This window comes from Runella limosa DSM 17973 (assembly GCF_000482465.1).
Lineage (GTDB): Bacteria > Bacteroidota > Bacteroidia > Cytophagales > Spirosomataceae > Runella > Runella limosa.
Window position 1 is genome coordinate 1,189,158 of the sequence record NZ_KI519420.1, and the last position, 57,671, is coordinate 1,246,828.

Annotated in this window: 42 protein-coding genes (1 of these 42 only partly in view); 19 read left to right on the forward strand and 23 right to left on the reverse strand. The window is 44.3% G+C overall.

Features of this window, described 5'->3' with window-relative positions; translation table 11 throughout:
- Positions 1 to 91: 91 nt before the first annotated feature.
- Positions 92 to 1,525 (forward strand): Gfo/Idh/MocA family protein, encoded by a 1,434-nt coding sequence (locus K339_RS0114995; RefSeq protein WP_028524325.1) that lies wholly within the window; start codon positions 92 to 94, stop codon positions 1,523 to 1,525.
- Positions 1,526 to 1,639: 114 nt separating this feature from the next.
- Here K339_RS0114995 and K339_RS0115000 read toward each other — a convergent pair whose 3' ends face one another.
- The 4 genes from K339_RS0115000 to K339_RS0115020 all read right to left on the reverse strand — a co-directional run bounded on the left by K339_RS0115000 (position 1,640) and on the right by K339_RS0115020 (position 8,072).
- Complete coding sequence (locus K339_RS0115000; RefSeq protein ID WP_310586630.1) at positions 1,640 to 2,863, reverse strand: MFS transporter; 1,224 nt, start codon at positions 2,861 to 2,863, stop codon at positions 1,640 to 1,642.
- Positions 2,864 to 2,866: 3 nt separating this feature from the next.
- Positions 2,867 to 4,090, reverse strand: a complete 1,224-nt coding sequence (locus K339_RS0115005; RefSeq protein ID WP_028524327.1) for a peroxiredoxin family protein — start codon at positions 4,088 to 4,090, stop codon at positions 2,867 to 2,869.
- 190 nt (positions 4,091 to 4,280) lie between these two features.
- Complete coding sequence (locus K339_RS33760; protein WP_051398024.1) at positions 4,281 to 7,619, reverse strand: M4 family metallopeptidase; 3,339 nt, start codon at positions 7,617 to 7,619, stop codon at positions 4,281 to 4,283.
- 12 nt (positions 7,620 to 7,631) lie between these two features.
- Complete coding sequence (locus K339_RS0115020) at positions 7,632 to 8,072, reverse strand: hypothetical protein (RefSeq protein WP_028524328.1); 441 nt, start codon at positions 8,070 to 8,072, stop codon at positions 7,632 to 7,634.
- A 198-nt stretch (positions 8,073 to 8,270) separates the two neighbouring features.
- On the opposite strand from K339_RS0115020, the gene K339_RS0115025 reads away from it, so the two are divergent.
- Positions 8,271 to 10,538, forward strand: a complete 2,268-nt coding sequence (locus K339_RS0115025; protein WP_028524329.1) for a carbohydrate binding family 9 domain-containing protein — start codon at positions 8,271 to 8,273, stop codon at positions 10,536 to 10,538.
- 36 nt (positions 10,539 to 10,574) lie between these two features.
- Here the strand turns inward: K339_RS0115025 and K339_RS0115030 are convergent, their stop codons facing one another.
- Genes K339_RS0115030 through K339_RS0115040 form a run of 3 tightly spaced genes read right to left on the reverse strand, consistent with a single transcriptional unit; the run spans position 10,575 to position 14,395 of the window.
- Entirely contained in the window at positions 10,575 to 12,713 is a 2,139-nt protein-coding gene (locus tag K339_RS0115030; RefSeq protein WP_028524330.1) for a bi-domain-containing oxidoreductase, read from the reverse strand.
- 21 nt (positions 12,714 to 12,734) lie between these two features.
- The gene (locus K339_RS0115035) at positions 12,735 to 13,343 is read right to left on the reverse strand and encodes a hypothetical protein (RefSeq protein WP_028524331.1); all 609 of its coding nucleotides are present in this window, start codon (positions 13,341 to 13,343) and stop codon (positions 12,735 to 12,737) included.
- Positions 13,340 to 14,395, reverse strand: a complete 1,056-nt coding sequence (locus tag K339_RS0115040; RefSeq protein ID WP_028524332.1) for an AAA family ATPase — start codon at positions 14,393 to 14,395, stop codon at positions 13,340 to 13,342. The genes K339_RS0115035 and K339_RS0115040 overlap by 4 nt, the downstream gene beginning before the upstream one ends.
- Positions 14,396 to 14,597: 202 nt before the next feature.
- Here K339_RS0115040 and K339_RS0115045 point away from each other — a divergent pair, with 202 nt between their 5' ends.
- From K339_RS0115045 to dxs, 12 genes are all read left to right on the forward strand, one after another.
- The gene (locus K339_RS0115045) at positions 14,598 to 15,800 is read left to right on the forward strand and encodes an MFS transporter (RefSeq protein ID WP_028524333.1); all 1,203 of its coding nucleotides are present in this window, start codon (positions 14,598 to 14,600) and stop codon (positions 15,798 to 15,800) included.
- A 101-nt stretch (positions 15,801 to 15,901) separates the two neighbouring features.
- Positions 15,902 to 16,672, forward strand: a complete 771-nt coding sequence (locus tag K339_RS0115050; RefSeq protein ID WP_028524334.1) for an exodeoxyribonuclease III — start codon at positions 15,902 to 15,904, stop codon at positions 16,670 to 16,672.
- A 134-nt stretch (positions 16,673 to 16,806) separates the two neighbouring features.
- Positions 16,807 to 18,522: a tetratricopeptide repeat protein gene (locus K339_RS0115060; protein ID WP_028524335.1), complete on the forward strand. Its 1,716-nt coding sequence runs from the start codon at positions 16,807 to 16,809 to the stop codon at positions 18,520 to 18,522.
- A 10-nt stretch (positions 18,523 to 18,532) separates the two neighbouring features.
- Complete coding sequence (lolB1, locus tag K339_RS0115065) at positions 18,533 to 19,387, forward strand: lipoprotein insertase outer membrane protein LolB1 (RefSeq protein ID WP_037300398.1); 855 nt, start codon at positions 18,533 to 18,535, stop codon at positions 19,385 to 19,387.
- 15 nt (positions 19,388 to 19,402) lie between these two features.
- Positions 19,403 to 20,794 (forward strand): murein hydrolase activator EnvC family protein, encoded by a 1,392-nt coding sequence (locus tag K339_RS0115070; RefSeq protein WP_064750970.1) that lies wholly within the window; start codon positions 19,403 to 19,405, stop codon positions 20,792 to 20,794.
- Between the two features lie 32 nt (positions 20,795 to 20,826).
- On the forward strand, positions 20,827 to 21,651 hold the full coding sequence (panB, locus tag K339_RS0115075) for a 3-methyl-2-oxobutanoate hydroxymethyltransferase (protein WP_028524338.1): 825 nt from the start codon (positions 20,827 to 20,829) through the stop codon (positions 21,649 to 21,651).
- A gap of 54 nt (positions 21,652 to 21,705) precedes the next feature.
- Positions 21,706 to 22,434: an RluA family pseudouridine synthase gene (locus K339_RS0115080; protein ID WP_028524339.1), complete on the forward strand. Its 729-nt coding sequence runs from the start codon at positions 21,706 to 21,708 to the stop codon at positions 22,432 to 22,434.
- Positions 22,435 to 22,506: 72 nt separating this feature from the next.
- A complete protein-coding gene (locus K339_RS37725; RefSeq protein WP_037300400.1) occupies positions 22,507 to 22,812 on the forward strand; it encodes a DUF6787 family protein in 306 nt (101 codons plus the stop codon).
- Between the two features lie 463 nt (positions 22,813 to 23,275).
- Positions 23,276 to 25,198, forward strand: coding sequence for a DNA mismatch repair endonuclease MutL (mutL, locus tag K339_RS0115100; RefSeq protein WP_028524341.1), 1,923 nt, complete (start codon positions 23,276 to 23,278; stop codon positions 25,196 to 25,198).
- A 12-nt stretch (positions 25,199 to 25,210) separates the two neighbouring features.
- Positions 25,211 to 25,990 (forward strand): rhomboid family intramembrane serine protease, encoded by a 780-nt coding sequence (locus K339_RS0115105; RefSeq protein WP_028524342.1) that lies wholly within the window; start codon positions 25,211 to 25,213, stop codon positions 25,988 to 25,990.
- Positions 25,991 to 26,092: 102 nt separating this feature from the next.
- A complete protein-coding gene (locus tag K339_RS0115110) occupies positions 26,093 to 27,010 on the forward strand; it encodes a rhomboid family intramembrane serine protease (protein ID WP_028524343.1) in 918 nt (305 codons plus the stop codon).
- Positions 27,011 to 27,145: 135 nt separating this feature from the next.
- Positions 27,146 to 29,080 carry a 1-deoxy-D-xylulose-5-phosphate synthase gene (dxs, locus tag K339_RS0115115; RefSeq protein ID WP_028524344.1) on the forward strand — a complete coding sequence of 645 codons (1,935 nt, stop codon included), beginning with the start codon at positions 27,146 to 27,148 and terminating at the stop codon, positions 29,078 to 29,080.
- A gap of 124 nt (positions 29,081 to 29,204) precedes the next feature.
- On the opposite strand, the gene K339_RS0115120 is transcribed toward dxs, so the two are convergent.
- The 3 genes from K339_RS0115120 to K339_RS0115130 all read right to left on the reverse strand — a co-directional run bounded on the left by K339_RS0115120 (position 29,205) and on the right by K339_RS0115130 (position 32,679).
- Positions 29,205 to 30,470: a dienelactone hydrolase family protein gene (locus K339_RS0115120; RefSeq protein ID WP_028524345.1), complete on the reverse strand. Its 1,266-nt coding sequence runs from the start codon at positions 30,468 to 30,470 to the stop codon at positions 29,205 to 29,207.
- A 19-nt stretch (positions 30,471 to 30,489) separates the two neighbouring features.
- Positions 30,490 to 31,221, reverse strand: a complete 732-nt coding sequence (locus K339_RS0115125) for a glucosamine-6-phosphate deaminase (RefSeq protein WP_028524346.1) — start codon at positions 31,219 to 31,221, stop codon at positions 30,490 to 30,492.
- Positions 31,222 to 31,290: 69 nt separating this feature from the next.
- The gene (locus K339_RS0115130) at positions 31,291 to 32,679 is read right to left on the reverse strand and encodes a Gfo/Idh/MocA family protein (RefSeq protein WP_028524347.1); all 1,389 of its coding nucleotides are present in this window, start codon (positions 32,677 to 32,679) and stop codon (positions 31,291 to 31,293) included.
- A 178-nt stretch (positions 32,680 to 32,857) separates the two neighbouring features.
- Here K339_RS0115130 and K339_RS0115135 point away from each other — a divergent pair, with 178 nt between their 5' ends.
- On the forward strand, positions 32,858 to 33,763 hold the full coding sequence (locus K339_RS0115135; protein ID WP_028524348.1) for an RpnC/YadD family protein: 906 nt from the start codon (positions 32,858 to 32,860) through the stop codon (positions 33,761 to 33,763).
- Between the two features lie 329 nt (positions 33,764 to 34,092).
- Here K339_RS0115135 and K339_RS0115145 read toward each other — a convergent pair whose 3' ends face one another.
- Positions 34,093 to 37,083 carry a DEAD/DEAH box helicase family protein gene (locus K339_RS0115145; protein WP_028524349.1) on the reverse strand — a complete coding sequence of 997 codons (2,991 nt, stop codon included), beginning with the start codon at positions 37,081 to 37,083 and terminating at the stop codon, positions 34,093 to 34,095.
- A 434-nt stretch (positions 37,084 to 37,517) separates the two neighbouring features.
- On the opposite strand from K339_RS0115145, the gene K339_RS0115150 reads away from it, so the two are divergent.
- Both K339_RS0115150 and K339_RS0115155 read left to right on the forward strand, forming a co-directional pair.
- A complete protein-coding gene (locus K339_RS0115150; RefSeq protein ID WP_028524350.1) occupies positions 37,518 to 38,747 on the forward strand; it encodes a dicarboxylate/amino acid:cation symporter in 1,230 nt (409 codons plus the stop codon).
- Between the two features lie 101 nt (positions 38,748 to 38,848).
- Complete coding sequence (locus K339_RS0115155; RefSeq protein WP_028524351.1) at positions 38,849 to 39,304, forward strand: hypothetical protein; 456 nt, start codon at positions 38,849 to 38,851, stop codon at positions 39,302 to 39,304.
- Between the two features lie 68 nt (positions 39,305 to 39,372).
- Here the strand turns inward: K339_RS0115155 and K339_RS0115160 are convergent, their stop codons facing one another.
- Positions 39,373 to 40,020 (reverse strand): MarR family winged helix-turn-helix transcriptional regulator, encoded by a 648-nt coding sequence (locus K339_RS0115160; protein ID WP_028524352.1) that lies wholly within the window; start codon positions 40,018 to 40,020, stop codon positions 39,373 to 39,375.
- A 136-nt stretch (positions 40,021 to 40,156) separates the two neighbouring features.
- Between K339_RS0115160 and K339_RS0115165 the strand changes: the two genes are divergently transcribed.
- Positions 40,157 to 42,589: a TonB-dependent receptor gene (locus tag K339_RS0115165; RefSeq protein WP_037300406.1), complete on the forward strand. Its 2,433-nt coding sequence runs from the start codon at positions 40,157 to 40,159 to the stop codon at positions 42,587 to 42,589.
- Positions 42,590 to 42,616: 27 nt separating this feature from the next.
- Here K339_RS0115165 and K339_RS0115170 read toward each other — a convergent pair whose 3' ends face one another.
- The 6 genes from K339_RS0115170 to K339_RS0115195 form a co-directional block, all read right to left on the reverse strand.
- Positions 42,617 to 43,291 (reverse strand): carbonic anhydrase, encoded by a 675-nt coding sequence (locus K339_RS0115170; protein ID WP_028524354.1) that lies wholly within the window; start codon positions 43,289 to 43,291, stop codon positions 42,617 to 42,619.
- A complete protein-coding gene (locus K339_RS0115175) occupies positions 43,257 to 44,834 on the reverse strand; it encodes a SulP family inorganic anion transporter (protein WP_028524355.1) in 1,578 nt (525 codons plus the stop codon). Before K339_RS0115175 ends, K339_RS0115170 begins: the two co-directional genes overlap by 35 nt.
- Before the next feature lie 74 nt (positions 44,835 to 44,908).
- Positions 44,909 to 45,604, reverse strand: a complete 696-nt coding sequence (locus K339_RS0115180) for a carbonic anhydrase family protein (RefSeq protein ID WP_028524356.1) — start codon at positions 45,602 to 45,604, stop codon at positions 44,909 to 44,911.
- 40 nt (positions 45,605 to 45,644) lie between these two features.
- Entirely contained in the window at positions 45,645 to 47,198 is a 1,554-nt protein-coding gene (locus K339_RS0115185; RefSeq protein WP_028524357.1) for a SulP family inorganic anion transporter, read from the reverse strand.
- Positions 47,199 to 47,286: 88 nt separating this feature from the next.
- Positions 47,287 to 47,637, reverse strand: coding sequence for a hypothetical protein (locus K339_RS0115190; RefSeq protein ID WP_157607600.1), 351 nt, complete (start codon positions 47,635 to 47,637; stop codon positions 47,287 to 47,289).
- Between the two features lie 106 nt (positions 47,638 to 47,743).
- Positions 47,744 to 48,481, reverse strand: coding sequence for a lysophospholipid acyltransferase family protein (locus K339_RS0115195; RefSeq protein WP_028524359.1), 738 nt, complete (start codon positions 48,479 to 48,481; stop codon positions 47,744 to 47,746).
- 146 nt (positions 48,482 to 48,627) lie between these two features.
- Between K339_RS0115195 and K339_RS0115200 the strand changes: the two genes are divergently transcribed.
- A complete protein-coding gene (locus K339_RS0115200) occupies positions 48,628 to 49,608 on the forward strand; it encodes an acyl-ACP desaturase (protein ID WP_028524360.1) in 981 nt (326 codons plus the stop codon).
- A 91-nt stretch (positions 49,609 to 49,699) separates the two neighbouring features.
- On the opposite strand, the gene K339_RS0115205 is transcribed toward K339_RS0115200, so the two are convergent.
- The 5 genes from K339_RS0115205 to K339_RS0115225 all read right to left on the reverse strand — a co-directional run.
- Entirely contained in the window at positions 49,700 to 51,322 is a 1,623-nt protein-coding gene (locus tag K339_RS0115205; RefSeq protein ID WP_028524361.1) for a SulP family inorganic anion transporter, read from the reverse strand.
- A gap of 121 nt (positions 51,323 to 51,443) precedes the next feature.
- Positions 51,444 to 53,312, reverse strand: coding sequence for a proton-conducting transporter transmembrane domain-containing protein (locus tag K339_RS0115210; protein ID WP_028524362.1), 1,869 nt, complete (start codon positions 53,310 to 53,312; stop codon positions 51,444 to 51,446).
- 19 nt (positions 53,313 to 53,331) lie between these two features.
- Positions 53,332 to 55,836, reverse strand: a complete 2,505-nt coding sequence (locus tag K339_RS0115215; RefSeq protein ID WP_028524363.1) for a YbcC family protein — start codon at positions 55,834 to 55,836, stop codon at positions 53,332 to 53,334.
- A gap of 78 nt (positions 55,837 to 55,914) precedes the next feature.
- Positions 55,915 to 57,279, reverse strand: coding sequence for a sensor histidine kinase (locus K339_RS0115220; protein ID WP_028524364.1), 1,365 nt, complete (start codon positions 57,277 to 57,279; stop codon positions 55,915 to 55,917).
- Positions 57,276 to 57,671: the 3' portion of a response regulator gene (locus K339_RS0115225; RefSeq protein ID WP_028524365.1), read on the reverse strand. The gene runs 291 nt beyond the window's last position; the window shows 396 of its 687 coding nt (coding positions 292–687); the start codon falls outside the window, past its right edge; the stop codon is at positions 57,276 to 57,278. Before K339_RS0115225 ends, K339_RS0115220 begins: the two co-directional genes overlap by 4 nt.

Consider the following 57,671-nt stretch of genomic DNA (forward strand, 5'->3'; position numbering starts at 1 on the left):
CAAATCCACGGAAGAGGTTTCTCAAAACCTCGTAAAAGTAAAAACGCATTTCTTTTGGCTTTGGAGAGAAACATTCTTCCACTACAAGCCTATGAACCAAAAAGATAGCAAAAACGTCGCTCGTCGCGAGTTTTTGAAAGGAAGCGCAGTAGCAGCCGCCAGTTTCATGATTGTGCCACGGCACGTATTAGGCAAAGGGTTTGTTGCTCCAAGTGACAAACTCAACATCGCTGCCATCGGATGCGGAGGCAAAGCCGACTACAATATTCAGCAAGCGTACAACAACGGCTCAGACAACATCGTCGCTCTGTGCGATGTAGATGACCGTCAAGCCAAAAAATACCGCGAGAAATTCCCCAATGCCCCTTATTACAAAGATTACCGCAAGATGTTGGACAAAGAAACCAAAAACATCGACGCGGTGATTGTGACCACTCCCGACCACATGCACTACGTCATTGGTAGTGCGGCGATGCAATTGGGCAAACATATTTACCTCGAAAAACCACTTACCCACGATATTTGGGAGGCGCGAATGCTCACGCAGCTCGCCCAAGAGAAAAAACTCGTGACCCAAATGGGAAACCAAGGGAGCAGCGGCAAAGGTACTCGTCAAACCGAAGCCATCGTCCAATCGGGGATGATTGGAGAAGTACATACGGTGGAAGTCTGGACTGACCGACCCGTTTGGCCACAAGGAGTAAAATCTCCCCGCGACAAAAAAGAAACCATGCCCATCCCTGCCGAAGTTGACTGGGATTTGTGGCTTGGTACTGCTCCTTACCGCGAATACCACGAAGCCTACATGCCGTTCCGTTGGCGCGGCTACTGGGATTTTGGTACGGGAGCGTTGGGTGACATGGGTTGTCACTTCATGGATGTGCCGTTCCGAACCCTAAAATTGGGCTATCCGACATCGGTAGAATGCTCGGCGAGTTCGGTGTATAGTGACTTTTTTCGTGAAGCTTTTTTTGAAGACATTGGCTCCCAAGCTACTTCGGTTCACCTCAAATTTCCCCACCCAAGCTCTAAGAAATTTTCAGAACTGAGCCTTTCTTGGTACGACGGGGGTATCAAACCCAAACTCCCTGAGGGCTGCGATTACGAAAAAGTATTCGCCGACAACGACGGTGGCGTGATGTTTATCGGAACCAAAGGGGTATTGGCTTGTGAGCTCTTTGGCGAAAATCCTAAATTGTTTATCAAAGGGCAACTACAAGACGTGAAGTTCCCCGCCCCTACTCGTCCCCTCGTGGAAGGTGATACCGCTGGCCACCAGCAGCAATGGGTCAAAGCGTGCAAATCAGGATATGGTACATATACCAGCTCTTCATTTGCCGAAGCAGGCCCGCTCACTGAAATTGTTTTGATGGGAAATTTGGCCGTTCGTAGCTATCTCTACCGCGAAAATGGCAAATTTACAGGTCGTAAAAAACTCCTTTGGGACGGCCAAAACATGAAAATCACCAACTTCGACCCCGCCAACGCGTTTGTTAAACGTCAGTATCGGGAAGGATGGAAATAGAGAGAGTGTCGAATTTCGAGTGCAGAATGTCAAATTGAGTGTCGAGTGCAGAGGGTCGAATGAAATCCACTTATTCGACACTCTGCACTCTGCACTCGACATTCTGTCATTCCCTTACATCACAGGCTTGACCCTGCGGGCAATGAAGATACTTAGCGTGATGAGGACCATAGCTCCGTAGCCTACCCAGTCGTAATGCAGTAATTTGCCGTCGGGGGCTTTTTGAATGACAATGCCTGCCAGATACACCGCTACGGCCTGCATCAGTAGCTGCAACGAAGAATTGATGGCCATAAAGCTTCCCCGATGCTGCGGTAACACCACCGACGACGTCATCGCTTGCGTAGGAACTAAGCGCCCGTTTGAAAAAACAAAGAATATCGCGGCCGTACCCAACACAATCACGAGGCTATTGGTCCACATGTTGGTGATAAGCCACATCGGCAAGGTAGAAAGCAGTGCAAACACCACAAAAACGGGATATTTTCCTTTGCGGTCGGCGAGTTTTCCCACTTGGGGAGAAGTAAAGAGGGTCAACGCACCGCCCACTGCGTAAATCAAGTACAGTTGGTTTTCACCAAAACCCGCATTGATGGTCAAATACGGAGAAATAAACGGAATGATGCTAAAGTGACCGAGCATAATCACGCTTGTGAGCAACAACGCTCGTAGCTGATTGGAATCGTGTAAAATATGCGTGACCGCTTCTAGGGGGTGGTGCGTCGTTTGAGCTCTTTCTTTTAAATGGCCATCCAACCGAGGTACGTATAGCCAAATGAGTCCAATGACCACAATGCCGAGGATTCCGACAAACCAAAAAGGAGCGTGCCAGCTAATTTCTGTAGCCAAGTACAAACCAAGCGGAACTCCTACAACCGACGCCACCGAAAAGGCCGTCATCACCACGCCCATCGCCCGTGCACGGCGTTCGTATTCAAACACATCACCGACAATGGACATCACTTGTGCGCCAAGTACGCCTCCAAAAACGCCCGCAAACGTTCGGGCAGCCATCAGTAGCCAAAATGTAGGTGCCATGGCGCACGCCAACGTCCCGACGATAAAGCCAATATACGCCGTCAGCATGATTTGTTTACGCGGAAAACGGTCAGCAATAAATGCCACCATAAAACCCGATAGCCCCGCACTAAAACTATACGCAGATACCAATAAGGCAAACTCTTGCGGGGAAATGGAAAAATACCGCATAAGCTGAGGGCCAAGCGGCATCATTATCATAAAGTCCATGATGTGCGTGAAATTCAAACACGCCAACACGAAAAGGAGTAATTTTTCTTTTTGAGACACTAGGCTGTTTTCTATGGTAAATATTTGCACTTTTTACTCGGCCAATAGTTTGCTAATCAACGCATTAAACTCTTCAATAAATTGGTCGTAGTATTTTCCCGTCCCAGGCCCTGAGAAACCCGTGTGGATTTCGCGAACGCGGCCTTTTTTATCAATAAAGATGGTCGTTGGATACCCCGCCACTTTATTGAGCGCTGGCAATGCTTGCCCCGCGTTGGCATCGTTGGTTCCTGCTAATACCAATGGATAAGGCACGCCAAAACGCTTTGCCATAAAATCTATTTTTGGCCCTGAAATCTTCATCTCGGGCGAGCGTTCAAACATCAATCCTAAGATTTCAACCCCGCGCGAGGCGTTCTTCTTGTACCAAGGTACCATAAACTTCGTTTCGTCCATGCAATTGGGACACCACGTTCCCGAAAGTTGCAGTACCACTACCTTACCTTTGTATTTCTCGTCTTTGAGAGAAATCTTGTTTCCTTTGGTATCTGGGAACGAAAAATCGAGGGTTTCGTAGCCAGGTTTTAGGTAGGTAAGTGCCGTTGGAGGAGGCAAAGCCGCCTTGTCGTCGCGGGTAGAAGTAAACGGTTGGTAACCTGATATACCCGACCACATTCCACCACGGATTTTACCGTTGGCTAGAATGGCCGCCCGAAACAAGAACGCGTGAGAACCATCGTAGCACGACATAAACAGGCTATCGCCCACAATGTCACCCGCCAAATAACGATAATCGCCCGTCGGGGTTAAAAATGTTCCTGCCAATTTGCTCCCTTTTTGTTCTAAAATCCCTACCGCAAACGACGAATCCTTGCGTTCTGGACGTTGGAAATAGGTCGCGTATTTGCCCGCCACGTTGTGCGACGTCGCTTGTGGCTTTTTAGCAAAATGATATATTTCTCCTTTATCAGCTTTGAAGGGTAAAACAGATACCCACTTACCATTTCTGTTTTTTTTCCAAGAACCTTTCATTTGATTACCAGACACTTTTACCACCAAATCCGAATCAAAGATGAGCATCGGAATGTGCAACGAATCGCCTTCTACGTAGGCTTCGTCCATAGCCAAGCGTTCTGCGCCGTTTACGACAATCGCTTCGTAACGACCGTTGGCTTTGGGCGTAATTTCAAGGCCAAATACAACTTCGTGCTGGCCTCGTATCAATGCCGCTCGCCATGTACTTTTGGGAATCGCTGTTTGTGAAAAAGTGGAAAGAGAAATAAAAAAGGCAAAAAGCCCAAATACTGTTCTTTTCATTGTGTGAAGCTTGTTAATGTGGGTGTTACAGAATGGCAACAAATTTCTAATTCAAAAAGTTGTTTCCATGAAAAACCCTGCTTCAAAAACAATTTTTGAAGCAGGGTTTTTCATGGCTTTCTTATGGTTGTGAGCAACCAGAAGAACACGTGCCTGAGGTTGCTCACAACCTCAGCTGAAAAGAGTTGTTTTAGTTCTGTTTAATCACTTTTTGAGTCTCAGTACCTTCGTTGGTTTTGATGTGCAACAAATACGTCCCCTGTGAGAATTGACTCATGTCCACCTGAGCATTATTGCTACGCGGTGTTTGATTGAGCAGGGTCATGCCGTTGGTGGTTGTCATCCGAATGTCCTCAATGATTACATTGCTAGGCACTTTTATCGTCAAAAAATTCATCGTCGGGTTTGGATATGCTATTACTTGCGTTGTGGTCGTAGGCACCGACAAAATCACGGGAGCAGGATTTACGCGGAACGAAATCGTGACGTTGGGAGCGGCATAAAACGCCGTATTTCCCGTTTGGTAGGCCACAATCTGCACCGTTCCCGTTGTTCCTGTCAATGTCACCGTGCTCCCCGAAAGCTCCGCAGGCCCCGAAACCAAGCTGAAGCCTACGGGTAGTTGAGAGGTCGCCGTCGCGCTGATGCCAAACGGTGTATCTTTGGTCGTTCTATCAGCTACCGACGAGACGTTGATCGTCTGATTTTGTTTTTTCGGTAAAGTACGCGTTCCTACGCCGTACCATACCATCCATTTGGCATTTCTGACAAAGGAAGTAGAACTTCCTTTTGGGCTAATTTTGTCGGTATTTAAGTCAATAATTCCTACATCGTCGCGCCCGCTAGTGAGGGTATTAAATACCATTTTGACGTCGGTTTTAGAATATTCAGGATACCCAATGGCATTATTTTCGACAATGCCTGCGAGTTCGCCACGGTCAATGTTCGCTCCGATGATGTAATTACTTCCATCGGGGTCAATGTAGTCAAACGCGACAATGTTTGGGCTATTTTTGGCAAAAGTCGGGTTGCCGATGCTTTCTCCTTTTTCTAGGTTAGAAATAAGCTTATTGATGGTTCCTGGGCCAAAATCACTTTTGGCGTTGTCCCATACCTTAATAATTCCTACGTCCCAATAGCCAATTTTTCCGCTGTTTGTGCCCGCCGCGATACCCGCCGTGGCGAGCTCGTTGTAGGCATCGTAAATGATGTATTCGCCCGTGGCATCCCACTCAAACGAATCGGCGTATTTTACTTGTGAACTTTGGACGTTTTGGGCGGAAGTGGGGTTGTAAAGGGTGAATTTCTTCCACGCTTTTTTGGTATAGCTGTATATCCAAAGGGATTTATCTTGGTTTACTGTAATGGCGGCCAAAGCTTCCCCATTTTTGGAGACTGCTACGTTTTCCCAAATCGCCTCGTTTGAAATCACCGTTTCTGTTACAGTTCCCTGTAAATTAATGGCTTTGATAAACTTATCGTTGGTGGTTACGTAGTAAGCAAACTTCCCATCGTCGGTTACGCTTGGTTTGTGGGCAATGGCTGCCGTTACCAAAGGGGTAAATTTCGATAAATTGACAGGCGCATTGTACAGTTTTTTATCACCCGTAGCATACATCAACAAAAAGTCTTCACCAGGGTTGGTGGGAAGCGTTTGGTTGGTTGGTGTCGATGAGTTACTGCCCGTATCGGTAATCCCAACGGCGTCGAAAGCGGTTTTGGCAGCCGATACCTCCGCGCTGGAAGCGCCGTATAAATCGGTAGCTGCTTTGACCACGGCCAAACGCAAATCAATAAAACGAGACAAACGAGTCAGGTACAACGTGAGGGCACGGTAATAAACCTGCTCTGCTTTCTCGCGCGAGGTTGCTGAAGCAAATTTGAAAAAGGCCCAGTTCGGAATGCCCGAATTGATGTGTACGCCGCCGTTGTCTTCTGTGCCTGTGTAGTACTCGTTCATATTTTTGGGTTGGTAGCCGTTGTCACGCGTTCCGCCTTGGTTGGGATTAGCCAAGTCGCGTAAAGCCCCTGAGGTATAGACCGTTGTTCGTACTACGTCCTCCCCAATCGTCCAGTTGCGGCGATCCACCATGGTGGCAAATACATCCGCCATCGACTCATTAATCGCCCCCGACTGCGACTCGTATTCCAGATTGGCTGAGTTTTGAATTACGCCGTGCGTCATTTCGTGCGCTGCTACGTCAAGTCCTCCCGCTAGTGGCTTAAACGCCGATTTTCCGTTGCCATACACCATCAACTTGTCACTCCAAAAAGCATTATCCATTGCGCCTTTTTCGTCGTTCATGTTGATGATAGAAATAATCGTTCCGCCTTTTCCGTCAATAGAATTTCGTTTGTGAACGGTTTTGAAATACTCAAACGCCGTAGCCGCATTAAAATGCGCTGATACTGCCGTTTTGTTATTCCACGAATTGTTTGAAGAAGTAATGTGAGCTAAGTTAAGGTTTTCATTATCGACGGATGAATTTTGCGCGTCGATGGTTAATATACCGCCAATCGGGCTATCGGGCAAGGACGAAAGCGTAGATTTAAACATCGCTTTGCCGTCGGGACCAATCCGACTTGCATCCAATAAATAATAACGGTTTTGGTGCAAATACGCATCAATCGACCGACTGACGTTATTAAGGTCAGAAGCGGTGGCTTTTACGGGGCCATCGAGTGAGCATAGGTTATTGTATTTTTTCAACACTTCTCCCGTGTGCGCGTCCACAAAACACACCCAGTGTTCTAAGAAATTGGGGTGGATTTCAATGCGGTAGGTGAGGTGCGTTGTTTGGTCAGAATGATGATAGACAAAAAGCTCGGTTTTAGGCTTGTCGTACTGCAATAGTTTTTTCTCCCCAAACGTCATGGTGCGCACTACCGTCGTTTTGGCTAGTTCGTCCAAAGCAACTTTCTCAGCGGCTTGCAGGGTTAGGTTTGCCACTGTATTTGTCAAGGTCGGCGTTGGAAAAAACTTGCCGTTGAGCGTTGTTACTTCTTCGCGGTTGGTATGAAGCACCACCTCGCCGCCATATACAGGCACACCTTTGTGAAATTGTTGTAAACGAAGGTGGCTTTGTCCCAACTCATCGGTATCAATTTGTTTTAATTCAAACTGTTGGTCAGGATTTTCTAAACGCAATAATCCTTTGACCGACGACAGGTAATCAAACGCTTTGGCTTCGGCCGAGGTACTGGCCTTTCGCGCCGATTTTAGCATCGTTTTCGGGCGGCCTTCGATATAAATTGGCAAACCCGTTGTAGGATCTTTGACTACCCGAATTCCCTCCCGTAGTGCCGTAAATTCATTCAATTGGCTTGCGCTACCGTCGATGACCGCCTTTTCGATGGGGTTCGCATTTCGTAAATACATCGAATTATCCACGTCCTGGGCACCTAACTTACGTGCCAGCTCGTCGGTGGTCGTCACGGAAGTTCGTGACGGTTGTTTTAAGTTCTTTTGGGCGCTTGCCGAAAAAATCAGCCCTCCCAAACAAGCGAACGTGCATAGATATTTTTTCATTGGATACGAAGTTTAGGTCGTTTTTATGAGCTGATTATAAAAGCGTTGTACATAGGTTGAAACTTTGCGTTTGGAATCTCCCCACGTCACTTTTTCTTTCAATCTCTTTTTGGGGTTATTGTACTCAATAAAGTAGTAAACATTGCCAGGGCTATTGAACTTATACTTGTCCAGTTGGAGCTGGTCGGCCGACTGGAAAAATTGTTTTGTTTGTTTGTCGCTGAGGGTCTTGTGCAATTTGAGAGAATCAGTTGCCCGTTCCCGCACCCACAAATCTCCGTTTTCGTGCAGGACGAAGCTGCGCGTTGTTCCCGCAAATCCGCCCCCCGTCCCAAACGTTACTTGACGTTTAAACAAAGTAGAAGGACTAGGAAGACTTTGGGCTGAAGTCTGAACTAAAAGCCCTACAATGAGGCCAAGCGTAGCGACACCCGTGGTAAAAATACGTATCATAAAGCTGGTAGAGAAAGTATTGATATTTACTCAAACTTACTTCATAAGTCGCACAAAACCAAAAACGTAAATTAAACTATCATTCGATAAAAACGACGGTTGGTAACTGTTTTTTTACCATTTAGGTAGTAGTTGGTCTGTTTACCCAATTAGATAAGATACCTTTGTGTTTTGTTTCAACAGCCGTTATCTCTATCTATGTATTTCCAAAAATCTACTCTTTGTCTCGCAGCTATTGTTCTTTCAAGTTTTGCCATTAATGCCCAAGAAAAATCCACGGCCATCGGCGGTGCTGCGTATCAGGAAAAATACCAGCACGTCATCCGTAAAGCCAAAGGAGAAATAAAAATCGACGGAGATTTATCAGACCCTGCGTGGCAAGGGCTAGAAGTTTCCAAAAATTTTGCAGCTCATTGGCCCCAAGACAACGTCCCGATCAAACGAGATACCGAGGTGCGGATGACTTTCGATGACAAGTTTTTGTACGTGGCGGCCGTATGTCGCGATACCAATAAGCACGTCATTCAAACCCTCAAACGCGACGGTGACTACTGGAGCTCAGATGCTTTTGGTATCATTTTAGATCCCATCAACGAGCGGACCAACGGGTTCTTTTTTGGGGTAAGTGTGGCCAATGCGCAGTTTGAAGACTTGCTGGCGTTCCAAACCGAAGAAATGACGGGAAGTTGGGACAATAAATGGTATTCGCAAACCAAAGTATATCCCACTTATTGGACGGTCGAAATAGCAATTCCTTTCAAAACCCTTCGCTACGACCCCAAAAAGACCAAATGGGGCGTTAATTTTGGGCGTAACGACCTCAAAAACAACCAATTTTCGACTTGGACGTTTATTCCTGTCAACTTCAATGGGTACGATTTGGGCTATACGGCGGCGCTTAATTGGGAAACACCTCCGCCTGCGGTCAAAGGTAATGCGTCGATTGTGCCCTACATTACGGGAGGTACTTCCCACGACCACGTGGCAGGCACGCCTACCAAAGGTACTTTCAACGGCGGTTTGGATGCCAAGTTGTCGGTGACGCCTTCGCTCAACCTTGACTTGACGGTCAATCCTGATTTTTCGCAAGTAGAAGTAGATCGTCAAGTAACAAATTTGACACGTTTCAACATTTTCTTTCCCGAACGACGGACGTTTTTTCTCGAAAATGCCGACCTTTTTGGCAATTACGGTATTCCTCCCTTTCGGCCTTTTTTCTCGCGTGCCATCGGGCTCGACCGCAACGCCCAGCCATTGCCGATTTTGGCAGGAGCGCGTTTGAGTGGCAACTTGGATAAAAACTGGCGTGTTGGCCTCATGTCGATGCAAACGGCGGCTAAAGGGGAAGATCCCGCCCAAAATTTTACGGCTTTTTCGTTCAACCGAAAAGTACTAAAACGCTCACTGGTTAAAGGCTATGTGTTGAACCGTCAGGGTTTTATGACCGAAAACGAGCGCTTGCAAAACCCGATGGGGGAGTATGGGCGAAATCAAGGATTGGAATTTAACTACTCCAATACCAAAGGTGATTTGAACGTGTGGACGGGCTACCATTGGTCACAAAAACCCACCGTTACTAACGATAACACGGCCAAGCAATTTGGTGCAGGGTATTTTGGGCGTACGATCAGTTTTTTTGTCGATTACTTCGGCATTGGGAGCAATTACTACGCCGACATGGGTTTTATCAATCGCCTCGAAAACCCAACTTACATTGTTGACCGCTTTGGAAAAATCCAGTCAGACACGACCATTCGTTTAGGGTTTCACCAAGTGTATAGCGAAACGCAGTTCAATATTCGTCCCAAAGACAGCAAAGTTAATAATCATGCGTTTGGGGCGGAAAATTTCTTTGTTTGGAACCCCAACGGAACCCTCAACGAATACACTTTGGGCTTGACCTACGACGTTCAGTTTCAGAATGCTAGTTCGTTTGGTTTACGTTTTGACCACAACGACGTACGAGCACTTTTCCCGTTTTTATTTACCGACAGCGACCATGCGCTGCCATCGAGCAGGTATGTGTTTAATCAGGTTAATGCCACGTACAGCTCCGATTATCGGAAGAAGTTCTACTTTACGGCGGCGGTACGCGCGGGAGGGTTTTACAATGGTACGCTCCAGCAGTATTCGCTCGAAATGACGTACCGCGCCCAGCCTTGGGGCAATTTTTCGATGAGTTTTGAGCAAAACGACATCAAATTGCCTACGTTATACGGTAGCGACCGTTTGTTGTTGGTTAGCCCAAGGGTGGAAATCAATTTCTCTACGAAACTGTTTTGGACAACGTTTTTACAGTTTAACACCCAACGCAACAACTTCAACGTCAACAGTCGTTTGCAGTGGCGCTACAAACCCATGTCCGACTTTTTCTTGGTTTACACCGACAACTACTACACCGACCCGCTTTTCCGAAATAAAAGCCGCGCTATTGTGTTTAAACTCAATTATTGGCTAACGCTTTAGGAGAGAATGCGAATCGCTTTAGGTTGTACTATCCCCTCAACATTCCACCCAACGACCTTCTTTTAAGCTCCGAAGGGCCGCAAAAGAGGCTTGAGTTGTATTGACAATTTGGTCAAAAGGAATTAGGGGGGCGCCACCGCTCTGAATTCGTTCCATCAATGCTTGAAACTGCGCTTTGTGTCCTTTTTCTTGCGTAGTTTTGAGCCTTGAAAATCCTTTAAAACCGTATCCTTCCAACGTACGAAAGTTGTCCAAAATCAGCGTTCTTTCTTGCGAATACACTTCTACTCGCTCTTTTGAATACGCTTTGTTGCCATTGGAAAAATAATTGATGACGCCCGTTGAACCATTTTCGTACCTCAATAAAATACTGGCGCTATCAGTCGTTTCTGTCGGATTTGTCCCCATCGCGTTCATACATACGGCTGTCACCCTACTACCTGTTAGGAATGTAATCAGGTCGATAAAATGACAGGCTTCTCCCAAAATCCGTCCTCCGCCCACGGCACGGTCATGCACCCACGACGAGGCAGGAATAAAGCCTGCGTTCATGGTCGCAATCACGTTCATCGGGGCATTGCCTAACAGCGATTTCATTTTTTGAGCATGAGGCGAAAAACGGCGATTGAATCCCACCGTGACACTCGTAGCAGGCGCAACCGACGTTTTTACCGTGAGTAATTCGTTCAATTCTTCCTCAAAAATTGCCAGCGGTTTCTCCACAAACACGTGTTTCCCCGCCTGCAAAGCCTCAATCGTCAGGCGCGCGTGTTGGTGGTGGCGAGTGGTGATAAGTACCAAATCCACCTCATCGTCGGCCAACATTTCGCGGTAGTCGGTGGTACTGAGGGCAATGCCGTGTTTCTGGGCCAACGCCGTCCCCGATAGCCCGTTTGCACTCGCAATGTATTTGATACTGTTCTGCTTTGCCCCGCCTTGACTTGCTCCGTCTTTTAAGGCGGGCAGCAAGGTCATTTTGGTAAAATTACCCGCCCCGATAATCCCAACAACTCCTTTTTTAGCTTCAAAAACCGTGTCATTATAACGAACAGTTCGGGAAAGCGAAGGCTTTTCGGGATACGCCAGTAGCGAGGCAATCGTGCCTCCTTTACTCATATCACCGTAAATAGTGGCATAATTTTCCAATGGCACAACCTCCGTAATGAGCGGTTTCACATCCAACTGCCCCGATTCCAGCAATTGAAGGAGGGTTTGAAAATTTCGATTTTCGGTCCAACGAACAAACGGCAGCGGATAATCGACGCCTTTCTGTTCGTAATCGTCATCGTAACGACCTGGCCCGTAGGAACACGAAACCTGAAACGTTAATTCTTTTTCGTAAAATTCGGCTCGGCTCAGTTGAAGTCCAATCACACCCACCAAAACAATTCGCCCTCGTTTCCGCGACATACGCGCGGCCTGCGAAATAATCTCGTCGGTTTTGGCCGAAGCCGTTATAATTACGCCATCCGCTCCGACGCCGTGGGTATAACTTTCCACAAACTTCACGGGGTCGTCGCCCAAGCGTGGATTGCACGGAATGATGCCTTTGCTTGCCGCTATCTTTAACTTTTGTTCGTCCAAATCCACCCCAATTACCCGACAACCATTCAGGCGCAGCAGTTCGGCCGTGAGCAGCCCAATTAACCCCAGTCCAATTACCACCACCGTTTCACCCAAAGTAGGATTCAGCAACCGAACTCCTTGAAGACCGATGGAACCAATGACCGTAAACGCTGCTTCGTCGTCAGTGACATTGTCGGGAACTTTGGCCACCAAGTGACGCGGCACGCACACAATTTCGGCATGAGAGCCATTGGACGCCACACGGTCGCCCACGCGCAGGTCGGAAACCCCTTCTCCGACGGCAACCACTTCACCGACGTTGCAGTATCCCAACGGCAAAGGTTGCCCCAATTTGTTAAAAACTGTTTCTAGGGTAGGCATCAAGCCATCCGACTTGATTTTATCCAACACCATTTTAACGCGCTCGGGTTGTTGGCGGGCTTTTTCAATCAGGTTGGCTTTCCCAAATTCGACCAACATTCGCTCAGTACCCAACGACACCAAACTGCGTCGAGTGTGAATCAATACCGCACCGCGTTTCACCTGAGGAGCGGGCACTTCCTCCAAAATCGTCTGTCCGTTTTGGAGGTTTTGAATTAGTTGCTTCATGAAACTATAAAACAAGCCAAACTATCTGCTTGTCTTGGTATCTTTATCAGTAAGAAAATCAATTAATTGGCAATGAAAATGGCGAAAACTTTCGGAGCGTTCAACCAGCCATTCAATATCCATATTTTGGGTACAATTTGCCACTATACCCATCTGTTTATCCATAACAGGTCGAGCATTTCCGTACATTTTTTTCTTGGCATCTGCCCGTGCAATTTGCTCGTACTTTTCATTTTTATTGGAATTAGGATGCTCTCTTTTAAATTTCAAATACAAAAGCCAGTGCTCGATACATTGAACTGGAATGAAAATAAAGGTTTTATCTCGATGTGCTAAACTAACCTGCTCAGTTATTTGAAGATACTGCTTTTTATGCTCAGTCATACGCTCATCGTCCGAATCAACTCCCACGAAAAACACATCTTGGTGATATTGTGATAATCCAATCTGAACTGCATCCGACAAGAGCTTTATCACATTTGACTTATTATGTCCTTTAAGTTTAAAATCAACATCACGCACAAAGGCTACCTGGTCATTTAGGATAAGAGGGAGTTGCAAAAGATAATTTTCAAGGAAAAGTTGTTGGGCAATATCTTCTCCGAAAAACCCATATTTGAGCGTTCTCATGCGGGTACTCCTCCTAAAAAGCCCGAAAACCAATGTTCGGCCAAGTCTTGAGTAAACTTAATTCTGGGTAAACCCTGTTTATCATTCTCTTCATTGGATGGAGCAATGATGTCTTTTTGCAAATTTCGAACTTGAGTAGCGCCCTCGTCATCTTTATCAAACACAAAAACCGCCTCGGGCATATCTTCAAATTCATTCAGAACGTACGGATGATGTGACGTCATAATTACCTGAATGCCTTTGGATTGCGACAGGTTAAAAATAAAATCCATGACTTCTTTAATCCGTCGTGGGTGTATTCCCCGTTCAGGTTCTTCCAATAGAAGCAATTTAGGAGGATTCGGTTGGTGAATGATGCACAGCAGCGCCACAAAATACAGAACGCCTTCTGAAAGCTCTTCGGCCCAGTAAGTCATTTTACTGACCTCGCTGAACAAACCCCATTTTTTGAAGGTACGGTTATCATTGCTATTGGTAGTAGGAGCTACCGTTTTGAAACGAATGTCTTGAAATTCTGGTAGGCACTTCCGTATGTCTTCCTCAATTTGGGCAAAATTTTCTCTGTACTCATCCCGTAAGGTTTCTAAAAATGGCACTAAATTGGAAACGTCTTCATTGACAGCAACGCTAGAAATAATGGGTTGAGCTTCCGTAAATTTCAATGGGTTCGGACGATATAACTGAATTTCATTTAATACCTTTATAAATTCTAAGAGTTCTGGAGTCACACTCACATTATCTGCTTCTTTAGCATTATAATACCTCAAACGCTCTATTCCCTCTTCTGAATCATTTAATTTGTATTTACCAATATAGCTTTGTTCAGCAGCTTCAACTCCTACTAGCACTTCAGCATTTTCATGTTTAAAGCAGGTTTGTAAAAATATATCCACGGGAAGTTGTGACAACCTGTATTTGCCCAAAAACTCCACTGCCTTTAACAGATTTGTTTTTCCAGAATTATTAGGCCCTATCAACAGATTCACGGGCTGTAAGTCCAGCGTAACCTCCTTTAGGCTTTTAAAGTTTTGGATATGAAGTTTGGTGAGCATAACACGTTCGTTTTCTTGCAATATTACAAATACTCCTCACAAAAAGCGCCGAATTACCCACAAAATCGCGCTGGGAGGCAAAGGCCGCTAGTATGTTCCCCAAATCAAAGAGTAGTATCGGCAACAAACCCACTTTTTTTGAAATTTACCGTAAAAAGCACCATTTTCGCCACTTCAACATTAAAACCCTAAAAAACTAACTATGAAATCTTCGGTTCGGATACAACTGATGCTCATGATGTTCCTCCAATTCTTTACGTGGGGATCTTGGTACGGACAAATGAGCGTTTATCTTGGTAAACAGCTCAATGCCACGGGCGACCAAATTGGGAATGCCTACACTGCGTTCTCTATTGCTATGATTATTTCGCCTTTTATTGGTGCTGTAGCCGACCGATATTTCGCGGCTCAAAAAGTACTCGGTGTGCTCAACCTTATCGGCGCTGGGTTGCTATTTGTGCTTTCGCAAGTCACCGATGCCAATAATTTTTTCTGGTATATTTTATTGTACTGCTTGTGTTTTGCGCCCTGCATTGCGCTTACCACATCTATTTCGATGCGTCAAATCGAATCGCCCGAAAGAGATTTTCCTACCATTCGGGTGATGGGAACCGTGGCTTGGATTGCGGTTACCAACCTCATTGGTTTCTTAAACGTGGGCGATAAAGCCACTATTTTCCAAATTTCGATGGGAACGTCGTTGGTGCTTGGTCTATTGGCTTTTACGCTTCCCAATACCCCACCACGTGCTACGGGCCCCGTTAACATTGGTCAAATCATCGGCGCTGATGCCTTTTCATTGTTCAAAGACCGTTCATTTACGATTTTCTTTATCTCTTCCGTAGCGATTTGCATTCCGTTGTCGTTCTACTACGCATTTGCTAACCCCTCGTTGCGGGCATCGGGCATGGAGTTTGTTGAAAACAAAATGTCACTCGGTCAAGTATCGGAAGTTGGTTTTATGCTGCTTATTCCGTTGGCATTTACCCGTTTGGGCGTAAAATGGATGCTTGCCGTTGGACTTATTTCTTGGATTATTCGCTTCCTTTGCTTTGGCTACGGCGATGCCTCTACCAGCGAATGGATGCTCTATGCCGCCATTTTACTCCACGGCGTTTGTTTCGACTTTTTCTTTGTGACAGGGCAAATTTATACCGATACCAAAGCAGGGGAGCGTATCAAATCACAGGCGCAAGGGCTTATCACCTTGGCGACCTACGGCATCGGGATGGGTATTGGCTCTTGGTTGGGCGGACAAGTGCTTGCCAACAACACCAATGCCGAAAATATCACCAACTGGCTGAGTGTCTGGACAGTTCCCGCAGGTATTGCAGCAGGCGTACTTGTTTTGTTCCTGATTTTCTTTAGTGACAAAACCGACAAAAAAGCAGCCATCACTCACTAAATAAACGACGAGGGGTGGCTCATTTCCCCAAAAGAATCTAGTAAAGAGCGCATCTCGTTGGGGTGCGCTCTTTATATTTGCGACCAATTTTTATCCCTCCTATGCAAATTCTTACCTACAACGTCAATGGCATTCGCGCTGCCATGCGCAATGGCCTTACCGAATGGCTCGCCGACAAACCTTTTGACATTCTTTGTTTTCAAGAAGTAAAAGCTACCCTCGACCAAGTGAGTTTGCTTGAGTTCGAAACCCTTGGTTATCAGCTGGTAGGCTGGAATGCCGCCCAAAAAAAAGGCTATAGTGGAGTGGCTATTTTTGCCAAAACTCCCGCCGATCGCTGCGTACATGGCTGCGGAATGGAATTGTACGATTACGAAGGGCGCGTCGTTCGGGCTGATTTTGGCGGTTTGACCGTCGTTAATGCTTATTTTCCGTCAGGAACAAGCGGCGATGAGCGACAAGATGTCAAAATGCGTTTTTTAGAGGATTTTTACGAGTGGATTCATGCGCTTCGTCAGACAGGTCAGCACCTAGTCATTGTGGGGGATTACAACATTGCCCACCAAGAAATCGACATTCACGACCCCGTTCGCAACAAAAACACTACAGGATTTTTGCCCGAAGAGCGCGCTTGGATGACCAAATGGTTTGAAAGTGGTTTTACGGATGCCTTCCGTCATGCCAACCCCGACTTGGTAGAATACAGTTGGTGGAGTTATCGGGCAGGAGCAAGGGGCAACAACAAAGGGTGGCGCATTGATTATCAGTCAATTAGTAGCGACCTCAAAGACAAAGTCATAGCTTGTCGCCAATTGGCCGATGCAGTACACTCCGACCATTGCCCTGTCTGGCTTGAAATCGCTTACCCCTAAAACACGTATTTTGGGGTAGGTTTTTCATAAATTTTGGTAAAACGGCTAAATTCTTCCAATTTTGCTTCGTTTATCTCGTTTTTTATGATAGATTGAGCCTTAAACAGCACCAGCCAACGAGATTCTCTTAATCAATGAAAAATCCATCCCTTCTCTGGGTAGTCCTTTTTTTGAGTCAATTTGTGATGGCTCAAAAAAATAAACCTGTCGGAGAAACCGACGCCCAAAAATCGCAAAGATATGAGTTAGAATCTTTGCTTGCCGACGGCATGAAATACGCTACGATGGAGGAATACCAGCGGGCTGATAGCGTGCTTCGGACTGCTCTCAAAATGAGTCCTAATATCCCTGCTATTAACTACGAGTTGGCGCGTGTTCTTCTCAAACGTGAACGCTTGGACGAAGCCGCTATTTATGCCCAAAAAGCAACCCAACTTTCTCCAGATAATACGTTTTATATCATACAGTTAGCCGAAATTTACAGTCAACAACGCAAATACAGCAAGGCTGCCGAACTGTACAAAGACATTATCCGAAAAGATACCGAAAATGCCGAGTACGGACTTGAGCTTGCAGCGGTGTATATTTTGGATGAAAAGTACGAAGAAGCCCTCAAAGCGTACGACGAAGTGGAAAAATCGCTGGGTATCGATGAAGACCTTATTCACCAAAAGCAACGGATTTATCTCAAACTAGATAAGCCCAACAAAGCCATCGACGAAGCCAATAAACTCATCAATGCCGAGCCGACTGAAGCACAATATGTGGTGGAATTGGCGCAGTTGCTTATCATGGGCAAACGCCCCAAAGAGGCACAAGAACAACTCGAAAAAGCCCTCAAAATTAACCCCGACCAAGGCGATGCTCGCATAATGCTGGCGGAGCTTTTTAGACAAAATGGTGATAACAAGGCCGCCGACCAGCAAATGGGGCAAATGTTTAATAACCCCAATGCTGACATTGATACCAAAATGCAGGCGTTGGTGGGACTGCTGCGGGAAGCCAAAGACGAGGCTACACGCCAAGAAGTGCTCAATCGCGCCGCAGAAATCGTCAAAGCGCACCCCAAAGACATGCGGGCTTACGTAGTGTATGCCGACCTCCTCGCCAAAGCTGACCGCAAAGCAGAAGCGCGTAATGCTTACATGAAAGCCGCCCGTATCAACCCATCAATGTATGAAGTGTGGGGAGCTGTATTGCAACTTGATAGTGATTTGAATCAACTGGATAGCCTCATTGCCCATTCGGAACAAGCCATTGAAACGTTTCCGAACCAAGGGCTTTTTTGGTATTCCAACGGCTCGGCACATCTTGTGAAAAAACACTACCAGCAGGCTGTGGATGCCCTCGAAGAAGCGCAAAAATTAACGAGTGAAAACAAAGACTTGCAAGGCGCTATTTTGGCCCAACTTGGAGATGCCTACCACGGACTTAGCGAGTACGCCAAATCGGATGATTCGTACGAAGCAGCCCTTAAAATTGACCCTAAAAACGACCACGTACTTAATAATTACAGCTATTTCTTATCGCTTCGTAAAGATAAGCTCGGGCGCGCCAAAGAAATGGCCGCAAGCGTAGTGGAGCGTCATCCCACCAATGCTACTTACTTAGATACCTATGCTTGGGTACTCTACGTGATGAAAGATTACAAAAACGCCCGTACTTATCTCGAAAAAGCCATTGAAAGCAACAACAAGGTAAGCGGTACCATTGTAGAGCATTATGGGGACGTATTGTACCAACTCGGGGAAAAAGAAAAGGCCGTGGAGCAATGGAAAAAGGCCAAAAGTATGGGAGAAAACAGCCAACAAATAGATAAAAAAATTGCAACAGGACAGTTGATAGAATAAAAACAAAGGAATGAAGCTCAATTGGTTGTTTTTTGTGGGAATTACGCTCTTTGCAGGCTTGTCGTCGTGCCATCGCCAACGACAAAAAAGCCAGCAAAGTGTCCCCACCGACAGCATTGCTGTCGTAAAAGTAGATACCATCGTTCAACCTAAAAAGGATACTGCAATTGCCGTTAAGCCAGTCGTTGAACATGAAGACATTAAAGTCAGCATCGAAAATGTTGATTTTCGTTATTTGAGTGCCAAATCGAAAATCTCGTTTAAGAGCAAAGACCAAGAAATTGACGATGCCAGCGTGACCATGCGGATGCGTAAAGACAGTTTGCTTTGGTTGCAGGTTTCTAAAGGTCCCATTGAAGTTGTACGGGGTATCATTACTAGAGACTCCATCAAAATTGTGGACCGTTACAACAAAAAGGTGTATTTGTATGACTTTGCAGGACTGAGTCAGCAGTTTAATTTTCAGCTAAGTTTTGACCTCATTCAGTCGATTTTAGTGGGAAATATGCCCATTCCGAAAAAACCAGGCCAGCGCTTCAAAAAAGAAAAAGACTATTTTATGCTTCGCCAAGACGAAGGTAAAATTTCCCTTGAAAATTACATTGGTGAGCAAAATCGCCGCTTGAAAAAGCTGTTGGTGACTGAGCAGCCCACCAAAAACTCACTGACGCTCGACTACGAAGATTTTACCCAGCTCAACAATTACTTATTTCCTTACACCAGCTTGATTGAGTTGGATTACGAGTCAAAAAAAGACCAACAACGCTACCAAACGGTGTTTCGAATCAAGCACCAAAAAGTTGAGTTGAGCGAAAAACCCTTGAGCTTTCCGTTCAGTATTCCTGCCAAATACGAACGAAACTAACACTAAAATTACTGTATGAATGCCATTTATCGAATACGCTTTATTTCTTTTTTGATTGTTGGGTTACTCACAGCAAGTCTTCAGGGATTTGCCCAAAAAAGCCGCCAACAACTAGAGAAAGAAAAACGCGAAAACCTTGAACGCTTGCAAGAACTTCAGGGAGTATTGAAAAAAACAACGGAACAAAAACGTGCTAGTTTGGGGCAGCTCAAGGCCATCAAGCAGCAAATCAACGCCCAAAATCGCAAGGTAGAACTCATCAACGAAGACCTCAAATTGATGGACAATGAGTTGAGCGAGTTGCAAAAAGCAAAATTGGAACTTGATAAAGACCTCTCAAAACTTCGCGAAGAGTATGCAAAGATGATTTATAACGCCGCCAAACGCAACAATAGCCTCAGTGAGCTTAGTTTCTTGTTTTCGGCACCTACTTTTAATCAGTTTTTGATTCGTTACAAATACTTAAAACAATACACTGACGAGCGGGAAAAGCAGGTCAGTGAAATGAAAAAAGTGCAATCGTTGATGATTTCTAAATCAACGAGTATTTCTAACAAAAAGAAAGACCAAGAAAACGCCCTCCAATCCAAGATTGCTGAAGGTAAAAATTTGGAACAACTCAAAGGAGAGCAAGATAAAGTTGTAAAAGAATTGAGCGGTCGTGAAAAAGAAATTATCGCCGAAGTATCGGAAGTTCGGAAAGCCAACAAACAACTTGAAAATGCTTTAACCCGCATCATTCAACGCGAAATCGAAGAACGCCGCGAGCGAGCTCGTGCTGCTGCTCGCGAACGAGCAAACCGCGAAAAAGCTGAACGCGTTGAGCGCGAACGGGCTGAAAGAGAAGCCGCTCGCAATAAACCTACTGAAAAACCCCGCGAAAACAACGAGGTAGCCAAAGCCGAAGCAGAAAGCAAACCCGAGCCGAAAAAAGAAAGAGAGGTTGAAGAAGTGAACGAAAGCGGGATGAATGAAGCAGAAGTAAAACTGGCTTCCTCTTTTGCCGCCAATCGAGGCCGCTTGCCGTGGCCCGTGCCTGGGTTTATTTCTGATGGTTTTGGGACCAAAGAAGTAATGAAAAATGTCAACCAAGAAAACCACGGAATCGATATTCAAACCAAAGCAGGTGAGACAGTTAAATCCGTATTTGATGGGGTTGTTTTAGGAATTGAGAACCAATATTTGATGAAAAACGTGGTGCTTGTTCAGCACGGCGACTTTTACACCGTTTATGCAAAGCTCAAGAGCGTCAACGTTCAACCTGGACAACGTTTAAAAGCGCGTGACGTTATTGGGGTGGTCGCCACGGACGGCGAAGGAATTTCAGAAGTTAACTTTCAGATTTGGAAATTAAATAACAACAAAGCCAATCGCCTCAACCCCGAACCGTGGCTTCGTCCTCGTTAGTAGTACTCCCAAAAATCGTATAATAATTTGCTATGTCAACACAGTTATCTTCTGTCGAAGTAAAACGAATAACGACCCACATCATTCAGGAAATGAAGCACCGGGGCGAGAAAATATCGGCCCTTACTGCGTACGATTATTCGATGGCTCGCATCGTTGATGCTGCTGGTATTGACATTATTTTGGTGGGCGACTCAGCCTCCAATGTCATCGCAGGTCACGAAACTACCCTGCCGATTACCCTCGACCAAATGATTTACCACGCCCAAGCCGTAGTCAGGGCCGTAAAACGCGCCTTTGTGGTCGTCGATTTGCCTTTTGGCTCCTACCAAGGAAATTCCCGTGCCGCGCTTGATTCTGCCATTCGCATTATGAAAGAGTCGGGTGCCCATGCTGTCAAGGTTGAAGGAGGCATCGAAATCAAAGATTCTATTACACGTATCCTCAGTGCGGGTGTGCCTGTGATGGGGCATTTGGGACTTACGCCGCAGTCTATTTATAAATTTGGTACCTACACGGTAAGGGCAAAAGAAGAAGCTGAAGCCGAAAAGCTTTTGCAAGATGCCCAAATGCTTGACGAAATTGGGTGTTTTGGCATGGTGTTGGAAAAAATCCCCGCGTCGCTGACCCAAAAAGTGTCGAAAAGCGTGAGTATCCCGACCATCGGGATTGGAGCAGGGCCTCATGCCGACGGCCAAATCCTTGTTTTGCACGATTTGCTAGGGATTACAAAGGAGTTTAAACCACGCTTTTTACGCCGTTACGCCGATTTGCACGGTATCATGACCGACGCCGTTCAGAACTACGTGAAGGACGTCAAATCCAACGATTTCCCCAACGAAAAGGAATCGTATTGAAACTATCCCCCGTTCGTATCCGTTACCGTTAATTAACACAAACGCTTTATCTCAATGGCCAAGCCATTTCATGTCATATACGAAGACAACCACCTCATTGTTGTCAACAAAGCTCCAGGTATTCTTGTCCAAGGCGACGCCACGGGCGATATACCTCTATTGGAATTAGTAAAAGACTACATCAAGGAAAAGTACGAAAAACCTGGTGAAGTATTTTTAGGAACAGTTCATCGCCTCGACCGCCCCGTGAGCGGGCTAGTTGTTTTTGCACGCACTTCCAAAGGGCTTGAGCGCATGAACGAAATTTTCCGCAAGCGCGAAGTTCAAAAAACTTATTGGGCTGTAGTGCGTCGTCGCCCTCCCAAAAACCAAGATAAATTGACCAATTGGTTGGTGAAAGACGAAGCCAAGAATTTTGTTACAGCCCACGACATGCCCGTACCCAACGCGCAAAAAGCCGAGCTTCATTACCGTGTGTTGGGCGAAATCAATAAGCACTTTTTGTTGGAAGTAACACCCATCACAGGCCGACCGCACCAAATCAGGGTACAATTAGCTGCAATTGGATGTCCGATTCGTGGAGATTTGAAATACGGCTATGCCCGCGCTAACAACGACGGCAGCATCAACCTACACGCCCGTCGGTTGTTTTTTGTTCATCCCGTCAAAAAGGAATCAATTCTTTGCCGAGCCGCTCTACCCAATGATCCATTCTGGGAAGAGTTTTTATCACTTGATTCTGAGGAAATTGGCCTTGAGCATCTACCGTTTTTGTACGAGTAGCCTCCCTGGGTATTTTTTCCAAAAAACCAAAAACAAGTCACAACCCTCCATCACCCAATACGTGGGCGTTCAATGAATTGGATAGAAAAACTAAAGAAACGGTGGAACGTAAAAAGTGGATGGCAAGTGTTGATCATCCTGCTTGTATTTGCATGTACTGGCTTTACGGTCATGTACACCAAGCGTTGGATGGTCAAATGGCTAGGGATTGAAGCAACATGGGCGGTCTGGTGCTTCAATATTTTTGTTATTCTGCCTTTATACCAAATTATCTTATTGATATACGGTTGGGTATTCGGTCAGTATCTATTTTTTTTACAATTCGAGAAGAAGATGTTCCAAAGAATTGGAAGCTTATTTTCTCAAAAAAAGTCATAAATCGGACGTTTCAACTTTATCAGTGGTCGATACATCAGTCCACATTTGATGGGCCATCTGTTCAACTGTGTTGACTACTCCTTGGATAGCTCCAAACACAATGCACAAAGGCAAGATAACTGGCAGAAAAATAAGCCATTGAAAAACTAAGTGTAGGTTAGGCTTTTTCATTTCGAAGGGTTATTAATGTTTAACAACTGTTTAACGTAGAGGTCATTAGGCGTCTATTTAAGCCCTCTCACAAACAGCGTGCCAAACTTTTTTTACGGGGTATTTTTTTGTTAAAGTACGGTCAGTTCACAGGTTGCTATCTATGCAAAGTTCAAATATTTGTTTTTTTAATGATAAAAACCAGTTTTTTTTTGATTTGTTTTTAGGATATATTTTTTTTCAACAAAACAGCATCTGGTAAACGTTTTTCCTGTGTTATTTTGTTATCTGTTCTTGAAAGTCAACGCTCGATATGCAAGATATAATTCGCCTGCTTCCTGATGCCATCGCCAACCAAATTGCTGCGGGAGAGGTAGTTCAACGGCCTGCTTCTGTGGTAAAAGAATTGTTGGAAAATGCCATCGATGCACAGGCTAAAAATATACAAGTGATCATTCGTGATGCGGGCCGCACGCTCATTCAAATCATCGACGACGGTGTTGGCATGTCTGAAACCGACGCCCGCATGAGTTTTGAACGACATGCAACCTCCAAAATTCGCACTGCCGACGACCTGTTCCGTATTCGGACGATGGGGTTTCGCGGAGAAGCGTTGGCGTCTATTGCAGCAGTGGCTCAAGTTGAAATGCGTACACGCCGTGCTGCCGACGAAGTAGGCGTACTGCTTCGTATTGAGGGGTCTGATTTAAAGTCTCAGGAATCGGTGGCGTGTTTGCCAGGAACGAATATTTTGGTAAAAAACCTATTTTTCAACGTACCTGCTCGTCGCAACTTTCTCAAAACCAATTCGGTAGAAATGCGTCATATCTTGGACGAGTTTCAGCGCGTTTCCCTTGCTCACCCCGAAGTAAGCTTGTCGCTCTACCACAACGATACCGAGATTTATAACTTATATTCGGGTAAAATTAGCCGCCGTATCGTGGATATGTTTGGGAAAAACTACCGCGAGAATATCATTAATTGCCAGGAGGAAACCCCTTTTGTGACCGTAAAAGGATACATTGGAAAACCTGAGTTTGCCCGCAAAACTCGGGGCGAGCAGTTCTTTTTTGTCAATGACCGCTACGTCAAACATAATTATTTGCACCACGCGGTGTTATCGGCTTATGAGGGTACCATCAACGAGGGGAGTCACCCTTTTTATGTACTTCACCTCGACCTCGACCCGTCGCACATTGACATCAACATTCACCCAACCAAAACCGAAATAAAATTTGACGATGAGCGCTCGGTCTATGCCTTGTTGATGGCCGCCGTCCGAAAAGCAATCAGCGTCAACCACCTTTCTCATTCAATTGATTTTGACTCAAACGTCAATTTCTTGAGTCCGTTGCCATCGCGTTCTACTCCCACCAAGCCGCTGTCTATGCCCTCTTCCCAAGAGAGTAATCCAAGCTTAGGTAGTGATAACAGTGGTAGTTCTTTCGCTTCTTCTTACTCACCTCCGAGCAAAACTCCGAGGGAAGAGTCAAACCTAGCCAATTGGGATAAATTGTTTGAGGGGTTTCAGAAATCAGACCCCACGCCTGTTCAGGCTACGCTCGATTTGGGAGAAGAAGACGAATTTATCCCAACGACTCCGTCTGCGCCAAGCCCAACGCTGGGCAGCCGCGCCAACGACGTCCAAATCAAAGAAGACGAAGAACTCCAAAATCGTCGTTTGGCCGTTCAAATTCAGAATCGCTACATTGTGTCATCGGTCAAATCGGGCATGATGCTTATCGACCAGCGCGCGGCTTACGAGCGGGTACTTTACGACCGCTATTTGAAACAACTAGAATCGCAAACCGCCGTTTCGCAACAACTTTTGTTTCCGATTACGGTTCGGTTACCGTTGGCCGACGTGCCACTTGTCCTCGAAATGCGTGACGAAATTTTGGCACTTGGGTTCGATTTTGATTCCTTAGGCCCCGATACGCTTGTGGTGAGAAGTATGCCAACTGATTTTCCTGCCGAAGATGCACAAAAGATTTTTGAAGAACTGACCGAACAACTCCGCCAAAGCTATGCCGACCTTCAACTTAACCGAGCCGAAACAACCGCTCGAAGTTTGGCCAAACGCTTTGCATCGCGGCATTTGGTTCGCCTTTCTTCCGATGAAATGGAACGACTTATCAACCAACTTTTTGTCTCATCTAATCCTAATTATACCCCAACTGGCGAACCGATTTTCTCCATTTTGGCGTTAGATAAAGTAGCTAATTTATTAAAATAAGCCCAGAAAGCCATGTTTAACATCACCCCTACCGTTAGAAATTTACTTATTCTAAACGTACTCATTTATTTTTTACAAAGTCTTAATCCCCTCATTGAGAATTTGTTTGCGCTTTACCCCGTCACTGGGCCTAGTTTTAAGCCGCACCAATTTGTCACGTACATGTTTTTGCACGGAAACGTGGGGCACTTGTTTAGTAACATGCTTGGGTTGTTTTTCTTTGGCCCTTTGCTCGAACAACACGTTCTTGGCCCCAAACGCTTTGTGATGTTTTACTTTATTACGGGTATCGGCGCAGGTTTTCTTTATTCAGCGATTAATTTTTATGAGATGTATGAGTTAAAACAAGCGGTGGATTTGTACAGCCAATATCCTTCCCCCGAAGCATTCTTGGATTTTTTGACTCGTTTTGCACCCAATGTGAAGCACTCAGCCCTTGATTTTCTCAATAGTTTTGAAGACCAGCCTAAGAATATTTCGTATATCAACGACAGTATTGCTTTTGTAAAAAGTACCATTGACAACCGAAGCAATATCCCAATGCTAGGAGCATCGGGTGCTATCTTTGGTATCATTGCCGCTTTTGGACTCATTTTCCCAAACATGGAAATGATGTTATTGTTTTTCCCTATTCCTATTAAAGCCAAATATTTCGTTACTTTTTACGCCTTGTACGAACTTTATGCAGGAATTAACATCCAAGATTCGGGCGTTGCTCACTTTGCCCACCTCGGAGGCATGATTTTTGCGTATATACTATTGAAAATCTGGAAAATTAGACGCATGTATTAATTTGGCTTTTTGTATCTTTTTCTCTAATTTTCAGTCACAAACCAAAACTTGTTTGGCAATAAACGGGTTATTTTGTAACACCTATTTGAACAAAAGAGAGCGATGAGCAGCATTTTTGATGATGTTAGAGGCGAATTTTCAAAGACGAACAACGCGGTCATCAAGCTTATTTTGACCAATGTCATCGTCTTTGTGGCGATTATCATTTTGTACATCGTTTTCACGATTGCTCAATACCCCCATTATTACCAGTGGGTAATGGATCAGCTTAGTTTACCCGCGAGCTTCGGCGCTTTTTTATACAAGCCTTGGACACTTTTGACCAATTTTTTTGTTCATCAAGGGCCTTTTCATGTTTTCTTTAACATGCTATCGCTCTACTGGTTTGGGCAAGTATTGGAAGAATACCTCGGTAGCCGACGTTTGATTGCGATTTTTTTACTGGGCGGTTTGGCAGGCGGTGTACTGTTTTTGACCATGTACAACCTAGTGCCCTATTTCCAACCTGAACTTGCCAACACCAGTTTAATTGGGGCTTCGGGCGCGGTATTCGCCGTGATTTTAGGAGCAGCCACGTTACTACCCGAACACACCTTTTTTGTGTTTCTCATTGGTCCCGTTCGTCTCAAATACATTGCAGCCCTGTGTATTATCATCACGATGGCACAGTTGGTAGGCCCCAATGCAGGCGGGAATTTGGCCCACTTAGCGGGAGCGATGGTTGGGTTTGGGTTTATTAAATCTCTCCAAAATGGGTACGATTGGGGAAAACCTATCTACAGTATGGGAGAATTTTTTCAGAAAATTTTTACCTCAAAACCACGTATCCAAGTGCCTCAGCGAGCGCGTGCCACCACCTCCACTACTGCTCGTCATTTTAGTCAAAAAAGTGAGAATACTTCGGTAATAATCCCTAATCAGGACGAAATTGACGCGATTTTGGATAAAATTTCAAAATCTGGTTACGAAAGCCTCACCCGAGAAGAGAAGCAAAAACTCTACAAAGCAAGCCAACAATAAGCCATTATCAATGTTGCTTTACCACCAATGCACCGCACAAAGTGTGGGTAGCGATTGGCATTTTTCATAACTTTGCAAAACACTTTTATCAGCAAGCAAGTTATATTTCTACGTTTAGTTTCAAGCCGTTAAACGATGCTCATAACTCCCGGTAAATTACTTTCGCAAATCAACACGCCCGATGACTTGCGGAAATTTGACTCAGCAGACCTCCCCCAAGTTTCTCAAGAACTTCGGCAGTACATCATTGATTTAGTTTCGGTGTATGGAGGACATTTTGGCGCGAGTCTGGGTGTAGTAGAACTGACTGTTGCGCTACACTATGTGTTTAACACACCTACCGACCAGCTTATATGGGACGTAGGTCACCAAGCCTATGGTCACAAAATCTTGACGGGGCGTCGGGATGTATTTCATACAAATCGACTCTACGGTGGGATTTCTGGATTTCCTAAACGTAAAGAAAGTCCGTACGATGCCTTTGGCGTTGGACACTCTTCTACGTCTATCTCTGGGGCATTGGGTATGGCGGTGGGGGCTCAACTAAAAGGGCTCAAAAACCAGCATTCGATTGCGGTAATCGGCGACGGTGCCATGACGGGCGGTATGGCGTTTGAAGCAATGAACCACGCAGGGTCATTGGCAAATACCAATATGCTGATTATCCTCAACGACAATTGCATGAGTATCGACCCCAACGTAGGGGCATTGAAAGAATATTTGACCGACATCACTACTTCTCACACCTACAACCGTGTTAAAGAAGAAGTGTGGAATTTGTTGGGAAAAATGAGTCAATTTGGGAAAAGTGCCCGCGAGGTTGTATCAAGGGTAGAAGATGGACTCAAGGCAACGTTGTTGCGCCAAAGTAACCTATTTGAATCGCTTAATCTGCGCTATTTTGGCCCCATCGACGGGCACGATGTTGACCATCTTGTTCATGTTCTCAACGATCTTAAAGACATTCCAGGCCCCAAACTGTTGCACTGCGTCACGGTCAAAGGAAAAGGTTTTGCGCCAGCTGAAAAAGACCAAACCAAATGGCATGCTCCTGGAAAGTTTGATAAAATAACGGGCGAAATTTTCAAGAAGATCCCCGATACGCCTCAACCACCCAGATACCAAGAGGTATTTGGTCATACATTGGTAGAATTGGCCGAACAAAATCCCAAAGTAGTAGGTGTAACACCTGCCATGCCTTCGGGTTCGTCGATGAATCTGTTGATGAAAGCCATGCCTGAACGTGCCTTCGACGTAGGCATTGCCGAACAGCATGCTGTTACGTTCTCGGCGGGAATGGCTACGCAAGGGTCGGTAGTTTTCTGCAACATTTACAGTACGTTTATGCAGCGTGCCTACGACCAAGTGGTGCATGACGTGTGTATCCAAGAGCTTCCAGTAGTGTTTTGCCTCGACCGTGCAGGTTTTGCGGGAGCCGATGGCCCTACGCACCACGGTGCGTACGATATTGCTTACATGCGTTGTATTCCTAACATGATTGTGGCCTCGCCAATGAATGAGCAAGAGCTTCGCAACATGATGTACACCGCACAGCTCGACGAAACTCAAAACGGCAAACAAGCTTTTACGATTCGTTACCCTCGTGGCGAAGGCATGATGCCGCAGTGGCGCACCCCGTTTGAAAAGTTGGAGATTGGCAAAGGAAGAAAAGTAAAAGACGGGGAAGATGTGGCGATTCTGACCATTGGTCACATCGGAAATTACGCCGTTAAAAGTTGCCAACTCCTCGAAAACGCGGGCATCAGTGCTGCTCACTACGACTTGCGCTTTGTGAAACCGCTGGATGAAGAGCTGTTGCACGAGGTGTTCCAGAAATTCGACAAAGTGATTACCGTTGAAGATGGTTGCTTACAAGGTGGAATGGGAAGTGCCGTATTGGAGTTTATGGCCGACCACGGCTACACGGCTAAACTCAAGCGTTTGGGTATTCCTGACCGAATTGTGGAGCACGGCGAACAAATAGAGCTTCATCGTGAATGCGGTTTTGACCCTGAGGGCATTGCCAAAACTGCAAAAGAAATGGTGATAAATACCGTTGTTTATTCGTAAGTCAGACGATAGTCAGACTTAAAAAATCATGAGCCGTCGGACTATCGTCTGACGGCTTTTTCATAACCTCTCAGGCGGTGTTCAAACGGCCTCAAGCGGTGAGGGTCTGACTGTTGTCTGACCCTTACTTTAACCATTTATCAAACCAAGCAAACGCTTCTTCCTGCATTTTTTTGTCAAACTTATGTGGCCCAGGATAAAATGAGCATTTGTAACGCTCGGCGTTCCCCGCTTTTGTGTACACATCTTTTACTATCGAATCGGCACGTTTCATTTCCGAAAGGGTGTACAAATCGTCGTCAATGTCGTTGAGCACCATCGTGGGCAGCGGTGCTCGTAAGCTCAATATTTCTGGAAAATCTAGCTCATTGGGTAACATAGGCACGTAGGTCATCCACGTGTGGGTAAACGACTTATGAAGTACCAAGTCTTTCCACGTAGTCATAAACCCGACACAGACAGCGCATTGGATGCGTTCGTCTAAGCCCCCCATAAATACCGTGCGCATTCCACCGCCCGATAAGCCCGCACAGCCCACACGCTTGGCGTCGACGTCTTTACGCGCACAGAGAATATCCAACGCTTTTTTGTCTTCGGCATAAAATACCCCCGCCCAAGTAGTGCCCGCACTTAAAAGCGACTTAGACATCACGTGCTCGTGTTCGCCTGCCCACTCGTTGTACTTGCGGATATTCTCCGAATTTTCGGGGTCGTTGTCATTCAACCCCCGACGAAGATGCGCGGGGACGTCTTGCATCCATACGCGTCGGCTGGCAAATGGAAACGCATCCGATACCAACACCACGTAGCCGCGCTTGGCGATTTCATTGGCCCAAGCCATTCCTTCGTAGTATTCCTGCTGGTGTTCTTTCATCAACGGATGCTGTTCATCAGAAGTTTTGGTAATCTTTCGCGTACCAAAATACTTGTTTCCACCGTGGTCGTGAAAGGCCAAAATAGCAGGAAGTGGAGTCGTTGCCTTGGCAGGTTTTAGCAAAATACCTTCCGTGGGTCGGCCATACGGCAGTTGCCAAGTCAATTCCTCGATGTGAAGCCCATCGTATTCATACTGCTTTTTAACCGTCACTTTGGGCATTCCGCCAATGTCAGGAACGCCCATGCGTTCGAGTAAACGCTGTTTGGCCGTTTTACGCCATTGGTCAAGGTCATTCCACTCTTTTCGTCGAAATGAAAGAGACGGAAGTTTGCTCTCAATGAGCGATACCGCCCAAGGCCCGTACAGTCCGATGAGGTTCTCCGTATTTTCGTTGGAATTCATGAGGGTTAATGGGGAAAAAATATCGTTTACAAACGGATTGAGCACGTCCAGTCCCGCCATCCCAATGCTTGCTACACTGCTCTTTTTAAGAAACTTACGACGGTTTGGCATGGGTGTTTGGCGGTTATTTTTAAGATAAGAACTTACTTGATGCTTTGTCCAAATACATACCACAATTGGGGTGGTTTTGTAAAATACTAGCGGGGAAAAGTGGGCTTACGTCGCCTTTCAAGCAGTTTTTTACGGCTTCGGCTTTACGCTCATCGGGTACCGAACAAATCAGGGCCGCCGATTTCATAATTTGACGAATCGACATGCTAATCGCCTGTTTGGGTACGTCATCTAACGTAGCAAACCAGCCTTCCCCCAATTGCTGACGTCGGCAAGCTTCGTCGAGATTCACAACGATGTAGGGGCTTTCGGTATCAAAATCAGCAGGAGGGTCGTTGAACGCCAAGTGTCCATTTTCTCCAATCCCTACCAAAGCGACGTCAATCGGGTGTTGTAAAATAAGTTGTCCCAATCGTTCACACTCTTTTTCGGGTTGCGTTTCGCCGTTGATAAGATGGCTTACTTTCATTGTTACTTTCGTCAATACTCTTTCTTTCAAATACTTACGAAAACTAGCGGGATGTGATTCTGACAAAGCAATGTATTCGTCTAAGTGAAACATGGTCACTTTGCTCCAGTCAATATCGGGTTCGTTGAGCAATTGCGTCAGGGTTTCAAACTGACTGGTACCCGTCGCTAAAATTACGTTTGCTTCGTCCCGTTCGGCGAGGGCTTTACGGATATATTCAGCAGCGGCAGCACCTGCTACTTGGCCAAGTTCTTGGGGGTTTTCGGAAATGTGAATAATCATTGTGTTTTGTATTGGATTGAACAGACTTTCCAAGTTTTTACCTTCGGAGAAATCAAACTTGGAAAGTTTTTATTTGGGTTTAACGGTTGTATTGCCTCCTTGGGCAAGGGAAATATCAACGGGGCGGTTGTTTTTCCACGCACCTGCCGTAAAATCAGGAATATCAATAGAATTAGAACGATTGGCAACCGACTTTTCACTCAACGGCCCAACCACACTCCACGAAGCTGCGTCATAGACGTCTTGGTCTAACGGAAGGCCGTTGCGTAGGCAGTCAATCAAGCGCCAGTCCATCAAAAAGTCCATGCCGCCGTGCCCGCCTACTTGCTTGGCTAATTCTCCGATTTTTTTGACAAGTGCGGGTTGGTATTTTTCCTCCAACGTCTTCATTTCTTGTTCAGAAATCCAGTCGTGACCCGTCGAAATTTTGCCTGGCAACGGGTACTTGAGTGCCGTCGCTTTGGTACCACTGACCAAATGGATGCGCGAGTAAGGTCGCGGTGAACTCACATCGTGCTGCAACATAATCGTTTTACCTTTGTTAGTCCGAATGGTGGTCGTATTCATGTTCCCACGAAACGTTTTATTGACCAACGGCTGGAACGTCGCGTCGGTTTTAGCCAGTTCTTTCACCTTGGCTTCGAGCATAAAATCATTGCTCGACATCGACACCAAGTAATCCATTTTATCGCCGCGATTGATGTCCAGCACTTGGCAAATTGGCCCCAAACCGTGGGTAGGGTATAGGTTTCCGTTGCGCGTATTTTCCTTGAGCCGCCACATATCGTAGCGTTTCCCTTTGTCAAAAAAGGAGTCAAAAATATCGTGAATGTACGCGCCTTCGACGTGCACCACTTCCCCAAAAAAGCCTTGACGCGCCATGTTGAGCGTGAGCAATTCAAAGAAATCGTAGCAACAGTTTTCGAGCATCATACAATGCTTCCGCGTTCGTTCGGAGGTTTCGACCAGCTTCCAGCATTCATCCACTGTCGTTGCGGCGGGGATTTCTACCGCTACGTGTTTCCCTTGTTCCATGGCATACAGCGCCATGGGTGCGTGAAGATTCCACGGGGTGCATATATAAATTAGGTCAAGGTCGGGGCGTTCGCAGAGTTTTTTCCAATCGTCGGCTTTGCCTGCATATACTTCGGGCGTGTGCTTGGTGCCTGCCAGTTTTTTCTTAGCCAAATCGGTGCGCTCAGGCCGAATATCCGACAGCGCTTTGATTTCGACGTTATCAATATACACAATTCGGTCGAGCGCGCCCATGCCACGGTTTCCCAAGCCAATGTACCCAATTCGTACGGTATTGATTTTTGGGGCTCCATACCCGCACATATTGAAGGTTTGGGTGGGAGGAAACTGGAGTGGTGGAGGTTCGGCAGCGGTGGCTTCTTGGGGCAATGTACTCCCAGTAACGCCGAGCCCGACGAGTTTGATGAAGTCTCTTTTTTTCATGAGTGGCATTGGTTAACGGTCGTAGTATCAAGGCAATCAAAGCGATTTTTTACTTTGTTGCGTTTCTAGTGTTACTTGAAAATTAGCGAAGAGGCTATTGGAGTTGATGCTAAGTTTGCTCGAAAAAAAGTAAGTTTTTATTAAATTTAACCAGCCTTTATTTTTAAATAACTAAAGTATGAAACGTGACGACGCTTTATGGAAAGCAATTTTAGAGGATGTATTTGATGACTTTCTCCGATTTTTTGTGCCCAATGCAGAGAAAATTTTCGATATAGAGCGTGGATTTGTCTTTTTAGATAAAGAATTAGAGCAGCTTTTCCCTTCTAATCAAGATGAATTTAACCCAAAATATGTAGATAAACTCGTAAAAGTCTTCACCAATGAAGGTAATGAGCAGTGGATACTCGTTCATATAGAAGTACAAGGGGCAACTGACAAGGGCTTTAGCAAAAGAATGTTCACGTATTTCTATCGTATATTTGACAAGTATCAGCGGCCTATAACTGCTTTTGCTATTCTTACCGACCGAAATAAACAGTTTCATCCCACACGTTTCGAACAAAACTACCTCGGTACAAAGCTTTTATATGATTACACTACGTTTAAAATAATAGAGCAAGATGAAAACGAGCTAATGCTAAGTGAGAGTCCTTTTGCTATCGTTATTTTGACCGTAAAAACGGCACTTCTCAAAGGGAAAGTTTCTGACAATGAGCTATTTGACCAAAAAATAAATTTGGTCAAACGGCTATTAAGTAAGCAATTTGATAAAGATAAGATTCGAGCCTTAATGAATTTTCTAAAACTGTATGTGCGTTTTGAAAAAAAGGACTTAATCACTAAATTTGACAAGGAATTAGATACGCTCACAAATAAACAACAACCAACAATGGGTATTGAAGAGTTTGTATTGACCCGTGAAAGAAAGCTGGGGGAATTGAAAGGGATTGAGAAAAAAAACCTTGATTTTGTTCAAAACCTACTTACAAAAACCGACTTTGACAATGCTAAAATAGCTGAATTGGCAGGGGTAAAAGTTACGTTTGTGCAAAAAGAGCGCCTCAAACTTCAAAAATCGTAGTTCCTTCCCTATTTCCTTTAAAAGCCAGTGCCCATATCATGGCTGTCAAAATCAGAATGAGGTGGTTCGTGGTTGAAATTAGAAAAATCTTGTTGGGTTTCGTGGAGGTTGGGCGTGGCCTCAAACATAGCTTGGTGATAATCGTCTGAATGATAAAAATCGCTTGCTTGTGGGCTTGCTATTAGGTTTCTCTTGGAAATTACTTTTTCAAAAAAGTCACTCTAAATTAGTGAATTTTTTATTTGAAACCAGCTTTTTTGCACGGCTTCGGTAAATCAGCCGTGCAAAAAAGCTGATTAATCCTATAAAGAAAAGTCAATGCATCCCTATTACAAACGTAAATTGGAGGGGTCCAAAAATTTATTAATTGTCTTTTTAGAGTCAGAGTTTTTATTCTCTTTTGGAACAAGTAAAATAGCACATATTTTCCGAATATTATTTATACTGGCTTTCTTTTCCGAACACCATAACTCGATTGCAGTCTTTGTTAACTGCTCAATTTCAGCAGCTTGCCTAAAATACGTCGGTGTTTCAACCTTACATTTAATCCTATTCAGTAAAGCATAATTGCTCTTGCTCTTATCAATTTGATTCTCGGCAATATTATATGAAAAAGCAATATATTTGTTTTCAGAAGTTAATAATATGACAAGTCTTTCGACTCTATCATTATAAAGCATACAGGAATGAATAAAATCAGTACTTGGATTGACTCTATTTTTATACTTTTCATAAGTATCATGGTGAGATATTTGAGATTCTGCATCTGACTCTTTATCAAGTTCTACATACCCCCCATCTTTTGAAAGTTCTAAAAAAATCTTATCGTCAGTCAAATCAATTACCTTTTCAGAATTGCTATTTGACATTATTGCTGTCCCTAATATACTTTGTGAATCATTATGCCTATCTTTTAATTTTTCAAAAGAATCTTTAATTTTTTTTATTATGGGACTATGGGTATTTGGAATAGTATCAATAATGACATTAGGCATTAAAGAATAAAAATAGGTTATTCTTTCTGAATTAGTAGTCATTCTTAAAATCCTACCTAACCTTTGAAACAAATTATCTGCTGTTTCAGGTAAGTCATAGTTGACTATAGTATCGCAATCTTGTAAATTTAACCCTACTCCATCAGCATCTGTACAAATTAAAATATCAAATTCGGCCTCTTTACTGCTTCTGAAATTATAATTCGTCGATTTTGGAGAAAATCGACGAATTGATTCAATTCTATTATATTTTTGTTTAAGCTTTGGTCTTAAATTTTTGTCTTTTTGTTCAATGGTTGATGTTACTTTACCCTTGTATAATTCGTTAAGTAATTTGTAAAGATAAATACCTGTTTTATATCGATTTACAAAAATAAGTATCTTACTACTACCTAATTCATATCTATCTTTGATAATATCTTTTAATTTTAGAAATTTATCATCGTTAGGGATTATATTTTCTATACGTCCTAAAAGAGGATATAAATTTTCATGCCTTTTTGCTTTAGAGTGTTTTAATTTAGTAGAATATCCTTCAGAATCTATTCCTGTTGTATCGGGAATAGATTTTGATTCTTTGTCGAATAAGTGTTGTTGCATTGCTATTGTATCATCTGTACAAATATTTTGCTTTATCGCTTCCTCTAATGCTGGCGGAGAGCTTAACCATGAAGATAGAGCGACATTTTGTAAAATATCTAATTGAATAGACTGGACTTGATCATTTATGATTAAATTTTTTCGATTCTTTATTTTAGAATCAAATAAGCCTTTATTAAAAACACATTCTATCTCATCTTGCAAAAAAAGTTTATAGTGACTTGGTATAATTATTATTTGCTTAGGAAAATATCTTTTTTCTTCGCCAAATTTAACAAATATACGCCCGTTTTCTAGGTCACCTCTTTGTCTTGATAATTGCATTATTCGAGGCAAACCAATAATTGTAACAATAGGTAAATCAGCCAATAATTCGACTTTTTTGACACTCCAGCTACTATTTTCTTCAAAAAGAATGTTAGTTCTTTTTGGAGCATTATGAGGGAGTAAATTTAAAATACTATCTACATTAAAAATATTTGACGAATAAGGTGTAGCTGTAAGGAGCATAACTTTTGCTTTCTTTTTAATGGCGGGCAGTAATCTTTCATAAACACTACTAGTTTTTTCATCCGTTAGCTCTTTAACTTTTTGATTTTTATATAGGTGTACTTCATCAATAATAATTGTTGTAAATTCATTAGCCCTACTCAGAAGTTCTTTTAATTTACTTATTTTATGGTGGTCTTTTTCAGTGTCTTTGTCGCCTTTGAATAAAATAGATATACTGAAAAAGTAATGGTGAATATTTCTTTCATCAAATTGCTCTTCCCATTCATTATAAACATTGGGCGGGGCTAATATAATCGTTACTTTGCTCTTTTTTTCTTCATGAAGTCTATGAGCAATTTCTGCCGCCATAATTGTTTTACCAAGACCTGTAGCTGCTATAATTAGAGAACCCCCATATTCTTTAATCTGTTTATATGCATTTTGAATAACAATTTTTTGATAATAATTAGGTTGATATTTTGTATTTGTTTTAGAATCATCCCAGTCTAATAGAAAATGCATTGTTTTTAGATAAATGTCAAATGGTTTCGAAAGTTTAAGCCATGCTTCTAAAAGATCTAACAATTCTTTTTTTAGATCTTTTGCTCCTTTCTGTACTGTATCAAACCATTCAATAAATTGAGTAATAATATTGTTTTCAGATATTATACCCATTTGCTCTGCATTATTTTGCAAACCAGAACCCGAAAAATTTGCTGAACCATGGAAAAGGAATTTACAATCAATAATATAAAATTTGACATGAAATAGTGGAGAATCATTTGTCTCACCTGCCTCTTTAATAATGAAAGAATCTTCGTTAAGTCTATTAACTAAGCTCTGGATAGATTTCGCCCAAAGATGATGACATTCGTTTAATTCTTCTTTAATACTACTTAGGATAGCCTTTTGAACTTCTTTTGCATCTATTCTATTACTCCTCTTACCATGCCCACCGACTAATATTTTATACCTTACATTTGAAGACTTTATAACGCTATTTCCAATTTCATAACCCTTTAAATTAAAATAGGAGCTCGCAATTCGTATTTCATTTTCAGCTTGCGGAAAATATTTTTCTACAAATACCTTCCCACTACCCGACCCAAGAGAAATCAAAGGGTTATTAGATGTATCAGAAATAATGTTTAATGGATATTTTTTGCTTTTAGGCATACTATTTTTTTTCTCTAATGTTATCAAAAAAAATACCGAAATATACTCAATAATCATCAACAATGACAAGTAAAATAAACTATTTCGGTTAAATAGCCACTACTGGTCTAAAGGAAATACTTAGGATTTAGATGTTAATGAAAAGTTTGTCCTTGATATTCGGAAAATTGCGACCCAATCGGTTAGTACATTGCATTTTACAAGCACATAAGGTGACATGCTAAGAAAATCGCTCATTGTATGCCGCTAATAGCGGAAGAGGAAAATTACAACGAAAATAGCTATTTTTTAGCTTTTTATGCCCTTCTGTCTCGTTTTTTTCCTAATTTGTGCCACAAACAGGCTTCTTTTGCCCTAAACCTGAAATCATTATGTTTCCTATTTCCAAAATACTACATCCGTAGTAGGCACTCTAAGTGTTTTATTTCCTTTGAAAATCTCTAAATCATCATATCCGCAAACCTAACTTATACATCAAAAACCAACACTTCATGAAACTAAACATTACTACCAAAATTGTCATTGGCTTCGTTCTCGGGGTAGTTATCGGGCAAATTTTGCACAGCACGATGGACGCCGAGCAGGCAGCCGAAATATCCAAGAAATTCCAGATTCTTAGTAAAGTCTTCCTCAAACTGATCAAAATGATTGTGGGGCCGTTGGTATTTTGTACACTTGCGGTGGGAGTTGCCAAACTCGGCGATTTCAAAGTCGTAGGTCGTATCGGTATCAAAACCCTGTTATATTTCTATTTTGCGACTATCTTATCCCTACTCGTAGGTCTATTGGTCGTGAATGTAACTCGTCCTGGCGAAGTACAACAGTGGCCTCGTCCTGCTGCGGGTACCGACACGGGTGTGACGGGTAAGTCGATGAAAACCGTCGAAGATTTTATTTTGCATATTTTCCCTGATAGTTTCTTTAAAGCCCTTTCCGAAAACGAAATCCTCCAAATTGTGGTGTTTTCACTATTTTTTGGGATTGCTTTGGGCGCTGTAGGAGAGCACGGCAAAAAGCTCATCAAAGCCATTGAAAGCCTTTCTGAGGTAGTATTCAAAATTGTTGGGTACGTGATGGAATTGGCTCCTTTTGCCGTTTTAGGGGCAATGACGGGCGTAGTGGCAATGAAAGGACTCGGCATTTTGATTTCGTATGCCTACCTAATGGTATGCTTCTTCGGAGGTTTACTCTTCTTTATTTTCGGGGTATTGTGGGCTATTTGTCTTGTCATGAAAATCCCGTATCTCAAATTGTTGGCACACGTCAAAGATTCGATGATTTTGACTTTCAGCACGGCCAGTTCAGAGGCTTCTTTGCCGCAACAAATCACTGCTTTGGAAAAATTTGGTTGTAGTCAGCGTATCATTGGGTTTGTCTTGCCGCTGGGTTATTCTTTTAACCTTGATGGCTCGATGATGTACATGACCTTTGCAACGGGTTTTATTGCCCAAGCTTACGGTATTCCGCTCACCATTCAGCAACAAATAGCCATGCTCCTTACCCTGATGATTACTTCCAAAGGAATTGCGGGTGTACCACGTGCCTCGTTGGTGGTGATTGCTGGAACGTTGGCACAATTTAACCTACCCGTCGAAGGGTTGGCACTGTTACTTGGTATTGACCCCTTCTTAGACATGGGGCGTTCGGCAACTTCCGTCGCTGGAAATGCGGTGGCAACAGCAGTTATTTCAAAACTTGAAGGAGAATATACCGAAAGCTAATAAAAATAGCTGTAACTCCTTGATACTTTGATTGAAAAGGATTAGGTTCGATAAATTTTTTCCCTATACCTAAAATCTATCACCTCATCCTTTTCAATCACATGGCACAATCACTTCCCCTCGAAAACGAAATCGCAGGCGTTTTTGCAAAATTCCCACAACTGCCTGACAACGTCAAAGAAATTCTGGTTAAAATCTCTCCCTTCCTCTGCATCATTGGAGTCATTTTTGGGGCATTAGGATTACTCGCCGTCCTAGGCATTGGCGCTGGTGCCACCGCCATCGGCCTAGCGGCTTTTGGTAATATGGGACTCTACTGGGTTTCAATGGCTATTTTGGCTGTTATGGTACTTATAGAAGGGCTGGCCATTTCGCCGCTGATGAAACGCCAAAAGAAAGGCTGGGATTATATGTACTATATTTTCTTATTGAGCCTAGTTAGTGGCATTGTCAACCTAGCGGGAATTGGAAGTTTGTTTAGCAACCTTATTAGTCTTGCCTTTTCGTTTCTGCTTGGAGGGTGGTTATTATTCCAAATTCGCGAAAAATACGTGTAGTAAGTACCAATGCAAAAAAGACTTTCCAAGTTTTAGGCTTAAACAGGCTTATAAACTTGGAAAGTCTTTTATTTTGCCGCTTCTACTATTGTCAATAACCCATCTAAACCAGTGTCTCGTTCATTGAGAAACAACGGTTTATGAAAAAAGTGCAGTTTTTGAAGTAAGTGTAATAACTGCATTTTTTCCGCTTCATTGAGCGTTCCTGCAATAATCAAGCTCGCTTTTCGCATTTCTTCAAACGTTCCGAAAAGTACCCCCATTCCTTTTCCTGTAATCAATAAACGTTTACTTCGGCGGTCTTTTGGATCGTCCGTTTGTTCGATAAGGCCATTGTTCAATAACCGCTTGATGACTTCCATCCCCGTCGTTTTTTCGTGGATGTTCATGTCGATAATCTCCGTTTTGGTGCAGCCGCCCGTCTGCCAAATGCCCGCCAAATACGAAAAATCATCAATCGTAATCAGGTGAGCAGAGTCCAGCGCTTTTTTGATATACCCTTTGGCATAGCGATACAAAAACGCCACCAACTGCGATAGCAGTACCTCTACCGTTTCTCCATTTTCAAATTTCAACTCGGGGTCAGACGATTTGGCGAAAACTTGTTGATTGAGGTACGCCACAAACCCCTCCATGTCCTTCCGTTGAAGCGGCGAACGCTGCGCTTCGTAGTTGGCTAAGTGCCCAATTAGCTCTTGTAATAGTGCGTAGTTCATTTTTTAGTAGTGAAAACATTCTAAAAAATGAAAAATATTTTGTTTTCGTACAAACAATAATTCATTTGGAATGTTATCGTAGTAATTAACACAAATCCAATCATAAATGTTTATTACTGCTCATTTTAAAATTCGCATGAAAACACACCTATTCGCTCTACTACTCATCGTTAGTCTCACCAATGCGTTCGCCCAAAACACAGGAACCATTTTGGGGTCTGTGCGCGACAAACGTACCCAAGAAACGCTCATTGGGGTTACGGTACAGATTGAAGGCACCACCCAAGGCACCACCACCGACGTGGATGGGAAATTTAAACTTACCTTACCCGTAGGAAGCTACAATCTCAAAGCATCTTTTGTAGGCTACAAAACCGCCAGTAAATTCAACGTCGTACTTACGTCGGGAAATGCCCAACAAATTACGTTTGACCTTGAAGAAGAAGCGGTACAATTGACTGAAGCCAAAGTCGTCTATAACCGTTCTATTTCGGTCGCCTCGGTCGAAACCCCCAACTCCATTCAAAAACTGACTACCGAAGAAATAAAAAACAACCCAGGCGGGAACTTTGATATTTCGCGCGTGATTCAGGTACTTCCAGGCGTTGGAGGGACGGCAGGATCGGTAGGAGGTTTTCGTAACGACCTCATCATCCGTGGTGGTGGCCCCAACGAGAACGTTTTTTATCTGGATGGCATCGAAATCCCCGTCATCAATCACTTTGCTACGCAAGGCAGCTCTGGAGGCCCCACGGGGATTTTGAACGTATCGTTTATTGAAGACGCCACCTTGAGTTCGAGTAGCTTCAATGCGCGTTACGACAATGCCCTTTCGTCGGTGTTACAATTCCGCCAGCGCGAAGGAAATCCCGAACGCCTCCAAGGTAACTTTCGCGTCAGCTCCACTGAGGTAGCAGGCACATTTGAAGGGCCACTTTCGCCCAAAACTACCTTTTTGGCATCGGTGCGTCGCTCGTATTTGCAGTTTTTGTTCAAAGCCATTGACCTCCCTATTCGTCCCAACTACTGGGATTTTCAATACAAAGTCACGCACAAACTCAACAAAAAAACGACATTAACAGCCATTGGAGTGGGAGCTATCGACGAATTTTCGTTTGCAGTTCCCAAAGAATCTTCCCCCGAAAAAGAGTATGTGCTTCGTTCTAACCCGACCATTAATCAGTGGAATTATACCACAGGGTTTTCGCTTAAACGCCTTCTGGAAAACGGCTACCTTAACGTTTCCTTGAGCCGTAATATGTTCAACAACCGTCTCGACCGCTTTGAGGATAACCGCCAAGGCGACGAGAATTATCGGGCACTTAAGAGTATCTCCAACGAAATTGAGAACAAACTGCGCTTGGATGTGAATAAGTTTGTGGGTAAGTGGGAATATAGCTACGGGGCAATGCTTCAGTATGTTAAGTATAACAACGACTTCTTCAACGTACTGCGCCGTGAAGTCAAAAATACCCAAGGGCAGGTGGTTCAACCTGCCGTGAACATTGTGTTCAACACGGCCGTTGATTTCTTCAAGTTCGGGGCGTTTGCCCAAGTAAACCGCAAGCTATTAGACGACCGCTTGAATCTTTCGGCTGGTTTGCGTACCGACATGAATTCGTTTACCTCGGACGGCAACAACCCGCTCGAAACCATTAGTCCGCGCCTTTCGGCAAGTTATCAGTTGAGCGACAAATGGCGTTTAAATGCGTCGGTAGGGCGTTATTTCAAAACGCCGATTTATACGGTTTTGGGGTATAAGCAAGACGGCAATTTTGTCAATAAATCAAGTAAATACATCCGTTCCGACCATTTGGTAGCGGGCTTAGAATTTATCCCAACGCCTACCACTCGCATTACGCTCGAAGGATTTGTGAAGCAATACGACAACTACCCCGTTTCGGTACGTGATGGTATTTCGTTGGCCAACCAAGGCGGGAACTTCGGCGCTATTGGCAACGAAGCTGTACTAAGTACGGGTAAAGGACGGAGTCGCGGGCTTGAGTTTTTCTTCCAACAAAAGCTGACCAAAAACTTCTTTGGAGTCTTTAGCTACACGCTCTTCCGTTCTGAGTTTTCGGGCAAAGACGGGAAGTACGTGGCTTCTGCGTGGGATACACGCAACCTAATTTCAACGCAATTGGGGTATAAATTTAAAAAGGGCTGGGAGTTGGGTCTTAAATGGCTCTACCAAGGGGGCGCACCTTACACACCTTACGACTTGGCCGCTTCGCAGCGCAACTACCTCACCACGGGTGTAGGTACCGAAGATTATGCTCGACTCAATAGCCTGCGGTTGAAGTCATTTAGTCGCGTGGATTTCCGCATTGACAAAAAATGGAATTACAAGAAAACCTCCATCGACTTGTTTTTTGACTTACAAAACGCCCTATTAACAGCCAATCCAGCTTTGCCACAATATACCTTTGAGCGGTTAGCTGATAATTCTGGATTTAGAACTACGGATGGGCAAGCGTTACGAAGCGATGGCAGTAATGGTATTCCGCTCATTCTAGCCAACGAAGACGCCAATTTTACCCCTGCGCTGGGTTTTGTGATTGAGTTTTAGAAAGAGCACAATGCCGACTTTCCATGCCTAATGCTCGTATTCGGTCGAAATTTCGTCTTGTTTTTTATCGCTTTCAAAATCGTAGCGATAAATGGGTGAGATTTCGGCCCCAGGCAAAATCTCTACCGTGGGGTTAATAAGCCCCGTATGCAGGTCAAATACCCATCCGTGGAGTTGCGGATAGTTTCTTTGGTGCCAAGAGCGCTGCACAATAGTCGTTTTGGCTAAATTATTGACCTGCTCAATTACATTCAGTTCTACCAATCGGTCAAAGCGTTTTTGTTCTTCTGCAATCCCATTGAGCTCAGTTTCGTGCTTTTCATACACTTCTTTGATGTTACGCAACCACTTGTTAATCAGTCCGTAGTCTTTGTTTGTCATTGAAGCTTTTACGCCACCACAGCCGTAGTGACCCACCACCAAAATATGTTTTACCTTGAGTACTTCCACGGCATACTGCAACACACTGAGCATGTTGATGTCGGTATGAAGTACCAAATTGGCCACGTTTCGGTGAACAAACAATTCGCCAGGGGCAGTGCCTGTCACTTCGTTGGCGGGCACGCGGCTGTCGGCACAGCCAATCCACAAAAACTCAGGCTTTTGATCAGCGGCCAGCTCCTCAAAATAGTGTTCGTCGAGCATGAGCTTTTCTGCCGCCCACGCTTTATTTGCTAATAAGAGTTTTTTGTATGCTTGCATCGAGTTTTCGTTTTGTTATTTTCCGACGTGTAATTCCTTTAAAGTCCACCTGAATGCCGCGCAGTGGCGCATCTTTTTTGAATTCTTTGAGGGTAGTATAAATGTCATGGTCAATAAAATGTGCCCTTGCTCCGTCAATAAATACCATGTCTCCTGCTTGTAATGCGGCCAATTCTTCTTTTAACCTAGCTTTATTGAGAAACGAAATGTCTTTTCTAAACCAAATCAAAACGGTTTCTTTGTCGCGCACCACGCTCATGGCCGACTGATTGTTGGTATAGATTACATACGCGATTCCGACAATCCATCCCAAGGCGATACCTACCAACAAATCGGTCAAAATAATCCCCAGTATAGTCACCATAAACGGGACAAATTGGTCTTGTCCTTCGAGGTACATTTTGCGAAAGATGTCAATTCTCGCCAGTTTATAACCGACCAGTATGAGCAGTGCTGCCAGACTAGCGAGGGGAATATGGTTGAGGATTTCGGGGAAAATCACCATCGCTAACAGCAACAAAATACCTTGAATAAACGCAGAAAGGCGCGTTTGGCTATCGCTATATACGTTCAATGAAGTTCGAACCACTACTACGGTCATCGGCAGGCCACCAAGCAATCCTGACAGAACATTGCCAACTCCTTGGGCTTTGAGTTCTTGATTGGGGGAGGAAATACGCCGTTGTTTGTCCAGCCTGTCGGCGGCTTCTAGTCCAAATAACGACTCGACGCTCGCAATCATCGCCAAAGTAAAAGCGGTTAAGTACACCGCAGGCTTGGTCAACGCGTCGAGAGATGGAAAATGAAGTGCCGATTTGAGGTCAGACAAGGTACGAAAACTCGGCATTCGCACCATGTGATCGTTGGACTCACCAAGGTAGAGGGTAGGAGCAAACCATCTAAATACTTGATTAATAACAACACCGACCACGACTACGACCAAGGCCGTCGGAATGGTTTTGAAGAATTTGATACCTTGCTCGGCTTTTTTATCCCACCAAAGTATCAGAAGCAAACACACGACACTGATAATGCCCGCGCCCCAAGTGGGATGTAATACCGCTTCAACAATTTCACTAAAGGTATTTCGCTGGTCGTTTTGGAAAAACTCAAATTCACCTTCGTAGTCGGCATCCCAACCGAGGGCATGGGGGATTTGTTTAAGAACGATGACAATTCCGATGGCAACGAGCATTCCGCTGATGACACTCGACGGCACAAAACCGCTCAGACGCCCCGCTTTGAGCCAGCCTAGCAACCATTGGAGGAGACCTGCCAAGACGACCGCCGTCAGAAAATGGGAGTAGTCTCCTAACCCGTGGATGGCATCAAACACAATGACAACCAGTCCAGCGGCGGGGCCACTAATGGCGATTTCAGACCCTGAAAGCAAGGCTACTACCAACCCACCGATTACGCCCGAAACTAAGCCAGAAAAAAGCGGCGCTCCCGATGCCAAGGCAATGCCTAAACACAGCGGGAGCGCCACTAAAAATACCGAAAAGCCTGCTGAAAAATCTTTGTTGAGGTACTTAAAGGTCATTACGGTTCGATTTTATGAGTTGTACAAAAATAGCGAAACGCTTTTACACCTTTCACCCAACGGGGTATTTTTCACTAAGCCAAGGTCAAATCACGCAGGTTTGCTACCGTAAAATTGGGATTTTCGGTATCACGGATGTACATCACATCGTCATAAAACTCTACTTCGCCCGTTTCAATATTGTACATAGCACCTACCACGCCAATTTCTCCGTTTTCTACCATTTGTTCTAAAATGAAGCTCCGCTCAATGATGTTTTTTACGTTGCGTTTTACGTTGATTTGAGCTACATTTTCAACAAATTCTTTATTCTTAGACGTGCGGTTTGATTTTGTCTCTTTTTCTTGGTAAACCGAGGGTTGAAGCTTTGCCAAAAGTTCAGTTAAGTTTCCCATTTCTACGTGGTCGCAAGCCCCTTTTACGGCGCCGCATTTGGTGTGTCCAAGCACGACAATGAGCTTAGAACCAGCTAGTTTGCAAGCAAATTCCATGCTTCCCAAAATATCAGTATTGACGATGTTGCCAGCGATACGAATGGAGAAAATATCACCTAAGCCTTGGTCAAAAATCAATTCGGATGATGTACGGCTATCAATACAACTCAAAATGGTGGCAAATGGCCATTGTCCTTCGCGCGTGTCGTTGACTTGTTCCAACAAATCACGTTGCACTTTGAGGTTTTTGACAAAGCGTAAATTTCCTTCTTTTAGTATGTCAAGCGCCTTTCTTGGCGTTAAGTTAGCTTGGGTTTCTTTTGTGTGTGCTTTCATTTGCTTGGGTTAAAATATTGGATTGAGATGATGCCTTAAACTAATGTCCTGCGACTCCTTGGAACTCAGGTATTCCTTTTAGTTCAAGCTGAATGCCCTTCAAAAGGGCGGTTTCTTTAAAATTGTGGATAATCTCAAGAACGTCAATGTCGATAAAACGTGATTTGCTTCCGTCGATGACTACGTTGGCGTCTTTGGGTAACTTGTCGAGCGTAAGGGTAATAGCCCCTTTGTTGATAAAAGTGACATCTTCTACCAGCTGAATCGTAATCTGCCGTTTGTCGGCTGTTCCTGCTTCGTTGAAATGATACGCTTGTTTGTAGTTGTTGCGCAAAATAAAAAAGATAGAAACCGCCATCCCAATGCCAATACCTTTGAGCAAATCGGTCAATAAAATAGCGACGACCGTAACGACGAAAGGCAAAAATTGGCTCCAACCAAGCTTGTACATGGATTTGAACAACGAAATTTTGGCTAGTTTGTATCCCACGACCAATAACACCGCCGCCAAACACGCCAACGGAATTTTGTTTAACAAGCCCGCAAAAGCGACCACACTTATCAATAAAAACACACCATGAATGAAGGCTGAAAGTTTAGTTCTTCCACCTGCATTGATATTGGCAGAGCTTCGCACAATCACTGCCGTCAAAGGTAACCCTCCCAATAAACCTGCGACCACATTTCCTGCTCCTTGGGCAATAAGCTCCTGGTTAGTAGGGGTGTTACGCTTAAAAGGGTCGAGTTTGTCGGTGGCTTCGACACTCAGCAACGACTCCAAACTTGCCACTATCCCAATCGTGAAAGCGGTAATAATCACCTGTGGATTGGAAATAGCTTGAAAGTTGGGGAAGGTAAAATGCCCAATAAACGCTTCCACTGAACCCGATACAGGCAGGCTCACCAAATGGTCGTTTTTTAGGGCAAGCAAAGGGGAAAATGCTTCAAAATAAGTGTTGATAACTACTCCCGAAACGACGGCCACTAGCGCCGCAGGGACTAATCGAACAAGCGCGTATTTTTTTAGAAAAGGTTTGTCCCAAAAAATAATAATCAGCAGCGATATTGTTGAGATAATCACTGCGCCTGGGTGTAAAAAGTTAATGGCGTTTAGAAGCTCCGAGAATGTATTCTCACCATCTACTTGGACAAATGAGAAGTCTCCTTCGCTGTCTTTGTCATACCCAAATGCGTGCGGAATTTGTTTGAAAACCAAAATCAAACCAATCGCTGCGAGCATTCCTTTAATGACACTCGATGGAAAATAATGACCGATGATTCCCGCTTTCATTACCCCCAATACAATTTGAATGACTCCAGCAAGCACAACTGCTAGTAAGAAGGCTTCAAATGAGCCAATTTGCTGGATAGCGTTGAGGACGATGACGGTTAAACCCGCTGCTGGACCGCTCACGCTTAGTGCCGAACCACTGAGCATCGACACGATCAAGCCACCTACAATCCCCGTAATAATTCCTGAAAAAAGTGGCGCTCCCGACGCAAGTGCAATCCCAAGGCACAGCGGTAATGCGACCAAAAATACCACCAAACCCGCAGGTAGGTCGTACTTTATATCTTTAAATAAACCCTTCATTTTCTTTTACTTACATTTAACCTGATTAACCCACAGCTCATGTAGTATTTTTTCTCGCTCCATGAGCGAAAGCAAGAAATAAAAAAAATTAAACAGAAGGGATAAACTCGGGAGGGGGGAGGCTAATGGCAGCTACGTGTTCGGAGAAATGAACCAAATATAAAAAACTGCTGGATGCTTTTGAAGGTAATGAAATGGAAAAGCCTACGACGGAAGGAGTCCAAAATTCGTCGTTCCATTCGGCATTTTCTTCAATATTTTCTTTGGCTGTTTCTTTACAGCCTTCTTCATCATATGATTCAGGGCAAGAGGTTTCTTGTTGTTCCTGTTGCTCAGTAAGGTTATTTTTTTTTGGAGAATTAACCAAAGGCTTGACCACTGCCATGAAACAAATCATGACACTAAAAAAGGCCAACACAATGGTTTTATAGCAACTCACAGTATATTAGAACGGTTGAATACTCCCGAAATTTATACTAATTTAATTATAAATAAAATGATATTTACAAATTATGCTCTTTACAAAGCAATATCTCATGGGCGACTTAGGCGTTTTTTAATTCGTTTTCAATACTTGATTTGGCCAATTCGACAATTTCATCTATTGTTTTTCCTTTGGGTTCGATGGGCTCAAGCACCGTCCACGAGAGACTTTCAAAGCTACTAAGCGGAAAAATGCCTTTTGGGTTCAATTTACCTGTGTTTTTTATGGCAATTGGTACAACGAGTGCGTTGGGTGCTTTCTTTACCAGAATAGCTACGCCCCCTGTGGCAAAGGCTTTTAGCTCGCCAGTTCTTGAGCGAGTACCCTCTGGAAAAATAGCTGCCGAAAATTTCGTTTCTTCAATCAACTTGGCCAGCCTTGCAATTTCCATAATTGCCTGTTTCCCGTCTTGGCGGTCGATGAGGGCCGCGCCACTTTTTTGAAGGTTATACGAAATACTTGGGATGCCTTTTGCCAACTCCTTTTTTGACACAAATAGGGGGAAGTTCTTGCGCAAATACCAAATCATTCCCACAATGTCGAACATACTTTGGTGATTGGCAATAAAAATCACGGGGCGGTCGGTGGGTAACGTAGCTTTTGCCTTAAACCCCAAACGCGTTCCTAAAATATAAAGCCCATGCAACAAAAAACCATTCAGTACGTGTACCGATTTTTGGTGAACACGCCGCCCAAACAAATGAAAACATACCATCTGAATGGGGTGGAAAATCACTAGAACTAACCCAAAGTACAACAGGTAAAGGCTACCTAAAACGTAATCGATTATTTTTTTCATGCCACGCTAACGGGGATTTTGAACGCCAAAATTACGCAAACATTTGCCTGTTTTAGCAACCCAAGGCCAACATCTCACCAACTTTCCTAAAATTCTTGCTACCTTCGGGAAATTTTCTCAGACACTTATTTCATAATCTTAGTTTTATGCAACTTCCCTCCACTCGGATAGAGGTAATGAAGTTTATCGGTCAAAAGATTGATTCCATCTACGACGAATTTCTGAAGCCTGTCGAGACTTTGTGGCAGCCTGCGGATTTTTTGCCTGATTCGACCAAAGAGAGCTTTTTTACCGAAGTAAAGCTTCTTCAAGAGGCTGCTCGCGAATTATCGTACGATTATATTGCGGTGTTGGTAGGTGATACCATTACCGAAGAAGCACTGCCCACGTATGAGTCGTGGTTGATGACCGTTGAAGGAATTAACCAGCAAGATCACGAACAAAGCTGGACAAAATGGGTACGGGCCTGGACCGCCGAAGAAAATCGCCACGGGGACCTTCTCAACAAATATTTGTACTTGTCGGGGCGTGTCAATATGCGCGCCATGGAAGTTTCTACGCAGTATTTGATTTCGGATGGCTTCGATATTGAAACAGGAACGGATCCTTATCGTAACTTCATTTATACGTCGTTTCAAGAACTAGCGACCAACATATCGCACCGACGCACGGCCACTTTGGCCAAACAATGCGGTAATCATTTGCTTTCTAAAATGTGCGGCGTGATTGCCGCCGACGAAATGCGCCATGCCAAGGCGTATAAGTCGTTTGTAAATCGTATTTTTGAAGTCGATTCTTCAGAAATGATGTTGGCGTTTGAAGACATGATGCGCAAAAAAATCGTCATGCCTGCGCACTTTTTGCGTGAAACAGGGGTCAAACTTAGCGAGACATTTAGCCATTATTCGGATGCCGCCCAACGGTTGGGGGTTTATACAACCCACGATTACATCGAAATTATGGAATCGCTTTTGGAAGAATGGAAAATCGACAAAGTGCCTGATCTTAATGATGCTGGCGAACGCGCGCGTGACTACCTCATGGCACTTCCTGCGCGGCTTCGACGCGTGGCTGACCGCACAAAAGTACCTGAGTTAGCGTATAATTTTAGCTGGATTTCGGCCTAAGTGCTTCGTAAACCAATGAAAAAGGGAGGTAAAACCTCCCTTTTTCACTATAAAATATACTAACTTAACTAAACTTATTGTTTATAAAACATTAAGCCATTTCTACAAGCGATTTGCGCAAATGCTTGGGCAAACGACGCGCTGCCAATGGATGCTCCGACAAACTTTCGTGCAAATCCAGTCCTTTGAGCGACAACACTCCTCCTGCGGCCTCAAACTCTCTTCTAAAATTATTCAGGTTGTCGGCTACTGTGTGGTCCACGTACGCTGCCTTTGAGAAGTCAATAATCAATGAACTTCCTTGCGGTACTTTCGCTAATTGTGCTTTAAGTTTGAGATAATTGGCAAACACCGCCGCATTTTTCACGCTAAGGTGATACACGCCTAACTCTTGCTCTGTTAATTCAAAACGAGACTTGATGATATCTTTAATCTGTACGCCAAAAGCCAACTGAATAATAAATTTGGTCAAAATACCCGCCGCAATACCTACCAATAAGTCGGTGGCGATGGTGGTGATAATGGTAATCAAGAAAATGGTTAATTGCTCTTTCCCAATGTGATAGACGTGGGCAAACTCCTTAGGCGAAGCCAAACGGAAGCCTACAAAAATCAACATTGCGGCCAAAGAAGCAACGGGCACCATTTTGATGACGGGTACGAGCATTACTACAAACAATAACAAGAAAATGCCGTGGAAGAAGTTGGCCCAGCGACTTTTGGCGCCGTTGTTGATATTGGCCGAACTACGGGCTACTTCCGAAATCATCGGTAAACCACCCAAAAGACCTGATATTGTGTTACCGATACCTACTGCTGTAAGGTCTCTGCTTAGATCTGACTTCCGTTTTTCAGGGTCAATCAAGTCAATGGCACGGCCCGTCAAAAGGGATTCTAATGAACCAATCAATACAAACATTAAAAGGTATTTCAAAAAGATAGGAAGCAGCTCGCTGTTGGTAAGTACCGAAAAGTCGGCGTTGAGGTTGATAGAGAAGTCACCAGGGCTTACCAACGGTTTTAAGTTTTTGTAAGAAGGCTCCGTCAAGTGAAAATATTGACCTAACAATACCCCTACGATGAGCACCACCAATGCTGGCGGGACTTTTTTGAGGGCTTTGATTTGAAGATAAGGCCAACCGAACAAAATCAATAAGCTGATACCGCCAATGATGGCGATGTGGTATTCCATGTGCATGAGGCTATGAGGTACCATTTCGAGCAACTCAAGTGGCTCTTTACCTTTCATTTCGGCAGGGGCAATGCCCACGGCCAAGTGCAACTGCTTCGACATGATAATAATACCAATGGCGGCGAGCATTCCGTGGACGGCCGAAAGGGGAAAAAAGTCGGCGAGTTTGGCTACTTTCAACAACCCCAACACGATTTGGATTAACCCTGCTACAACCACTACACCCAGTGCTAGTTTCCAGCCTACTTCGTTGTCTCCTTTTCCTAGTTCTTCAACAGCACCTGCAACAATGACAATCAGACCTGCGGCGGGGCCTTTGATGGTCAATTCTGAACCCGCAAAAAATGCCACCACAATCCCTCCAACAACGGCGGTCATTACGCCCATGATGGGTGGGAAATTACTGGCACCCGCGATACCCAAACACAGTGGTAGGGCAATCAAAGACACCAAAAAACCTGACAATAAATCTTTTGCCCAATGCGCTTGAAGACTGTCAAAAATGTTATTCTTCGATTTCATAAGTCTTGTTTATTAACTTGAGAAATAATAGTAAAAAGGAGACGATTAACTGTTTGCAAAAGTCTTACAGGCGAATTAAAGGGGAGTTAAGGCGGTATTAAAAACGGGTTAAAACCGTTTTTTACGAAGAACGATAAGCTGTTTCGTGGTAATGTTTGGTGTGTGGGCCAAGGAAGACCCGCCCGTAAATGCGTACAATCGCAATTCCTTCAAAGACAAAACCAATGGAACATAAAAACGCAAGCACAATCTGGTCTTCGTGGATGTGACTAAACACCAAGTCTTCGCCGATAAACGTGGGCGTAATAGGAAAACCCATAAGCCCCATCGCGGCTAGCAAAAACACCAAAGTCAGCTTTGGGTGCTCATATACGTGCCCAGCAAATTGGTTTAAGTCCACCTTGGGTTCGAGTAGCTTGAGCCGTCGCAAACAAGCATAACCAACCCCGCCCGCAATTACCACACCACTGAGGTAAAAAAGTACTTCTTCAAGTATAAAGTGCTCATTGAACGAAATCGCTAAGGCTACCCAAAAGTGGTTCATAATCAGTAACAACCAGCTCATTTGTGGGCTTTTGCGCTCCGAGTAAGATTTTAATACCATCAATAACCCAATGGCGGCAAACAAAATCGGTAAATACAGATGGCTTTGGGCCGAAAGTTTGTCTTGAAAATTATAGGCAATAAGTGCCAATAAAAAAGTAGGCACAAACAGCATAAGCAAACGATTGTGGGTCAAAAAGTCTAGTTTACGACCTACGCGGCGGAGTGGTTTCCACACAATGTGGTTCATAAACGAGTCGAGATTCCACTCTTTGAGGCTTAACAAATACACGGTATATTCCAACTTTTTAGGAAGAGAGTCTTCAAAAGTATGTTGGCGTGGAACGTAATTGTAAAACTGTTCGCGTATCAAATAACTCACTACCGAAGGAGAGACCAATAGCTGATAGGTGCGCAAAAAGGCGTTTCCAGCAAAGTGGATTAGGGCAATTACTTCAAGCCCCGCCGCAATTTCAACGAAAATCAGCCCAATCTGGGCAATAGAGGCGTAAGCTATTTGGCTCTTGACCGACGACTGCACCCGAGCAATGGGCGTAGCAATGGCGCTGGTGATGATTCCCAAAAGCGCAATCAAAATCCGAACGGAAGTTTGTTCTTCCCAAAAAGGGAAAGTGCGTAACAACAAAAACGCGCCAAAATGAACCGACAATGAACCATAAAAAATGGCACTAGAGGGCGTAGGGCCTTCCATGGCACGGGGCAACCAAGCAGAAAAGGGCAGTTGAGCAGATTTTGCCGCTGCCGCCAACAATATCATCAACGAAATAAAAATACCTACCCAACTGTGGTTTTGGAGGTGTTCGTGTACCAATTCGTGGTTGCTTAATTTGAGAAAGGTAATGTTCTCGTGCCACAAATGGTGACTTGCCCACATCGCCAAAATAAGCCCTAAATCGCCAATACGATAGACAGAAAATACTTTAATGGCGTTTTTAACGGGCAGATAACGGTCGCGATAGAAGGCAATTAAAAGAAAGGAAGAAATCCCTAAAATTTCCCAGCCGACAAACAGCGTTTCGAAATTACCCGAAAGAATGACGACGTTATACCCTAAGTAAAAAAAGAGGACGGTATTGAAAAAGCGTTTGTAACCTGCTTCGCGGTGGAGATACGCACGGCTATAAATGGTCACTAAAAACGATAAAAATGCGCCAACCAACAGATAAACGGCGGTGATGCCGTCAAAATAAAAGGTAATCAAAAACTCATAGCCAGGCGAACTAAAGAGCGAGAAGTCTTTGACCTCAATGGTTGGGGTGTGTTGAAAGAGCCAATAGGCGCAAAAAACAACGGCTGTTAGCAGCTGAAGCCCCACCGTGAAGATAGCCGAGCGCGAAATGACGACTTCGTTTTTGGGAGGCAATAACAAACTAACTAGAAAACCTAAAAGCGGAATCAGTATGAAAAAATGAATGATAGATGTCATGAAAATAATGGTTTATCGACTACTGAAGAAGGTAAATGGGGAGGTTTTCCTCGTGGGCTTCGACCAAGGAGGGGACATTTTCTACCACCTCTATTGCTTGTTTGATGGGGTGATATTCGACAAACTCGCCGTTCTTGAAAAGATAGAAGGCTTGGGTCGTAGGTTCTACCACTATCAAATGAATCCACTGGTTTATAAACCATTCGTACGTAGCGGCCGATTTCTGGATAGAGCGCAGTACTACCGATGGAAAATGCTCCACAATCACCATGAGCCGAACTGGATCATGGACTTCAATCATTTGGCTCGGAAGCCCTGGGCGTAAGTCGCCGTCAATACCGTTGGCCACCCCAAACAGCCCCATTACGTTGTGGGCAAGTTTGGTTCCTGCACCTAGTTTTTGGTTGTCAACCCGTGAAAAATAATACTCCAGATTTATACCTCCCGCTACGGGTGCCACCGCGTTGAGAATCGTCGTTAGGTAATTGCCTTCTGGGTCAACGCGGTAGTCGAACGAATTCATAAACGAACGACGGTCGAGAAACAAGTGCTTAGAAATATCACGACGCCCAACAATACAAAGGGCATTGGTGGCGTGGTTGAGTTCGGGACGTGGTTCAAACAATGATACCGAGCGACGGCGGATTTTTTCGTGTACTTTTTCAACGGGCAAGTGCGAGTCAATCGACTCAAATCGACGCGAGCGTTCTTTGGCGTTAAAATCCAATGCTTTGTTAAAATTAGCTTCGTTTTGTTGGTGCAAAGCGGCATTGGCGGGCGAAAGCGACGTGGTATCGTAAAAAGCAATTTCGTCGCGGGTGGTATCGTGCAGTGCGCCTAAAAACTGGGTCGTTTCGGGAATATCAATGCCCCTTTCGCGCAGCAACAAACGCACTTTAGGGTGGTTGGCCATGTAGCTGATAACGCGCGCATTGACCGACCCTGGCCGTCCCGAACACGCGCCGCAGTCATAGCCTGCATAGTGCGTATTGTTGACGCTCGTAGAGCCGTGCCCTACGGCATACACCAGCGGCGCAAAATTATTGACCAAGCCAATACTACGCAGCAAGTTTTCGACCCGGGTCGCCATTTCCTCAACCGTAAACCCAATTTGCAACCCATTTTCTTTGTCGTCGGGGTTGGTATTTTCAATGGTTAATTCCGAAAATTCGTCCATGTGCTTGAACGACGAACTTGTGGCAGGACTTAAAGAAGGTTTAAAAACAGTAAGCGCCAAACGCATTGCCGACCAAAAACCCAACGTTTGTGAAATCAGCCAGCCTCTTAAAAGCGTATGTGAATGTTTGGTAAAATGGAGGTCGCGTTCTCGATTCTCCTTTTCGTTTGTTAACTCTTTTATCAAGTAAGTTGGTGTAACTGGCGCTGGGCATTGTTTGGTAATAGAATTGGCGTGTTTGGGTTTGTAATAAAACTCAACGCCAAAAAAACCAGGCGTACCAAACGTCTGACAGAGAGGGTCATGCTGCTCTACATAACGGCGAATAGAGCACTCACGGTCATCCATACAAAACATGGCCTGAAAAGTCTTAGACGCAGGCGCATTGGTGCTCGGAGTACCCTGCTTCATTCCTGCCAGCACTTGGTCGTAAAAACTCCACTCAAACGCCTCTTGCCAAATTTCAATCACTTCGTGAAATTCAGTGTAGGGTACTTTGGCAAAAATTGGGGTTGGGGGAGTTTCTAAGCGAGATGCCAATGGTGCCCAGTTGCCCTGATACTTGTCGTCGAGTGCGTCTATTTCTAGCAGTAACTCAAAGATAATCAACTCCCTAAGGCTGATTTTTTTGCGGTCAAGCAACAGTTGAGGCTGATCTTCCAAGACCGACACGATTCCCGACCATCCTTGGTGGGCAAACTGTAGGTCGTAGAGGTATTGTTTGTACAATGATTCATCACCGATAAGCAACTTCAACAAATCGCTGATTTGGCAGTTTTCGTTGAAGAGCAATTTTTTCGCCCGTTCTGCCTTAAAAAAACTAGCGAAAGTATTCCGTTCCATTTCGCGTATCGACGAAAGGAAACCTTTGTGTGCCACTGGAAACCCCCAAATCGAAATTCCTTGGTCCAAATAACTACAAACCACCCGAAAAAAAAGCGGGTGTACCAGTAAGTCTAAGTCGATGCGGTACTGTTTTTTCCAGTTGTCGCGCAAGAGCCCAATTCTTCCCGAAATAGTAGGGTCGTAGTTGCCTGTGAGGGCTTTGCGTTTCCAAACACCTACTTCTTCTTTTCCTTTTCGTTCTGCAATAACCCGTTCAAGGACTTCCTCGCTAATGCGATTTTGCATGTACCGTTCACGGTATTCGTCCAGCGTCAGCGTTACTTTGTATCCAAAAAATGCCGACGCATTTCTCAATGCTTGATAAAAATTCTGGTGCTGAAATGCGTGAAGTGTATTGTGGTGGATAAAATCTTTGAGCGGAGCTTGGGCTGGCAAAAAGTGTTTTAGTTCGTGAAGGACTTCATGCTCATCGAAGAGGGGATGATGCGTTTTGGCTTTCATACAAGGGAGGTGGCGTTTATGTCTCACAAAGCTCCCTTTCTTCGATTAAAAGCAGGTTAATTGCCTATTAAAACAAGATTAAAAAGGCAGTGTAACAATAAAATGCGTACCAACACCCAGTTGTGAGCGCACCCGAATGTCGCCTTTGTGTAGTTTGATGATGCGCTCCGTCAAGGCAAGACCCACGCCATGCCCTTTGATGGATTGGGTAGCTTCGGCGCGGTAAAAGGGTTCAAAAATATGGGGTAGGTCTTTTTCGGCTATTCCCACTCCGCGATCGACAAAGACAATCCGTATTGCTTTTTCTTGAATATAAAGCGTCACGTTTACCCGATTATCTTGGGAATATTTACAACCATTTCCCATTAAATTCATAAAAGCAGTTTGCAGTAAAGACGCATCTCCTTCAATTTCTAAGGCTTCTTCGTCTTCGGGAAACTGGTCAAACTCAATGTGAACGTTGTAGTTGGGCATGTGGGTCAGTAATATTTCGCGCGCTTGCCAAAGGAGCTCATCCACCCGCAGGGGATGCACAAAAAACTGAGAAGAGTCGTCGTTGAGGCGGGCGAGTTCTAGCAAGCCGTTGACCAAATCCCGCATTTTTTTTACTTCTTCAATCGTCTCTTTGATGGTGTCTTGGTAAGCTTCTGTTGTTCGCTCTTGCATGAGCGATACGCCCAATTGCCCCATCATAATCGCCAATGGGGTTCGTAATTCGTGAGAAGCGTGCGAGACGAAACTGCGCTGGGAAGTGAAAGCAACTTCTAAGCGTCCCAAGAGCTCGTTGAAGGTAATGGCCAATTGTGCCAACTCATCTTTTTCTCGACCAATCGTCAGGCGCTCATGGATGTTGCGGGCAGAGATATTTTTTACTTGTTCTATGATTTCGGAAACAGGTCGAAGGGCATCGCCTGCAAACAACCACCCAGAAAATAGTACCACAAATAAACTGATGACCCAACCCGTTACGAGGATACTTCGGAGCCGTTCTAGTTTGCTAAATCCGTATAAATCAACGGCATAGGCGATTACGACGAGTACCTCTTTGCGTCGGTCAATGTAGCGTATTCCGATGATTTCTTTTTCGCTATCTTGCTTCCTAAACGACTTGCCATCCCGTATGCTTTGCAGTACTGCGGGGCTTACCGAAAAGGGCTCTTTGCCGCTGTCATAAATAATTTTATTCTGGATGTCGTAAATAGTCACCTCTTCTTTGTGCATGGCCGTAAGGTTATTACGGTCGATGGCATGGAGCAAAGGTTCGGTGATTCCATTGACATCTTCCAACAGGCGAACTGTCGTTTTTGCTTTTTCTTGGAGTCGTTTGTTAAATTCTTGTTCTCGAAATTGGTCGTACAAATAATATACCGACAACGAAAACACAAGCATAATGGAGGCTACCAATATGGCAAAAAGAAGGGTCAGCCTCAGACGGATATTCATGATTCTTTTGGTTCTTTCATGATATAACCCATTCCTACCACGGTATGAATAAGTTTTGCAGGGAAATTTTTATCTACTTTTTTGCGGAGGAAATTCACATAGACGTCTATTGTGTTGGTGCCAGTATCGAAATGGATATCCCAAACTTTCTCCGCAATGTCCACCCGTGAAACCACCCTGCCTCGGTTACGCATCAAGTATTCCAACAGGCCAAACTCCTTGGCTGTCAATTCAATGCGGCTTCCTGCTCGGCGGGCTATCCGCTCATTGAGGTCTAATTCCAAATCAGCAATTCGTAGCACGTTTTGCGTTTGCTTATGGTCGCTGGTACGTTTTTGAAGCGCCCTCAGCCGAATAATAAGCTCCTGAAATTCAAATGGTTTGACCAAATA

What these genes read in the sequence shown, in the direction of transcription:
- K339_RS0115005 (WP_028524327.1), bottom strand. Translation starts at nt 4,090, where the DNA reads ATGAAAAGAACAGTATTTGGGCTTTTTGCCTTTTTTATTTCTCTTTCC.
- K339_RS0115120 (WP_028524345.1), bottom strand. Translation starts at nt 30,470, where the DNA reads ATGCCAAACCGTCGTAAGTTTCTTAAAAAGAGCAGTGTAGCAAGCATT.
- K339_RS0115110 (WP_028524343.1), top strand. Translation starts at nt 26,093, where the DNA reads ATGAGCAGCATTTTTGATGATGTTAGAGGCGAATTTTCAAAGACGAAC.
- K339_RS0115165 (WP_037300406.1), top strand. Translation starts at nt 40,157, where the DNA reads ATGAAAACACACCTATTCGCTCTACTACTCATCGTTAGTCTCACCAAT.
- K339_RS0115040 (WP_028524332.1), bottom strand. Translation starts at nt 14,395, where the DNA reads ATGCTCACCAAACTTCATATCCAAAACTTTAAAAGCCTAAAGGAGGTT.
- K339_RS0115155 (WP_028524351.1), top strand. Translation starts at nt 38,849, where the DNA reads ATGGCACAATCACTTCCCCTCGAAAACGAAATCGCAGGCGTTTTTGCA.
- K339_RS0115030 (WP_028524330.1), bottom strand. Translation starts at nt 12,713, where the DNA reads ATGAAGCAACTAATTCAAAACCTCCAAAACGGACAGACGATTTTGGAG.
- K339_RS0115180 (WP_028524356.1), bottom strand. Translation starts at nt 45,604, where the DNA reads ATGAAAGCACACACAAAAGAAACCCAAGCTAACTTAACGCCAAGAAAG.
- lolB1 (WP_037300398.1), top strand. Translation starts at nt 18,533, where the DNA reads ATGAAGCTCAATTGGTTGTTTTTTGTGGGAATTACGCTCTTTGCAGGC.
- K339_RS0115175 (WP_028524355.1), bottom strand. Translation starts at nt 44,834, where the DNA reads ATGACCTTTAAGTACCTCAACAAAGATTTTTCAGCAGGCTTTTCGGTA.
- K339_RS0115205 (WP_028524361.1), bottom strand. Translation starts at nt 51,322, where the DNA reads ATGAAATCGAAGAATAACATTTTTGACAGTCTTCAAGCGCATTGGGCA.
- mutL (WP_028524341.1), top strand. Translation starts at nt 23,276, where the DNA reads ATGCAAGATATAATTCGCCTGCTTCCTGATGCCATCGCCAACCAAATT.
- K339_RS0115050 (WP_028524334.1), top strand. Translation starts at nt 15,902, where the DNA reads ATGCAAATTCTTACCTACAACGTCAATGGCATTCGCGCTGCCATGCGC.
- panB (WP_028524338.1), top strand. Translation starts at nt 20,827, where the DNA reads ATGTCAACACAGTTATCTTCTGTCGAAGTAAAACGAATAACGACCCAC.
- K339_RS0115125 (WP_028524346.1), bottom strand. Translation starts at nt 31,221, where the DNA reads ATGATTATTCACATTTCCGAAAACCCCCAAGAACTTGGCCAAGTAGCA.
- K339_RS0115025 (WP_028524329.1), top strand. Translation starts at nt 8,271, where the DNA reads ATGTATTTCCAAAAATCTACTCTTTGTCTCGCAGCTATTGTTCTTTCA.
- K339_RS0115135 (WP_028524348.1), top strand. Translation starts at nt 32,858, where the DNA reads ATGAAACGTGACGACGCTTTATGGAAAGCAATTTTAGAGGATGTATTT.
- dxs (WP_028524344.1), top strand. Translation starts at nt 27,146, where the DNA reads ATGCTCATAACTCCCGGTAAATTACTTTCGCAAATCAACACGCCCGAT.
- K339_RS0115080 (WP_028524339.1), top strand. Translation starts at nt 21,706, where the DNA reads ATGGCCAAGCCATTTCATGTCATATACGAAGACAACCACCTCATTGTT.
- K339_RS0115130 (WP_028524347.1), bottom strand. Translation starts at nt 32,679, where the DNA reads ATGAAAAAAAGAGACTTCATCAAACTCGTCGGGCTCGGCGTTACTGGG.
- K339_RS0115060 (WP_028524335.1), top strand. Translation starts at nt 16,807, where the DNA reads ATGAAAAATCCATCCCTTCTCTGGGTAGTCCTTTTTTTGAGTCAATTT.
- K339_RS33760 (WP_051398024.1), bottom strand. Translation starts at nt 7,619, where the DNA reads ATGAAAAAATATCTATGCACGTTCGCTTGTTTGGGAGGGCTGATTTTT.
- K339_RS0115105 (WP_028524342.1), top strand. Translation starts at nt 25,211, where the DNA reads ATGTTTAACATCACCCCTACCGTTAGAAATTTACTTATTCTAAACGTA.
- K339_RS0115185 (WP_028524357.1), bottom strand. Translation starts at nt 47,198, where the DNA reads ATGAAGGGTTTATTTAAAGATATAAAGTACGACCTACCTGCGGGTTTG.
- K339_RS0115150 (WP_028524350.1), top strand. Translation starts at nt 37,518, where the DNA reads ATGAAACTAAACATTACTACCAAAATTGTCATTGGCTTCGTTCTCGGG.
- K339_RS0115210 (WP_028524362.1), bottom strand. Translation starts at nt 53,312, where the DNA reads ATGACATCTATCATTCATTTTTTCATACTGATTCCGCTTTTAGGTTTT.
- K339_RS0115070 (WP_064750970.1), top strand. Translation starts at nt 19,403, where the DNA reads ATGAATGCCATTTATCGAATACGCTTTATTTCTTTTTTGATTGTTGGG.
- K339_RS0115145 (WP_028524349.1), bottom strand. Translation starts at nt 37,083, where the DNA reads ATGATTATTGAGTATATTTCGGTATTTTTTTTGATAACATTAGAGAAA.
- K339_RS37725 (WP_037300400.1), top strand. Translation starts at nt 22,507, where the DNA reads ATGAATTGGATAGAAAAACTAAAGAAACGGTGGAACGTAAAAAGTGGA.
- K339_RS0114995 (WP_028524325.1), top strand. Translation starts at nt 92, where the DNA reads ATGAACCAAAAAGATAGCAAAAACGTCGCTCGTCGCGAGTTTTTGAAA.
- K339_RS0115045 (WP_028524333.1), top strand. Translation starts at nt 14,598, where the DNA reads ATGAAATCTTCGGTTCGGATACAACTGATGCTCATGATGTTCCTCCAA.
- K339_RS0115195 (WP_028524359.1), bottom strand. Translation starts at nt 48,481, where the DNA reads ATGAAAAAAATAATCGATTACGTTTTAGGTAGCCTTTACCTGTTGTAC.
- K339_RS0115215 (WP_028524363.1), bottom strand. Translation starts at nt 55,836, where the DNA reads ATGAAAGCCAAAACGCATCATCCCCTCTTCGATGAGCATGAAGTCCTT.
- K339_RS0115200 (WP_028524360.1), top strand. Translation starts at nt 48,628, where the DNA reads ATGCAACTTCCCTCCACTCGGATAGAGGTAATGAAGTTTATCGGTCAA.
- K339_RS0115170 (WP_028524354.1), bottom strand. Translation starts at nt 43,291, where the DNA reads ATGCAAGCATACAAAAAACTCTTATTAGCAAATAAAGCGTGGGCGGCA.
- K339_RS0115160 (WP_028524352.1), bottom strand. Translation starts at nt 40,020, where the DNA reads ATGAACTACGCACTATTACAAGAGCTAATTGGGCACTTAGCCAACTAC.
- K339_RS0115020 (WP_028524328.1), bottom strand. Translation starts at nt 8,072, where the DNA reads ATGATACGTATTTTTACCACGGGTGTCGCTACGCTTGGCCTCATTGTA.
- K339_RS0115220 (WP_028524364.1), bottom strand. Translation starts at nt 57,279, where the DNA reads ATGAATATCCGTCTGAGGCTGACCCTTCTTTTTGCCATATTGGTAGCC.
- K339_RS0115035 (WP_028524331.1), bottom strand. Translation starts at nt 13,343, where the DNA reads ATGAGAACGCTCAAATATGGGTTTTTCGGAGAAGATATTGCCCAACAA.